Source organism: Bittarella sp. HCP28S3_D9, assembly GCF_052065655.1.
Taxonomy (GTDB): Bacteria; Bacillota; Clostridia; order Oscillospirales; family Ruminococcaceae; genus Bittarella; species Bittarella massiliensis.
The window spans coordinates 169,954-226,661 of record NZ_JBQHTP010000002.1; the positions used below are offsets into that span (position 1 = coordinate 169,954).

Annotated in this window: 49 protein-coding genes and 2 tRNA genes (2 of these 51 only partly in view); 18 read left to right on the forward strand and 33 right to left on the reverse strand. The window is 62.8% G+C overall.

Annotated features, from left to right (window positions below; translation table 11 throughout):
• From ACTNAU_RS02230 to ACTNAU_RS02240, 3 genes are all read right to left on the reverse strand, one after another.
• Positions 1-1,442, reverse strand: partial view of a hypothetical protein gene (locus tag ACTNAU_RS02230; protein WP_441097418.1) — the 5' portion only. The gene continues 1,429 nt to the left of window position 1, outside the view; only the first 1,442 of its 2,871 coding nucleotides appear in the window; its start codon is at positions 1,440-1,442; its stop codon lies off the left edge, out of view.
• The gene (gene rlmB, locus ACTNAU_RS02235) at positions 1,435-2,199 is read right to left on the reverse strand and encodes a 23S rRNA (guanosine(2251)-2'-O)-methyltransferase RlmB (RefSeq protein WP_441097419.1); all 765 of its coding nucleotides are present in this window, start codon (positions 2,197-2,199) and stop codon (positions 1,435-1,437) included. Before rlmB ends, ACTNAU_RS02230 begins: the two co-directional genes overlap by 8 nt.
• 355 nt (positions 2,200-2,554) lie before the next feature.
• Positions 2,555-2,812, reverse strand: a complete 258-nt coding sequence (locus ACTNAU_RS02240) for a hypothetical protein (protein WP_044992675.1) — start codon at positions 2,810-2,812, stop codon at positions 2,555-2,557.
• Positions 2,813-3,420: 608 nt separating this feature from the next.
• On the opposite strand from ACTNAU_RS02240, the gene ACTNAU_RS02245 reads away from it, so the two are divergent.
• A complete protein-coding gene (locus ACTNAU_RS02245) occupies positions 3,421-4,356 on the forward strand; it encodes a DNA-3-methyladenine glycosylase family protein (RefSeq protein ID WP_441097420.1) in 936 nt (311 codons plus the stop codon).
• A 113-nt stretch (positions 4,357-4,469) separates the two neighbouring features.
• Complete coding sequence (gene fba / locus ACTNAU_RS02250; RefSeq protein WP_185916367.1) at positions 4,470-5,405, forward strand: class II fructose-1,6-bisphosphate aldolase; 936 nt, start codon at positions 4,470-4,472, stop codon at positions 5,403-5,405.
• 82 nt (positions 5,406-5,487) lie between these two features.
• On the opposite strand, the gene ACTNAU_RS02255 is transcribed toward fba, so the two are convergent.
• A complete protein-coding gene (locus ACTNAU_RS02255; RefSeq protein WP_441097422.1) occupies positions 5,488-6,552 on the reverse strand; it encodes a nucleoside hydrolase in 1,065 nt (354 codons plus the stop codon).
• 72 nt (positions 6,553-6,624) lie between these two features.
• Between ACTNAU_RS02255 and ACTNAU_RS02260 the strand changes: the two genes are divergently transcribed.
• On the forward strand, positions 6,625-7,245 hold the full coding sequence (locus ACTNAU_RS02260) for a Crp/Fnr family transcriptional regulator (RefSeq protein ID WP_441097423.1): 621 nt from the start codon (positions 6,625-6,627) through the stop codon (positions 7,243-7,245).
• Between the two features lie 228 nt (positions 7,246-7,473).
• Here the strand turns inward: ACTNAU_RS02260 and ACTNAU_RS02265 are convergent, their stop codons facing one another.
• The 3 genes from ACTNAU_RS02265 to gltX form a co-directional block, all read right to left on the reverse strand.
• Positions 7,474-9,825 (reverse strand): SpoIIE family protein phosphatase, encoded by a 2,352-nt coding sequence (locus ACTNAU_RS02265; RefSeq protein ID WP_441097424.1) that lies wholly within the window; start codon positions 9,823-9,825, stop codon positions 7,474-7,476.
• Between the two features lie 355 nt (positions 9,826-10,180).
• Positions 10,181-10,759 carry a cyclase family protein gene (locus tag ACTNAU_RS02270; RefSeq protein WP_441097425.1) on the reverse strand — a complete coding sequence of 193 codons (579 nt, stop codon included), beginning with the start codon at positions 10,757-10,759 and terminating at the stop codon, positions 10,181-10,183.
• A 113-nt stretch (positions 10,760-10,872) separates the two neighbouring features.
• Positions 10,873-12,327: a glutamate--tRNA ligase gene (gltX, locus tag ACTNAU_RS02275; protein WP_441097426.1), complete on the reverse strand. Its 1,455-nt coding sequence runs from the start codon at positions 12,325-12,327 to the stop codon at positions 10,873-10,875.
• Positions 12,328-12,730: 403 nt separating this feature from the next.
• Here gltX and ACTNAU_RS02280 point away from each other — a divergent pair, with 403 nt between their 5' ends.
• The 3 genes from ACTNAU_RS02280 (at position 12,731) to ACTNAU_RS02290 (ending at position 15,427) form a co-directional block, all read left to right on the forward strand.
• The gene (locus tag ACTNAU_RS02280; protein WP_441097427.1) at positions 12,731-13,921 is read left to right on the forward strand and encodes a PLP-dependent aminotransferase family protein; all 1,191 of its coding nucleotides are present in this window, start codon (positions 12,731-12,733) and stop codon (positions 13,919-13,921) included.
• A 31-nt stretch (positions 13,922-13,952) separates the two neighbouring features.
• Positions 13,953-14,963 carry a tryptophan--tRNA ligase gene (trpS, locus tag ACTNAU_RS02285; RefSeq protein WP_441097428.1) on the forward strand — a complete coding sequence of 337 codons (1,011 nt, stop codon included), beginning with the start codon at positions 13,953-13,955 and terminating at the stop codon, positions 14,961-14,963.
• 206 nt (positions 14,964-15,169) lie between these two features.
• Entirely contained in the window at positions 15,170-15,427 is a 258-nt protein-coding gene (locus ACTNAU_RS02290) for a helix-turn-helix domain-containing protein (protein WP_185915675.1), read from the forward strand.
• 133 nt (positions 15,428-15,560) lie between these two features.
• On the opposite strand, the gene ACTNAU_RS02295 is transcribed toward ACTNAU_RS02290, so the two are convergent.
• Both ACTNAU_RS02295 and ACTNAU_RS02300 read right to left on the reverse strand, forming a co-directional pair.
• The gene (locus ACTNAU_RS02295) at positions 15,561-16,082 is read right to left on the reverse strand and encodes a spore maturation protein (protein ID WP_185915674.1); all 522 of its coding nucleotides are present in this window, start codon (positions 16,080-16,082) and stop codon (positions 15,561-15,563) included.
• Entirely contained in the window at positions 16,079-16,708 is a 630-nt protein-coding gene (locus ACTNAU_RS02300) for a nucleoside recognition domain-containing protein (RefSeq protein WP_216400912.1), read from the reverse strand. Before ACTNAU_RS02300 ends, ACTNAU_RS02295 begins: the two co-directional genes overlap by 4 nt.
• A 170-nt stretch (positions 16,709-16,878) precedes the next feature.
• On the opposite strand from ACTNAU_RS02300, the gene ACTNAU_RS02305 reads away from it, so the two are divergent.
• Positions 16,879-17,118 (forward strand): AbrB/MazE/SpoVT family DNA-binding domain-containing protein, encoded by a 240-nt coding sequence (locus ACTNAU_RS02305; RefSeq protein ID WP_021660535.1) that lies wholly within the window; start codon positions 16,879-16,881, stop codon positions 17,116-17,118.
• Between the two features lie 223 nt (positions 17,119-17,341).
• On the opposite strand, the gene ACTNAU_RS02310 is transcribed toward ACTNAU_RS02305, so the two are convergent.
• The 3 genes from ACTNAU_RS02310 to ACTNAU_RS02320 are packed head-to-tail and all read right to left on the reverse strand — an operon-like array spanning position 17,342 to position 19,478.
• Positions 17,342-18,202 carry a DUF975 family protein gene (locus tag ACTNAU_RS02310; protein WP_185915673.1) on the reverse strand — a complete coding sequence of 287 codons (861 nt, stop codon included), beginning with the start codon at positions 18,200-18,202 and terminating at the stop codon, positions 17,342-17,344.
• 29 nt (positions 18,203-18,231) lie between these two features.
• A complete protein-coding gene (locus tag ACTNAU_RS02315; RefSeq protein ID WP_256135166.1) occupies positions 18,232-18,774 on the reverse strand; it encodes a cob(I)yrinic acid a,c-diamide adenosyltransferase in 543 nt (180 codons plus the stop codon).
• A 53-nt stretch (positions 18,775-18,827) separates the two neighbouring features.
• A complete protein-coding gene (locus ACTNAU_RS02320; protein ID WP_185915671.1) occupies positions 18,828-19,478 on the reverse strand; it encodes a histidine phosphatase family protein in 651 nt (216 codons plus the stop codon).
• 166 nt (positions 19,479-19,644) lie between these two features.
• On the opposite strand from ACTNAU_RS02320, the gene ACTNAU_RS02325 reads away from it, so the two are divergent.
• Both ACTNAU_RS02325 and ACTNAU_RS02330 read left to right on the forward strand, forming a co-directional pair.
• On the forward strand, positions 19,645-20,322 hold the full coding sequence (locus ACTNAU_RS02325) for a helix-turn-helix domain-containing protein (RefSeq protein ID WP_353653892.1): 678 nt from the start codon (positions 19,645-19,647) through the stop codon (positions 20,320-20,322).
• 245 nt (positions 20,323-20,567) lie between these two features.
• Positions 20,568-21,914: an APC family permease gene (locus tag ACTNAU_RS02330; protein WP_441097429.1), complete on the forward strand. Its 1,347-nt coding sequence runs from the start codon at positions 20,568-20,570 to the stop codon at positions 21,912-21,914.
• 447 nt (positions 21,915-22,361) lie between these two features.
• Here ACTNAU_RS02330 and gap read toward each other — a convergent pair whose 3' ends face one another.
• A complete protein-coding gene (gene gap, locus ACTNAU_RS02335; protein ID WP_021660543.1) occupies positions 22,362-23,378 on the reverse strand; it encodes a type I glyceraldehyde-3-phosphate dehydrogenase in 1,017 nt (338 codons plus the stop codon).
• A 255-nt stretch (positions 23,379-23,633) separates the two neighbouring features.
• On the opposite strand from gap, the gene ACTNAU_RS02340 reads away from it, so the two are divergent.
• Positions 23,634-24,791, forward strand: a complete 1,158-nt coding sequence (locus ACTNAU_RS02340) for a sensor histidine kinase (protein ID WP_441097430.1) — start codon at positions 23,634-23,636, stop codon at positions 24,789-24,791.
• Positions 24,792-24,921: 130 nt separating this feature from the next.
• On the opposite strand, the gene ACTNAU_RS02345 is transcribed toward ACTNAU_RS02340, so the two are convergent.
• Complete coding sequence (locus ACTNAU_RS02345; protein ID WP_441097431.1) at positions 24,922-26,046, reverse strand: hypothetical protein; 1,125 nt, start codon at positions 26,044-26,046, stop codon at positions 24,922-24,924.
• Between the two features lie 11 nt (positions 26,047-26,057).
• Entirely contained in the window at positions 26,058-27,422 is a 1,365-nt protein-coding gene (locus ACTNAU_RS02350; protein WP_185915667.1) for a citrate synthase, read from the reverse strand.
• A 257-nt stretch (positions 27,423-27,679) separates the two neighbouring features.
• On the opposite strand from ACTNAU_RS02350, the gene spoIID reads away from it, so the two are divergent.
• The 4 genes from spoIID to ACTNAU_RS02370 all read left to right on the forward strand — a co-directional run bounded on the left by spoIID (position 27,680) and on the right by ACTNAU_RS02370 (position 34,788).
• A complete protein-coding gene (gene spoIID, locus ACTNAU_RS02355; RefSeq protein WP_185915666.1) occupies positions 27,680-28,708 on the forward strand; it encodes a stage II sporulation protein D in 1,029 nt (342 codons plus the stop codon).
• 241 nt (positions 28,709-28,949) lie between these two features.
• On the forward strand, positions 28,950-29,309 hold the full coding sequence (locus tag ACTNAU_RS02360; RefSeq protein ID WP_216400886.1) for an ArsR/SmtB family transcription factor: 360 nt from the start codon (positions 28,950-28,952) through the stop codon (positions 29,307-29,309).
• 32 nt (positions 29,310-29,341) lie between these two features.
• Positions 29,342-32,035 carry a heavy metal translocating P-type ATPase gene (locus ACTNAU_RS02365; protein ID WP_441097432.1) on the forward strand — a complete coding sequence of 898 codons (2,694 nt, stop codon included), beginning with the start codon at positions 29,342-29,344 and terminating at the stop codon, positions 32,033-32,035.
• A gap of 1,286 nt (positions 32,036-33,321) precedes the next feature.
• The gene (locus ACTNAU_RS02370; RefSeq protein ID WP_216400884.1) at positions 33,322-34,788 is read left to right on the forward strand and encodes an amidohydrolase; all 1,467 of its coding nucleotides are present in this window, start codon (positions 33,322-33,324) and stop codon (positions 34,786-34,788) included.
• Positions 34,789-34,950: 162 nt separating this feature from the next.
• Here ACTNAU_RS02370 and ACTNAU_RS02375 read toward each other — a convergent pair whose 3' ends face one another.
• On the reverse strand, positions 34,951-35,922 hold the full coding sequence (locus ACTNAU_RS02375) for a GNAT family N-acetyltransferase (protein WP_256135173.1): 972 nt from the start codon (positions 35,920-35,922) through the stop codon (positions 34,951-34,953).
• A gap of 251 nt (positions 35,923-36,173) precedes the next feature.
• Here ACTNAU_RS02375 and ACTNAU_RS02380 point away from each other — a divergent pair, with 251 nt between their 5' ends.
• From ACTNAU_RS02380 to ACTNAU_RS02390, 3 genes are all read left to right on the forward strand, one after another.
• Positions 36,174-37,472, forward strand: a complete 1,299-nt coding sequence (locus tag ACTNAU_RS02380) for an alkaline phosphatase family protein (RefSeq protein WP_441097433.1) — start codon at positions 36,174-36,176, stop codon at positions 37,470-37,472.
• A 151-nt stretch (positions 37,473-37,623) separates the two neighbouring features.
• Positions 37,624-37,710 (forward strand) — tRNA-Ser (locus ACTNAU_RS02385).
• 38 nt (positions 37,711-37,748) lie between these two features.
• Positions 37,749-37,839: transfer RNA gene (locus ACTNAU_RS02390), tRNA-Ser, on the forward strand.
• 132 nt (positions 37,840-37,971) lie between these two features.
• On the opposite strand, the gene ACTNAU_RS02395 is transcribed toward ACTNAU_RS02390, so the two are convergent.
• The 11 genes from ACTNAU_RS02395 to ACTNAU_RS02445 form a co-directional block, all read right to left on the reverse strand.
• Positions 37,972-38,301 carry a hypothetical protein gene (locus ACTNAU_RS02395; protein ID WP_185915660.1) on the reverse strand — a complete coding sequence of 110 codons (330 nt, stop codon included), beginning with the start codon at positions 38,299-38,301 and terminating at the stop codon, positions 37,972-37,974.
• An 11-nt stretch (positions 38,302-38,312) separates the two neighbouring features.
• Complete coding sequence (locus tag ACTNAU_RS02400) at positions 38,313-41,375, reverse strand: DUF859 family phage minor structural protein (protein WP_441097434.1); 3,063 nt, start codon at positions 41,373-41,375, stop codon at positions 38,313-38,315.
• A 48-nt stretch (positions 41,376-41,423) separates the two neighbouring features.
• Complete coding sequence (locus ACTNAU_RS02405; RefSeq protein WP_441097435.1) at positions 41,424-43,370, reverse strand: phage tail spike protein; 1,947 nt, start codon at positions 43,368-43,370, stop codon at positions 41,424-41,426.
• A 79-nt stretch (positions 43,371-43,449) separates the two neighbouring features.
• On the reverse strand, positions 43,450-44,160 hold the full coding sequence (locus ACTNAU_RS02410) for a hypothetical protein (protein WP_441097436.1): 711 nt from the start codon (positions 44,158-44,160) through the stop codon (positions 43,450-43,452).
• A gap of 200 nt (positions 44,161-44,360) precedes the next feature.
• A complete protein-coding gene (locus ACTNAU_RS02415) occupies positions 44,361-44,966 on the reverse strand; it encodes a hypothetical protein (RefSeq protein ID WP_441097437.1) in 606 nt (201 codons plus the stop codon).
• Positions 44,967-45,153: 187 nt separating this feature from the next.
• Entirely contained in the window at positions 45,154-46,032 is an 879-nt protein-coding gene (locus tag ACTNAU_RS02420; protein ID WP_441097438.1) for a hypothetical protein, read from the reverse strand.
• Between the two features lie 63 nt (positions 46,033-46,095).
• Positions 46,096-48,072, reverse strand: coding sequence for a hypothetical protein (locus ACTNAU_RS02425; protein ID WP_441097439.1), 1,977 nt, complete (start codon positions 48,070-48,072; stop codon positions 46,096-46,098).
• Between the two features lie 150 nt (positions 48,073-48,222).
• Positions 48,223-48,666 (reverse strand): hypothetical protein, encoded by a 444-nt coding sequence (locus tag ACTNAU_RS02430; RefSeq protein WP_441097440.1) that lies wholly within the window; start codon positions 48,664-48,666, stop codon positions 48,223-48,225.
• A gap of 11 nt (positions 48,667-48,677) precedes the next feature.
• Positions 48,678-49,271, reverse strand: a complete 594-nt coding sequence (locus ACTNAU_RS02435) for a hypothetical protein (RefSeq protein ID WP_185915652.1) — start codon at positions 49,269-49,271, stop codon at positions 48,678-48,680.
• 170 nt (positions 49,272-49,441) lie between these two features.
• The gene (locus ACTNAU_RS02440) at positions 49,442-49,879 is read right to left on the reverse strand and encodes a sigma factor-like helix-turn-helix DNA-binding protein (protein ID WP_441097441.1); all 438 of its coding nucleotides are present in this window, start codon (positions 49,877-49,879) and stop codon (positions 49,442-49,444) included.
• A gap of 11 nt (positions 49,880-49,890) precedes the next feature.
• On the reverse strand, positions 49,891-50,082 hold the full coding sequence (locus ACTNAU_RS02445; protein WP_059003539.1) for a hypothetical protein: 192 nt from the start codon (positions 50,080-50,082) through the stop codon (positions 49,891-49,893).
• 503 nt (positions 50,083-50,585) lie between these two features.
• On the opposite strand from ACTNAU_RS02445, the gene ACTNAU_RS02450 reads away from it, so the two are divergent.
• The gene (locus tag ACTNAU_RS02450) at positions 50,586-50,972 is read left to right on the forward strand and encodes a desulfoferrodoxin family protein (protein ID WP_185915650.1); all 387 of its coding nucleotides are present in this window, start codon (positions 50,586-50,588) and stop codon (positions 50,970-50,972) included.
• Positions 50,973-51,027: 55 nt separating this feature from the next.
• Here the strand turns inward: ACTNAU_RS02450 and ACTNAU_RS02455 are convergent, their stop codons facing one another.
• The 6 genes from ACTNAU_RS02455 to ACTNAU_RS02480 all read right to left on the reverse strand — a co-directional run.
• Entirely contained in the window at positions 51,028-51,960 is a 933-nt protein-coding gene (locus tag ACTNAU_RS02455; protein WP_441097442.1) for an exonuclease domain-containing protein, read from the reverse strand.
• 13 nt (positions 51,961-51,973) lie between these two features.
• Positions 51,974-52,411, reverse strand: a complete 438-nt coding sequence (locus ACTNAU_RS02460) for a hypothetical protein (RefSeq protein ID WP_441097443.1) — start codon at positions 52,409-52,411, stop codon at positions 51,974-51,976.
• Between the two features lie 150 nt (positions 52,412-52,561).
• Positions 52,562-54,511, reverse strand: coding sequence for a carbohydrate-binding domain-containing protein (locus ACTNAU_RS02465; RefSeq protein WP_441097444.1), 1,950 nt, complete (start codon positions 54,509-54,511; stop codon positions 52,562-52,564).
• Positions 54,512-54,528: 17 nt separating this feature from the next.
• Positions 54,529-55,221, reverse strand: a complete 693-nt coding sequence (locus ACTNAU_RS02470) for a DUF4956 domain-containing protein (RefSeq protein ID WP_441097445.1) — start codon at positions 55,219-55,221, stop codon at positions 54,529-54,531.
• Positions 55,214-55,963, reverse strand: coding sequence for a polyphosphate polymerase domain-containing protein (locus ACTNAU_RS02475; RefSeq protein ID WP_441097446.1), 750 nt, complete (start codon positions 55,961-55,963; stop codon positions 55,214-55,216). Before ACTNAU_RS02475 ends, ACTNAU_RS02470 begins: the two co-directional genes overlap by 8 nt.
• Before the next feature lie 203 nt (positions 55,964-56,166).
• Positions 56,167-56,708 carry the 3' end of a sensor histidine kinase gene (locus ACTNAU_RS02480; protein ID WP_441097447.1) on the reverse strand. It continues 733 nt past the right edge of the window, so the window shows 542 of its 1,275 coding nt (coding positions 734-1,275); its start codon lies beyond the right edge, outside the window; the stop codon is at positions 56,167-56,169.

Sequence of the window (56,708 nt, forward strand, 5' to 3'; positions counted from 1 at the left end):
ACCAGGGAGTCATTGTCCCCCTTGAGGGTAAAGGTGTAGAGAAAGCCGTTGACCACGGTGGAGGTGCAGCAGAACACCCCCGCCAACAGCAGCAGCAAGTTGAGTCCCAGGTAGAGGTAGGGCCCCTCCCCGGGGGAGAGGAAGGCGGGCACCGGCAGCCCAAAGACCGGCACCAGGTTGTGGTAGCACAGCAGCAGGAAGAGGGCGAAGGTGATGCCCATGCGCATCTTCAGCTTCCCCTTGAGGGAGATCAGCTTCTCCAGGGCGGTGTGCTCGTCCTTGTCGGTGAGGAAGTCCTCCTCGTCCTCGGCCTGGGTGTAGGCCGACTCCTCCTCCCCGGTAAAGGCCTCGGCGTCGCCGATGGCCCCGTGCTCGATGGTGAACTGGGACACCTTGGGCGCCCGCGCCCGGCGCAGCAGCTCCCGGGTGTCCAGGCTCTCGGCCTCGGCCACCGCCTGGCGCATCTCCCGGTCCATCCGCTCGCTGATGTCAAAGGTGCCGGAGGGGGCCTCCGCCGCCAGTTCCCGGGCGCGCTTCTCGCTGCGCTCGACAAAGATCTCCTCCTGGCCGGAGACGTTCAGCGGCACCGGCTCGCGGATGGCGCGAAAGACGTCGGTCTCGCTGGCCGGGCGGCGCTCCGGCCGTTCGGGCGCAGGGGCCGCCTTTTCTCTCTCTTCTCCCTCTCCTTCGCCCTCCGCCGGAGTGGGGGCAGCCGGGACAGGAGTCGATTTTTCCTCGCCTTCGGCAGGGGCGATCGGCCCCGCCTGGGGGGTGGGGGCAGCCTCTCCCCCCGCGGGCGCGGGGGTGGGAACCGGCTCCCGCGGCGGCTCCTCTTCATTCGCCGGGGCGGAGGGAGCGGCCGGTTCGGGCGGCGCCGGGGGGGCGGTCTCCTCCCGGGCGGCGCGGCCCCAGGAAAACCGCTTCTTCTTGGGGCGGCGCTCCCGCTCCAGGGGCAGGCCCTCGATCTCGGGGACGATGGACTCGGGGGTCTCCTCCCCGCTGAAAAAGCTGGCCACCTTTTTGATGCGCTGGGCCTCGTCCACCGCGCTCTCCCGGTGGGGCAGGGCGGAGAAGGGGTGGATCTCCCGGTGGGCCACCGTCTCCCCCTCGGGGACGGCGGCGCTCTCCCCGCCCGGGGTGGGGGCCTGCTCTTCCGGCAGGGGGGCCGGCTTCCGCGGGGCGGCGGTCTCCCGCTCCGTCTCGGTGGAGGCGTGGCGGCTCTCCCACGCGGCCTGCAGGGGGTCGGGGGCAGCGCTCCGCTCGGCCTGCACCTCTTTGACCAGCTCGGCGGCCGAGGGGCGCTTCTCCCCGCCCGGGCGGGGCAGCGTGGGCGCAGGGGTGGAGGATGAGGCCTCCGGCTCCCGCTTGGCCCGCACCTGTTTGAGGATCTCGTCCACCAGGGCGTTTTTGGTCAGCGTGTCGTACTTGCGGTTTTTATCCACGTTCCTTCCCCCTTCCCCTCTCGGCGGCCAGCCGCTGGTTTGCCACCTCGTACAGGACGATCCCCGCAGCCACCGAGGCGTTGAGGGAGGTGATCTTCCCCCGCAGGGGGAGGCTGACGGTGACGTCGCACCGCTCCTTCACCAGTTTGGAGACCCCCTCGCCCTCGCTGCCGACCACCACGCCGACCCCGCCGGCAAAATCGGTGTCCCGGCAGTTCTGGCCGTCCATGTCGGCGCAGTAGAGCCAGAGCCCGGCTTTTTTGAGGCTCTCAATGGCCTGCACCAGGTTCCCCACCCGGCAGATGGCCAGGTGTTCGCAGGCCCCGGCCGAGGTCTTGTAGACCGCCGCCGACAGGGGGGCGCTGCGCCGCTTGGGGAGGATGACCCCGTGGGCGCCGGCGCACTCGGCGGTGCGGATGATGGCCCCCAGGTTGTGGGGGTCTAAAATCCCGTCGCAGAGCACCACAAAGGGGGCCTCTCCCCGTGACTGGGCGATCTCCAAGATTTCCTCGATGGAGCGGTAGGCGATGGGCGCGACCGTGGCCGCCACCCCCTGGTGGGGCACCTCCCCCGCCATCTCGTCGAGCTTCTCCCTCTCCACCTCTTTGAAGGGGACCCCCTTCTCCTTGCAGGCGGCCAGGATCTTGGCCACCCCCTTAGGGCGGGCCCCCCGCTGCAGGTAGACACAGTCCACCCCCCGGCTGCCGCAGAGCGCCTCGTACACGGCGTTGCGCCCGGCTACCAATTCATCGTACATCGCTCATTCTCCCGCTTCTCTATCCCTCGCGGCCCGGCGTTGGCCGGGACCGCGGTCTCTCTGTTTGGCGTTCGGCGTTCCGGCCCTGTTGCCGCCGGCTCACTATCTGTACCAGTATAGCACAGAGGGCCGCCCCCTTTCAATTTTTTGCGGCCTTTTTCGCCCCTGTGCGACAAAAAAGAGGGGCTTGCGCCCCTCCCGTCCCGGGTCCGCCGCGCCCGGCCGATCGGCGGCTCCCCCCGCCGCGGGCCCGCCCTGCCAAAAGGGGGCGCTTTCGGCGGGATGGCGGGGCGGCGCCGCGCCCTTTGGGAGACAAAAAAGGGGAGGGCGTCCCTTCACCCTCCCGCCGCTTCGGTCAGTGGATCAGCCAATAGCAGGCCCCTGCCCCGGCCAAAAAGGCCCCCAGGTAGCGCAGGCCGACAAGCAGCCAATCCCGCCAGAGCGCCGTCCGCCGGTAACTCACCAGGCCGGAGAGGGCACCCGTGGCCCGCTGCCGCAGCTGAGCGGCGCCCAGGCCGTCCGCCTCTCCCCTCACAATGACGATGGCCCGCTCAAAACAGTCCTCTTTTTGGCCGACGATCTCCACCACCCGCTTGCTCACACCGCGCACCACCCGGCATCTCTCCCTTCTGCCCATTTCTCACCTTTAGGTTTGCCAAATCGGCGGGGGATTTATGCACCCCTCGGGAATTATACCGGTGGTATTTGCTGAAGGTTTCCATAATTTCAGTGGAAAACCCTGTGGAAAGTGTGGAATCTCTCTGTGGAAAACAGGTTGAAACGGTGGAATACCGGGATTTGCAACCTCCTGCACCCCGGTGGAATGTGAATATTATGTAAACTTCGCGGCAATTTCAATGCCTGCATCGCCCCAAAATGCAAGGGGGAAAGACCCCGTTTTTTCGCTGTTTTTCGGGGTGGTTCTCGGCTGGCATTTCGTGCAATTTGTCTAAACCCCACCAATTCACTCGGATTTTCTTCTCTCCGGCGGTGGGATTTTCCGTTTTCCAACACCCCTTTTTCTGGTATAGTGGGGACAGCGCCGGGCGCCTGCCGGCCTTTTTCCCCCGCCCGGGCCGCCCCGCAGAGGGCCGCCCGGGGGCGGTGGAAAGCCCTTTTTCGCCCCCCCTGCAAACGGCGAAAAAAGGGGGAAATCAGCCCCTGCAAGCCCCCGGCCTTCACCCTTCATTTTCCGCTTTTTAGAAAAGAGGTGCCTTTTGTATGTCCACCGAATTGCTCCTCCCCTCGCCCGCTGGGCTCACCGCCCGCAGGCAGGGGGATCGCCTCCTCCTCACCGGGGAGGGTGGAGAACCGCCCTTCTCCCTGGAGGGCACCCTGCAGTGCGGCCAGTGCTTTGGCTGGTGGCAGGACGGAGAGGGCTGGTGGCAGGGGGTGGTGGGGAACACCTTCTGCCGCGCCAGAGAGGAGGGGGACGCCGTCGTCTTCACCGGACTGCGCCCCGGGGAAGAGGGGGCGATCCTCTCCTACTTCGACTGGGAGCGGGACTACCGGGCGGCCAGAGAGCTGCTCTGCCGCAACCCGGTGCTGCGCCGGGCGGTGGCCTTTGCCCCGGGCATCCGCCTGCTGCGGCAGGATCCGTGGGAGGCCCTCTGCTCTTTCATCCTCTCCCAGAACAACAACATCCCCCGCATTCAAAAAATCGTCCGCGCCCTCACCGCCCTGCTGGGGCAGCCCCTGACCCACCCCGACGCGCCGAGGACCGTGCTCCACACCTTCCCCACCGCCGAGCGGCTGGCCCGCTGCACCTTAGAGGAGCTGGCCCCTATCCGCGCGGGCTTTCGGGCCAAGTACATTTTGGACGCGGCCCGGCAGGTGGCCACAGGCCGGCTCGATTTGGACGCGGTGGCCGCCCTGCCCCTGGAGGAGGCCCGGGCCGCCCTCTGCCAAATCAGGGGGGTGGGGCCCAAGGTGGCCGACTGCGCCCTCCTCTACGGGCTGGGGCGGTGGGAGGTGGTGCCCATGGACGTCTGGATGAAGCGGGCCATGGCCCAACTCTTTCCCAAAGGCTTTCCCCGCTACCTGCGGGGATACGAGGGGCTGGCCCAGCAGTTTCTCTTTCACTACTGCCGGCTCTGCCCCGGGGCGCTGAAAAGCCGGGCCGCCGGGAGGGCGGCGGGGGAAACGGCCCCTGTTTAAAAAAAGACAAATGCGCCCAGACACCTTTCCAAACGGCCCCGGGTCTGCTATACTAGGGGCTAGGAGGCCGGCGTGTGAGACCGGCCGACAAAAGAATAGGAGCGTGAATTTCTATGCCACTGGTAAATACCCGTGAGATGTTCAAAAAGGCATACGAGGGCGGCTACGCCATCGGCGCCTTCAACGTCAACAACATGGAGATCGTGCAGGGCATCACCGAGGCCTGCAAAGAGCTGCAGGCCCCCGTCATCCTGCAGGTGTCCGCCGGCGCCCGCAAGTACGCCAACCACACCTACCTGACCAAGCTGGTCGAGGCGGCGGTCGAGGAGACCGGCGTCCCCATCGCCCTGCACCTGGACCACGGCAACTCCTTTGAGCTGTGCAAGAGCTGCATCGACGGCGGCTTCACCTCGGTCATGTTCGACGGCTCCCACCTCCCCTACGAGGAGAACGTGGCCATCGCCAAGCAGGTGGCCGACTACGCCCACCAGTTCGACGTGACCGTCGAGGCCGAGCTGGGCCAGCTGGCCGGCATCGAGGACGACGTGAAGGTCGACGCCGACAAGGCCTCCTTCACCGACCCCGCCCAGGTGCAGGACTTTGTCACCCGCACCGGGGTCGACTCCCTGGCCATCGCCATCGGCACCAGCCACGGCGCCTACAAGTTCAAACCCGGCCAGAAGCCCCAGCTGCGCTTTGACATCCTCGAAGAGGTGTCCCAGCGGCTGCCCGGCTTCCCCATCGTCCTGCACGGCGCCTCCTCCGTGGTGCCCGAGTTCGTCGAGATGATCAACCAGTACGGCGGCGCCATGCCCGACGCCATCGGCATCCCCGAGGAGATGCTGCTGCAGGCCTCCAAGATGGCCGTCTGCAAGATCAACGTCGACTCCGACCTGCGCCTGGCCATGACCGCCGCGGTCCGCAAGTACCTGTGGGAGAACCCCTCTCACTTCGACCCCCGGCAGTACCTGGCCCCCGCCCGCGACGCCATCCGCGAGATGGTCAAGCACAAGATCAACAACGTCTTGGGCTGCGCCGGCAAGGCCTAACCACCGCTCCTATCCACCCGGAAGGCGACGTTTTCCGCCCCGGGGTACAAAGAGGCACCGGCCGCCTGGACCGGTGCCTCTTTTATTCCCTTCCCCCTGCGGCAACTGCAGAGAGAGCCAGCCTCTGACGAGGTCGGCTCTCTCTGACGGAAAATGGGAAAGGCTTGTAGGCGGCCCCGTCACAGGGCGACCCGATCGAGAAGATACTGGTGGAAGCCCGCCACGTCAAGGCCGGTGACCACCAGGGTGTTCTCCGGCGCGGGCTCGTCCCCAAATGCGGGGGAATAGAGGTTGCCGGGCTTGCAGAAGACGGTGGCCCCCGGGTGAACTCCCCCTGGGTCTCCACCCGGGTGTGGGCAGGGAAGCTCTCCCGGATCAGCTCCGGCCGGGCCAGGACCGCCAGGGCCGCTGGGTCGGGCAGCCCCAGGGAGGGGACACCCCCCTGCGCCCGGGCCAGTTCTATCAGGGTGCGGTTGCAGTCGACGCAGAACTGGCCGATCTCGCCGGTCCCCCGCATCCGCTCCATGGCGGCGTCATCCAGCTCGGCCGCGCCGCCGCAGGCCTCCAGGGTCACCAGGGTGATGGGCACCCCGAAGGAGAAGACGATCTGCGCCGCCTCCGGGTCCACCATGATGTTGAACTCGGCACAGACGGTGTGGGGGTTGTGGTAGGGGTGCGCCCCGCCCATGATGGTGATGTGCCGCAGCTTTCTCATGGCCTCCGGGTGCTTGCGGATGGCCAGGGCCACGTTGGTCAGGGGCCCCAGGGTCAGAAGTTCCACCTCTCCGTCCCCCTCGCCGGCATAGCGGGCGAGAGCGTCGGCCCCGTGGCCGGGGGTCGGGGCCAGGGTGGGCTCTCCCAGGGTCCCCAGGTCCCCCATCCCGTCGGCCCCGTGGATCTGGTCGGCCGTCTCCAGCTCGCAGAGGAGGGGGCCGGCGGCCCCCACGTAGACCGGCGGCCGATAGGTGCCCGCCCGCTCCACCGAGAGGAGGGCGTTTTTGACCGCCAGGGGCAGCTCCACATTCCCCGCCACGGCGGTGACGGCCAGCACCTGCAGGGTGGGGTCCCGCAGGGCCGCCACCAGGGCAACCGCGTCGTCGGACGCGGTGTCGGTGTCGATGATGATCTTTTTGCGCGCTGTCTGCATGTGCGATCTCTCCTCTCTCGATTGACAAATGGATGCCGCCCCCCTATCATAAAAGAAAAAGGGGGTGGGCCTGTGGACAACATCTTGGAATACCTGGTGCAGCGGGGCCTGCTGGGGCACTTTGCCCCCTTTGCCTGCAAGAATGGGGAGGCCATTTTGCTGCAGGGGGAGGTGCCCGAGTGGGCCTGCCTTCTCACCGAGGGGGAGGCAGTGGTCCGCACCCTGGACCCCGACGGCTTCTCCGCCATCCTCTACCGCTACCGGCCGGGGGAGATTTTCGGCGACCTGGAGATCGTCTGCCACCAGCGGGTCATCACCACCGTCTTTGCCTCGGGGGATTGCCGGGGCTACCGCATCGGCGGGGAGGAGCTGCTTGCCCTTTTGCAGCGGGATGCGGGGCTCGCCCTGCGCCTCTACGAAAAGACCGCCCGCCAGCAGCTCAACCAGTCGCTGGAGCGCACCGGCGCCAAGGGAAAGACGGTGGTCGTCCGCCTGGCGGCCCTCCTGCTGGCCAGCGCCGACGAAAACGGGGTGGTCACCCTGCCCAAACAGGAGATGGCCGACGCCCTCTTCACCACCCTGCGCAGCGTCCACCGGGCCCTGCAAAAGCTGGAGCAGGCGGGGTTGGTGCAGGCGGACCGCCGGGCGGTGACCCTCCTTGCGCGGGGGGAACTGGCCGCACTTACAGTATAAGAGCCCCCTCCTAAAAAGAAAAAGACCGCCGTCTATTTTTTCGCAAAACAGACGGCGGCTTTTTTGTGCACCTTTGCAGAGGGGCCGGGCGCGCGGCAGCGCTCCCTTCGCCGGCAAGAGGGCGGGAGGGGGCGCTGTCACAAAAAGAGGAGATTATATGCCAAGCCGCTGGACGCCCCTCCCCCGCTGACCGGGCGAAAGAGGGGACGTCCCCAGCAGGGGAAACGCCTATTGGGCCGAGACCCGAAAGCAGATGGCGGTGATGTCGTCGCGCTGGCCGGCGGCGTGCTTGGCCAATTGGCAGATGGCCTGGGCGATCTCTTCGGGCTCTCTGTCCTTTAAAAGGGCCAGCTGCTGGGCGATGAGGGCCTCGTCCTCCCCCACTGCGCCGTCGCTGACCATCAGCACCAGGTCGCCGGCCTTGAGGCGGGCGGCGCTCTTGTCCAGCGCCACGCTCTGGAGGATGCCGATGGGCAGGGAGGGCTTGCCCAGCCGGGCGGCCCGGCCGCCCCGCAGCAGGTAGGTGCAGGGGCTGCCCCCCTTGACAAAGAGGGCCTCGCCGGTGAAGCAGTCAAAGCGCATCAGGTCGATGGTGGAGACCGCCTCGTCCCCGGTCTTGACCGCCAGGGCGCTGTTGATGAGCTCCACCGAGCCGTCGATGTCAAAGCCCGAGCGCAGCACAGTGGAGACCACCGAGCAGGTCATGGTGGAGTCGATGGCGGCGAAGTCGCCGGTGCCCATCCCGTCGGAGAGGACGCAGTAGCAGTAGCCGTCCTCCCCCGAAAAGACGTCGAAGCTGTCGCCGCAGCGGCCGTCCGCCGCCAGCTGGCAGACCCCGTGTTCCAGCACCAGGGGCGGGCGCTCGTTGAGGGTGAGGTAACTGCCGTCCAGGGTCTTTTTGAGCACCCCCTCGTCAAAGTTGCGCTCGCAGTAGTCCGAGAGCTCCTCTGAGATGTAGCGCTGCTGCTTTTCGCTCAGGTCGTTGTCCAGCTTGAGCTCGATTTTGGCCCCCTTCTGGCGGGAGGTGGTGCAGAGGACGTCCTTGGGCGCAAAGCCCAGGTCGGTGAGGAGATTGGCGATCTGGCGGCTGGACTGCATGTCCACGTCGTCCATGCTCTCCACCTGTTCGCCCATCCCCGCCAGCAGTTTGGCGAGGCTGTCCATCTGGCCGATGACCCCGCTCTTGACATAGGACATCTTCCGCCCCACCGCCCGGTTTTGCAGGTAGCGCTCATAGCCCTCCTCCACCGCCTGCAGCAAAGGGGCCAGCTTGACACAGCGCTTGACGAAATAGGGGGGCAGGTCCTCCCCGGAGAGCTGGCCCTGCTGCCCCAGCGCCTCCATCCCCTTGTTGAGACAGTCGCAGGTCTCGGTGTACTGCTGCTCCCAGCAGAAACTGCACAGCCCGCAGTTTTTGCAGACCTTGTCGGCGGCGCAGTGGTAGACCTGGGAGATGTCCTCCCCGCCCAGGGTGTCCAGCCGCTTGTAGAGGGTTTGGATCTTGTGGGAGATGGTGGAGAGGGAGGCGGCGGTGGACTGCAGCTTGTAGCTCACCATCCGCTTGACCCGCTCGCTCTTGACCAGGCTGTCCGCCCCCTCTCCCAGGGGCAGGGCCCCCAGCAGCCTCCCCGGCAGGAGGAGGAAGAGGGCGCAGCCCACGAACCACTCCACCACCAGCCCGCCCGAGAGCTCCTGCGCCGGCAGGAAGGTGGCGACAATGGTGCAGCAGACCCCAAAGGAGAGGGCGCAGAGCACCTTGTTCTGCCGCGCGAAGAGGCCCGCCACCAGCCCGCCCAGGGGGAAGGCCCCCATGAACAGCAGCATCTGCGGCCCCGAGAGGGAGATGGCCAGCGCCATCAGCACCCCCGCCACCGCGCCGGTGGACTCCTTGCCCAGGTAGGCGGCCACCAGGGTGAAGACCACCGCTGCCATCCGCCCCACCGAGAGGCCCAGCACCGCGATCCCGTCGAGGGCCATCAGCCCGCAGGCCAGGCAGATGAAGAGGCTGGCCAGCTGTAAGTTGGAAAAGCCCTTGAGGCTCTTCCCCTGGGAGAAGGCCGCGGCGGTGACGGTGAAGAAGTAGCAGACCCCCATGGTCAGCAGCGCCTCGCTGGCGGACAGGGCCAGCCGGTCGGGCGCCAACCCGACCGCCGAGGCCAGCCCCACCCGGGCGATGAGCACCCCCAGGCCGCAGGCGGTGATCTTGGGCCAGGCCGCCCGCCGGTCCTCCGCCCGGAAGGCCAGGGCCCAGCGCAGCACCACCGTCAGCAGCGCCGCCGCCAGGTAGGTGAGCCCCGTCTCCAGCGGGGTGAGCAGCAGGTAGCCACAGAAGGCGCCGGTGGCGCTCCAGAGCAGATAGTCGCCGGGGACCGCCGCCAGAAAGGCGATGGCCAGGGGGGACATCTCCCCCAGCAGCGAGGCCCCCGCCAGCACAAAGCCCACGGCGAACACCCCCGCCTGCCGCAGCAAAAAGGCGTGGCGGTGGGCCATCTGGGCCAGCCAGCTGCGCTGGCCCTCCCCCTTCTTCCCCGACCTGCCCCGGGCCAGCCGCCCGGCGGCTGTAAACAGCATCCCTCTCATGGCCAATTCCTCCCTGGTTTGCGCATCTTCCCTCCCCCCCGCGCATACACATAGGGGGGAGGGGTGTCGGTCCTCTTTGGTACATTCAGTATAGAGGGCCGGCGGGTGGAAATTCTGTCGCAGCGGGCATGGGGAAAAATAGCCCTTTGCGGCGAGGGAGGCGAAAGAAGGGCCCCTTTTGGGAGAAGGGGGCGCTTTTTTGCGGGAAAGGGCGCAAAAAAGGCGGCCCCCTCCGGGCCGCCTCTCTCTGTTTGATAGGGATCGCCGTTCAACGGGGCCGCCCGGGCAGGTGCCGGGCGCTCGCGGGGAACGCCCCCCGTTCGCCGCACAGAGGAATGGGCGGGGGACCTGTCCCCTACTCCTCCCCCTCGGGCAACTCGGCCACCACCCGACAGGGCAGGCCGCTCATCTGGGCGAAGTTCACCGGGAAGGTGTAGAGGGTGCAGGCCGCCCAGGGCGCGCCCCGCAGCACCCCCTGCAGGTTGCAGAGGTTCTCCACCACGAAGGCCCCCCGGTCGGCGCAGCGCTGGTCGGCGGGGGTGTGTTCCCTGCCCCGGCGGATGCCGGCGCAGTCGATGCCCAGGAGGGAGACCTCCCGCTCCAGCAGGGCGTCGATGAGCCGCTGGGAGAGCTGGGGGTGCCCCTTGAAGTAGGCGGGGGTGGCGTAGCCCTCCCGCTCGAGCCAGCCGGTGGAAAAGAGGACGGCGTTGCCGGGGAGGACCCGCTCCAGGGGCAGGTCCTCCGGCTCAATGTCCCGCCCTGTCACCGCCGACACGTCGAGCACCAGCGCCGGGCGGCGGAGAAACGCCAGGGGGAAGACCTTGTCCATGACGTCAAAGTGGGTGCCCAGGTGGCCGGTGAGGGCCTTTTTTTCATTTCCCTGGGCGTCCTTGGTGCGTTCTGGAGTGACTTTCAGGGTGAGGTCGACAAACATGTTCACTCGCTCCTTTCGCGGCGGGGCCGCACACAGAAAAAGGGGGCCGCAGGGTCCTGCCGACCCCGCGGCCCCCGGCCGGCTCTTCTCTTTTGAAAAGGGATACGCGCCCCTTAGCCCTGCAGCTGGGCGATGCCCTTGCGGATGCGGGCGAGGGACTCCTCCTTGCCCAGGATGACCGCCATCTCCACCCCGCCGCCGGGGGTGAAGGACTTGCCGGTGAGGGCCACCCGCAGCGGCCAGAGGACGGCGCCGTTTTTGACCCCCAACTCGGCGATGAGGGCAAAGAGGGCGTCGTGAACCGGCGCGAGGGTGAAGTCCTCGATCCCCTCCAGCACCGGCAGCACCTTCTGCAGGGCGTCCAGGGAGGTCTCGGCGTTGGTCTTCATCTTCTTGTGGGTGTAGAGGTCGTTGCTGTAAGCGGGCAGGGCGTCGATGAAGTCCAGTTGGGGGGGCACCTCTTCCAGCACCTCGGTGCGGGCGTGCAGCACCTGGGCCAGCAGGTGAAAGTCGATGTCCTCCCGGGCGACGCCCTTTTTCATCCAGGGGAGAACGGTCTCGTAGAAGGTCTCCTCGTCCATCCGCCGCAGGTATTCGGCGTTGATGTAGCGCAGCTTCTGGGGGTCGAAGATGGCGGGGGACTTGGAGATGTCCTCGGGGGAGAACTCCCGCACCAACTCGTCGAGGGTGAAAATCTCCTCCTCGCCCTTGGGGTTCCACCCCAGCAGGGCGATGTAGTTGAGAACCGCGTCCTTCAAATAGCCCTTGGCCACCAGGTCCTCAAAAGAGGCGTCGCCGTTTCGCTTGGAGAGCTTTTCGGTGGCGTTTTTCATCACCGGCGGGCAGTGGATGTAGACCGGGATCTCCCACCCGAAGGCCTGGTAGAGGAGGTTGTACTTGGGGGTGGAGGAGAGGTACTCGTTGCCGCGGATGACGTGGGTGATCCCCATCAGGTGGTCGTCCACCACGTTGGCGAAGTTGTAGGTGGGCATCCCGTCGCGCTTGATGAGCACCTGGTCGTCGAGGGTGCTGTTCTCGACGGTGATGTCGCCGAAGATCTCGTCGTGGAAGGTGGTCGTCCCCTCCAGCGGCATCTTCTGGCGGATGACATAGGGCTCCCCGGCGGCGAGGCGGGCCTCCACCTCCTCCTTGGAGAGGTTCCGGCAGTGGCCGTCGTAGCGGGTGGGCTGACCGGAGGCCTTTTGGATGGTCTTCATCTGCTCCAGCCGGTCCTTGTCGCAGAAGCAGTAGTAGGCGTGGCCCGACTCCACCAGCTGCTTGGCGTAGTCGATGAACATCCCCATCCGCTCGCTCTGCACATAGGGGCCTACCGGGCCGCCGATGTCCGGGCCCTCATCCCACCGCAGGCCGCACTGGCGCAGGGTGTTGTAGATGATGTCCTCGGCCCCCTCGACCTTGCGCTGCTGATCGGTGTCCTCGATGCGCAGGATGAAGGTGCCGCCGTCTTTCTTGGCCACCAGATAGGCGTACAGGGCGGTGCGCAGGTTGCCCACGTGCATGTAGCCGGTGGGGCTGGGCGCAAACCGGGTGCGAACTTTGCCTTCCATTCTCTTTACCACCTTTTCTTCTCTTCAAATCAAAACTGCCCGGCCACCGGGGCGGGCGCTGCTGCGGTATGCAGTCGGCCGGCGCCGCACAAAAAAGGCGGCGGCAGCCACCTGCCCTTATAGTACAGTCTGGGCCGTCATTTGTCAATTTATCGGCTGCCGGCCGGGGGATTTTCGGCGCTTTGCGGGGGCGGGGGGTTTTTCTCCCCCCGCTCTTTGTGGTATAATAGCCGCAACGCGGCTATTGTACCAGCGGCGGCCGGGCAGATGTGCAAACGCCCTCTGCCCCCCGCCCCATGACCCGTATCGCCTCGCGCTGCGCGCCCCTGGCATTTCCAGCCGCACCCATCCCCCGGCCCGCCCCATCGGGGCCCGGCTGGGACCGTGAAAAGGAGGAACCGTCATGTCCTACCCCATCTCGCACAAGATGTCGACCCTCAAGCCCTCGGTGATCCGGGAGATCCTCAAGTACTCGTCCGACCCGAATGTCATCTCCTTCGCCGCCGGCAACCCCGCGTCCGAGACCTTCCCGGTGGAGAAGATCGCCGCCATCACCGCCGACATCCTGCAAAAAGACCCCACCGCCGCCCTGCAGTACTCCCTCAGCGAGGGCTACCCCGCCCTGCGCACCACCTTGGAGCGATGGCTGGCCCAGGACTACGGCATCGACTTTTCCGAGAACACCCTGCTCATCACCTCTGGCGCCCAGCAGGGCATCGACTTAGTGACCAAATGCCTGTGCGACGAGGGGGACACGGTGCTGGTGGAAAAGCCCACCTTCATCGGCGCGCTCAACACCTTCCGCTCCTACGGGGTGCAGTTGGCCCCGGTGGAGCTGGAGGACGACGGCCTCTCGCTGCAGAGCCTGCGATCCGCCTGGGAGGGGGCCCACAACCCCCGCTTCCTCTACATCATCCCCACCTTCCAAAACCCCAGCGGGGTGGTCACCTCGCTGCAAAAGCGCCAGGCCATCCTCGACTTTGCCCATGCCCACGACCTGCTGATTTTGGAGGACAATCCCTACGGCGACCTGCGCATCGACGGGGAGCCGGTGCCCACCATCAAGTCCCTCGACCGGGGGGGCGACCGGGTCATCTACCTGGGCAGCTTCTCCAAGATCTTGGCCCCCGCCCTGCGGGTGGGCTTTGTGGTGGCCCGGAACGAGCTGGCCTCCAAGCTGGCGGTGGCCAAGCAGACCACCGACGTCCACTCCAACTCCCTGGCGCAGATCATCTGCAACGAGTTCCTCACCCGCTGGGACGTAAACGAGCACATCGCCGGGCTGCAGGCCACCTACCGCAAAAAGGCCCAGACCATGTGCGAGGCCATCGACCGCTACCTGGCGGGCAAGGTCACCTACCGCAAGCCCCAGGGCGGCCTGTTTTTGTGGTGCACCCTCCCCGATGAAATCGACATGCTGGATTTCTGCGAGCGGTGCGTCAAGGCCGGGTTGGCCCTGGTGCCGGGCAACGCCTTCTACACTGACGAGAGCCAGCCCTGTCACTCCTTCCGGGTCAACTACTCCACCCCCAGCGACGAGGAGATCGTCAAAGGGGTGCAGATCATGGCGGAAATTGTAAAAACTTTTGCATAAATTACGTTTAGTATAGAAAAGAGGAGCATTTATGGAACAGAACACGACCCCGCGCAAGAAGGTCATCTTCAGCGGCATCCAGCCCACCGGGGTATTCACCCTGGGCAACTATCTGGGGGCGGTGAAGAATTGGGGTCCCATGCAAGACGAGTACGACTGCACCTACTCGGTGGTGGACCTGCACGCCATCACCGTCAAACAGGACCCGGCCAAGCTGCGCCGCCAGACGCTGGACTGCTACGCCCTGCTCATCGCCTGCGGCATCGACCCCCAGAAGAGCCTGCTCTTCATCCAGAGTCACAACCCCGCCCACAGCCAGCTGGCCTGGGTCCTCTCCTGCTTCACCCAGTTCGGCGACCTGGGGCGGATGACCCAGTTCAAGGAGAAGAGCCAGAAGCACCCCGACGACATCAACGCCGGGCTCTTCACCTACCCGGTGCTGATGGCCGCCGACATCCTCGCCTACGGCACCGACCTGGTGCCGGTGGGGCAGGACCAGAAACAGCATCTGGAGCTGGCCCGGGGGATCGCCAACCGCTTCAACGGCCGCTTCGGCGAGACCTTTGTGGTGCCCGAACCCTATATCCCAGAGACGGCGGCCAAGATCACGTCCCTCACCGAGCCGGAGAAGAAGATGAGCAAGTCCGACCCCAACCCCAACGGCTTCATCTCCATCCTCGACGAGCCGGACGTCATCCTCCGCAAATTCAAAAAGGCGGTCACCGACTCCGAGGGGGTTGTCTGCCGCCGGGAGGGGAAGGCCGGCATCAACAACCTGATGTCCATCTACTCCGCCATCACCGGCAAGGACTTCGACGAGATCGAGCGGGAGTTTGCCGGCAGGGGCTACGGCGAGTTCAAGCTGGCGGTGGGCGAGACCGTCAGCGACGAGTTGGCCCCCATCCGCGAGGCCTTCGCCCGGCTGTCAAAGGACAGGGAATACCTGGAAAAATGCTACACCGAGGGCGCGGAAAAGGCCTGCCGCGCCACCGCCAAGATGCTGCGAAAGGTCTACAAAAAAGTGGGCTTCATCGGCCTGTAAAACACCTGTCTACACAACCGTGCATTCCATGCGCCCGAGAGGGCGGGAGAAGCAGTGGCTTCCCCCGCCCTCTCTTTTTTATCCCCTCTTCCCACGGCCGCGCGACCCTGACATTAGGCGAATGTCACCCTCTCTCCCGGGCAAACCTATAATAAAACTGGCTTGAAAAAACGCCTGCGCAAGGCGAGCGAGAAGGTGATACGACCATGTACAAGAACAAAGCTCCCGACGGCCGCAACAACCTTTGCGGCAAGCAAATTGCCCATCTGCGCAAACAGATGCGGCCCCGGGTGTCCCAGCGGCTGTTGGCCGAACGGCTGCAGGTGCTCGGCCTGGATTTGGACAAGAACGCCATCCAGCGAATTGAAAATGGAAGCCGTTTTGTGACCGACGTGGAGTTGGCACAGATCGCCCAACTGCTGCAGGTCTCGATGGAGGAGCTGACAGAGGGGCAGTCCAGTTGAGGGCCTCCTCCACTCACCCGGAAGAGACCCGGCCGGCCAAAAGGCCGCCTCCCCCTAATCCGAAGGGGAAGGCGGCCCAAAAAGGGGCGCAGACGCCGCGCGCGGCGGACCTGCGCCCCTCTTTTTTTGCCCCTCACCCCGCCGCGCCGAAGAAGAGGCGCACCAGCAGGGCGCTACAGACAAAGCCCGCCAGGTCGGCCGAGAGGGCCGAGGGCAGGGTGTGGCGGGTCTTTTTGACGTGGGTCACCCCGTAGTAGACCGCCAGGGTGTAAAAGGTGGTCTCGGTGGAGCCCATGAGCACGCTGGCCACCCGGCCGATGTAGCTGTCCGGCCCGAAGGACTGGAGCACGTCCTGAAAGATGACCATCGCCCCGCTGCCCGAGATGGGGCGCAGGAGGGCCAGGGGGATGATCTCCCGCGGGATCTGCAGCAGCGACGCCACCGGCGCCAGCCCCACCTGCAGGAGGTCCAGCGCCCCGGAGGCCTTGAACATCCCCACGGCGGTCATCAGCCCCACCAGGGAGGGGAGCACCCGCAAAATCACCTTGGCGTTCTCCCCCGCCCCCTCCATAAAGGCGTCAAAGACCGGCACCTTCTGCGAGATGCCGTAGAGGGCAAAAGCGCAGAGGAGCAGGGGCACCACATAGGCGGTCACGGCCGGCTCCCCCCCTTGGCGATCCGGCGGGCGGCCGGCCCGGGCTCGCGGGTGCGGGTGGCGCCCCGCAGGGCGCGGTTGACCAGCAGCCCCGCCGCCAGGGCGAGGACGGAGCAGAGCCAGACACAGGTGATGATCTCCATGGGGTTTTGGCTGCCCGCCTTGAGCCGCAGGGTGGCGGCGGTGGTGGGGATGAGCTGCAGCGAGGCGGTGTTGAGCACCACAAAGGTGATCATGTCGTCGGAGGCGCTCTCCCCGCCGCCGTTCTGCCGGTCCAGCTCCCGCATGGCGGCAAGGCCCAGGGGGGTGGCGGCGTTCCCCAGCCCCAGGAGGTTGGCCATCAGGTTCATGGAGATGGCGGCAAAGGCGGGGGAGTCCCGCCGCACCCCCTTAAAAAGCCTGCCCACCAGGGGGTAAAACCAGCCGGAGATCTTTTCGGTCAGCCCAGACTTCTCAGCGATGTTCATCACCCCGCCCCAGAGACAGAGGGAGCCCAGCAGGGTGATGGACAGCTCCACCGCCTTGAGGCACTCCCCCATGGCGGCGGCCGAGACCCCCTCCATCCGCCCGGTGAGCGCCCCGCAGATCACCGACAGAACGAGCATCCCCACCCATATATACGTCATCACGAAAATCCGCCCCTCTCTCGAGGATAAATATGTCAAGAGTGTAAATTGTATTCCTTTCTCCCATTTATTTACTTGAAAAAATTGACAAATCGACCCCATTTGACTATAATAATCTCAGTTCCCACATTTTTTGCAGTTTTATATCGACAAGAAGGAGAGAAATAGCAATGAAATCTACTGGCATTATTCGTGAGATGGACGAACTCGGCCGCATCGTGATCCCCATTGAGCTGCGCCGCAGCCTGGACATGACCAAGGGGACCAACATTGAAATTTTCGTGGAGGACGACGTCATCAGCCTGCGCAAGGTCAAAGACAGCTGCGTCTTCTGCGGCTCTGACAAGGATCTGGTCAACTACATGGACCGCCTGGTCTGCAGCGACTGCATTGAGAAGCTGAAAAAATAGGCTTCTTCTCCCCACGCTTGCCCTCTATATTTTCATACAAGTTTGCACTTCGCGTTTCCTCACGCGGCAAAAAAGGCGGCGCTTCGGCGCTGCCTTTTTTGCACCCTAAAAACGCCGCTCTCTGCGGCAAGGGCAACCCGATAAAAAGAGAGCCGCACCGGGCCTGGCAGTCCGGTGCGGCTCTCTTCTCTCCCCGCCCTGTCAGAGGGCGGGCGGAGCTGTTTTAAGGGCGGCTGGCCCCCTCTGTCGCCCGCTGCGCCGGGCAGCCGTAAGCGGTGAAGTCCACCTCCCGCAGCCAACAGTGGGCGTAGAGGGCGGTGCTGGTGGAGAGGTGGGGAAAAAAGTAGAGGATGGGGATCACCAGCAGGGAGAGGAGCGCCCAGGGCAGAAAGGACAGATAGAGGAAGAACAGCTCCCCCCGGCGGCTGGCCATCTCCTTCACCGAGATGTGAAAGGCCTTTCGCACCGGGATGTCGGAGCGGGAGATGACGATGTACTTGGCCAGAAAGTACCGGGTCAGAAAGTAGACCAGCAGCGGCACCGTCAAGGCCATCAGCAGCAGGGAGAGGATGATGACCACCGCCCCCAGGGCGGTGAAGAGGGTGCTGTCGGTGGAGATGTAGAAGTAGTACCCGGCCCAGAGCAGCCCCGCCGGGGGGGCCAGCATGCAGACGCTGTAAAAGGCGCTGCGGGCAATCAGGTTGAGGGCATACCAGATGCTCCGCCCCATCCGCCGCAGGCCGCCGAAGTAGTGAAAGACATCCCACACCGGGGCGTCGGGATCCAGGGCCACATTCCAGTACCAGCGGTGCTGCCCCAGATAGAGGGGGGCCAGGACCAGCCCCCGCAGCAGCCAGATGGCGAGGATGACCGAGGCGCTGAGGATCACCACCGGCGCGTCAAAGGGGACCTCCCCCAGGGCAAAGAGGTCGGAGAGGCCCCAGATGTTGAGGGTCTGCACGCAGATGCGCTCCACCAGGGTGAAAAACATCAGCACCGACACCACCATGAAGAGGACGGCCATGGCCTTGCCGATCTGGTGGCGAAGGATCTTTTTCGAGTCCCGCTTGATGCTCTGTCTCAACTCGCTCGCTCCCTCCCTTCCCGCCAGCGTCAAAACTCGATCCCCTTGCGGGCGGGGACGCCCCTCTCGAAGGGGTGCTTGCGGCAGCACATCTCGGTGCAGTAATCGCTCTGTTCTACCAGGGCGGGCGGCGCGTCCCGTCCGGTGAGCACCACCTCGGTCCCCGGGGCCCGGTCCGCGAGGAGGGCGAGCACCTGCCCCTCCTCCACCAGGCCCAGGGAGAGGGCGGCCATGATCTCGTCGCAGACCACCAGCCGGTAGGCCCCGCCGGCGGCGGCAGCGGCGGCCTGGGCGAGCAGCTCCTGCTGCTGGGCCCGGCAGGCCGCCTTCTCCCCCTCGTCCATGGCAAAGTAGAACTTGCCGCTGGTGAGGGGCGAACACACCTGGGCCCCCAGGCGGCGCAGGCTCTCCAGCTCGGCCGAGTCGCCGCCCTTTAAAAATTGGGTGAAGTAGACTCGCTCCCCCGCGCCCAGCGCCCGCACGCACAGCCCCACCGAGGCGGTGGTCTTCCCCTTGCCGTCCCCTGTGTAGATGTGCACCAGGCCCAACTGCTCTCTTCTCTCTTCTGCCATCACGCGACCGCCTTTCTCTCCATGGGGCCACAGGCCCCGCCGAATCTCTCTCTTTACCGCCCGCTGAGGGGGGTCGGCGTCTGCGCTCCGTGGGGCATGATGCCGATGACCTCAAAGGCCTGGGCGGCCTGCCACAGCTGGGGGGTCACCAGCAGGGTGTAGCCGCAGCCGTCGTCGCAGTGCCACTCCAACTGGCGCTTGCGGGGGTAGCCAAAGGCGGCCAGCAGCCCCATGATCACCCCGCCGGGCACCACCACTGCCGCCGACTCCAGGCCGCCCTTCATCATGTCCTCGATGACGGTGCGGATGCCCAGGGTGCAGCGGGCGGCAAACTCCTCGATCTCCTCCCCGTCGGGGATGAAGGCGTCCGGCGACCCGGCAGCAAACTTCTCAAAGTCGGGGTCGCCTTTGAGCTCTTCCAAGGTCTTGCCCTCAAAGCGGCCGAAGTCCAGTTCCCCCAGCTCCTCCATGACCTCCTGCTCGGCCACCCCGGGGTAGAGCAGGTGGGCGGTCTGCCGGCAGCGCAGGTGGGGCGCCACATAGAGCTTGTCCGCCGCCGGGTAGTCGTAATCCCCCTGCAGTCGGCGCAGGCGGGCCACCCCCTCGGGACAGAGGGGCAGGTCGGTGCGCGCCCCCACGTACCGACCGTCCAAATTGCCCTGGGTGAGGCCGTGGCGGATGAGGTGGACCTTGTAAGTTTTCATAAAAACACCATTCCTTATTATTGCAATGCGGAGAAAGAAAAATCCCTCCGCCCAAATCGCTCAAATTTGCCTTTACAAAAGGTTTTGCTTGCTTTATAATTTACACTATGTAAAAATGCGGGGAGTTTTGACGATGAATGCCGATTTTCATAGGATCCTGACTCTTTTGAGGAAGGAGAAGGGGGTCAGCCAAAAGCAGGTGGCTGCCAGCCTGGGGATCTCCCAGGCCCTCCTCTCCCACTACGAAAAGGGCATACGGGAGTGCGGGCTGGAGTTCGTGGTGAAGGTGGCCGATTACTACGGCGTCTCCTGCGACTACCTGCTGGGCCGCTCGCCCGACCGGGCCGGGCTCACCCTCTCGGTGGACGACCTGCCCGACGGGGACGGCGGCCGCCAGAACGCCTTTGCCGGCAGCATCATGCCGGTGCTCAACAAAAAGCTCATCACCAATTCCCTGCACATCGTCTTCGACATGCTCTCCAAGGGGCGCAACGACTCGCTGACGCGGGAGGTGTCGAGCTACCTGATGACCGCCGTCTACAAGTCCTTTCGCAAACTCTGCGGCATCAACCCCAAAAACCAGGACACCATGTTCAGCATCTCCAAGGTGCGGGTGTCCCACCTCTGCCGCAGCGCCATGAGCCAGAACGAGGCCAACATCGACTGCCTGTCGGCTGGGCAGGACCTGGAGGGGCTCACCCCCATCGAAAACCGGGACGCCTTTGCTCTGACCACCCAGTCCATGACCGAGAACTACCCGCTCTACTACTCCTCCCTGCAAAACCTCATCAGCAATGTGGAGGCGGAGCTGGGCAAAAACGGCGGTGGCAGGGGCAAAAAGTAGGCGGCACCCCAGGGTCGGGCCGTCGCCCCTATCCATTAGTATACTACCATTTTTACCCGCAATTGAAAACGCTTTTCAAATTTTTTCTCCCTTTTCCAAGTCGACTGCGGACTGCCCCTTCCGGGCGGCCCGCCTTTTTTCTGCCCGCCGGGCAGCGGCGGGCGGCTAAAGGGCGGAGCAATCGACCATACTCAACACAAAGCCCTCTTTTTGCTGTGCGCAAAAGGGGAAAAGGAGGCAACTGCGTGGAACTCAAACCAAAATACGGCCTGTTCACCGCCTTTACCATGATCGTGGGGATCGTCATCGGCTCGGGGATCTTCTTCAAGGCCGACGACATCCTCACCCTCACCGGGGGCAACATCGCCCTGGGGGCCCTGGCCTTTGCGGTGGCGGCCATCGCCATCGTCTTCGGCGGATTGGCCTTTGCCCAGCTGGCCTCCCTCACCGACTCCCCCGGCGGGCTGGTGGCCTATGCCCAGGAGTTCGGCAGCCGGCGGCTGGCCTGTGCGGCCGGGTGGTTTCAGACCTTTTTCTACTACCCCTCCCTCATCTCGGTGGTCTCCTCGGTGGTGGGGGTCTATCTGGCCCTCCTCTTTGGGCAGGACTGGTCCCTGGGCACACAGGTGCTGGTGGGGGGCGGGTTCCTGCTGCTGTGCTACCTCTACAACACCCTCTCCCCCAAATTCGGAGGCGCCTTTCAGCGCCTCTCCTCGGTGGTCAAGCTGATCCCCCTCCTCCTCTTCGCCGCCGTGGGGATGCTCTTCGGAGACCCCTCCTCCATCGTCCCCCCGCAGACCGGCAGCGCCTTTGCCGCCCTGGGGTGGACGGCGGCCCTGGCCCCCATCGCCTTCTCCTTTGACGGGTGGATCGTGGCCACCTCCATCGCCCACGAGGTGCGCGACGCCAAGCGAAACCTCCGCATCGCCCTCATCGCCGCCCCCCTCTTGGTGTTGGCGATCTACCTGCTCTACTTTGTGGGGGTCTCCTGCTACCTGGGCCCGGAGCGGGTGATGGCCCTGGGGGACGCCCACATCGACGTGATGGCCGGCGATCTGCTGGGGCCCTGGGGGGCCAAGGCGGTGCTGGTCTTTGTCCTCATCTCGGTGATGGGGACGGTCAACGGCCTGGTGATGGGGAGCATCCGCATGCCCCACGCCCTGGCCCTGCGGGGGATGGTGCCCGGCGCCGCCACCCTCGAACGGGTCAACGCCCGGCTGGACATCCCCATCCCCTCGGCCATCCTCTCCTTTGCCGCCTCGGCGCTCTGGCTGGGGCTGCACTACTGGAGCCAGCGCGGCGGCTGGCTGCCCAACGCCGACCTGTCCGAGTGCACGGTGGCCTTTAGCTACCTGTTCTACATGGCGGTCTACTTCCTCCTCATCCGGCTGTTTTTCCGGGGGAAGGCGGGCGGCTGGGTCAGCGGGGTGCTCATCCCCTTGCTGGCCACCCTGGGCGGGCTCTTGATCCTGGCGGGCGGCACCCACAACCCCCTCTTCTGGCCTGCGGCAGCTGTGGTGACCGCCGTCCTGGCTGCCGCCGTCTGGCGGTATGGCGGCCCGGTCTCCCGAGCGGGCGGCATCCGGCCCTAAGCAAATCCTCTGTGGCAATGGCCTTCCCGGCCGCCGCTGGCTGACAGGGCGGGTGTCGGGCCGCAATGGGGGACAGGCCGTCAAAGGGCCCTCCGCTGCCCATGGCGAATTAGGCCGCGGCGCCCGAAGAAAAAGCGCGCTTGATCGCCCAAAAGGGCTGTTCACCGGCCCGGTCTTTGGGGCGGGGGTAGGCGCCGAAGGAGCGCCGGCAAAGCGGACGCCCCCCCAGCGCTCAAAGCGCCCCAAGTTTTGTGCGGGGAAAAGCTCTGCCATCCCACCCGAACAAAACGCTGCAGCGGCGGGAAAAGGCACGGGTCCTCCCTCCCACAAGCGCTGCGGTCAACCGCCGTTTCCTTTGCCCTTTTTCCGCATATTGCCGTTCATTCTTCGAACAATAAAAGGGCCGCTGCCTCTCGGCAGCGGCCCTTTTGAATGCTTGCGGCAAAGTTACTTCGCGTCGACCTCGGCCATGTGGGAGATCAGCTGCAGAACTTTGTTGGAGTAGCCCCACTCGTTGTCGTACCAGGAAACCAGCTTCACGAAGGTGTCGTTGAGCATGATGCCGGCCTTGGCGTCGAAGATGGAGGTTCTGGGATCGCCGTAGAAGTCGGAAGAGACAACGGCGTCCTCGGTGTAGCCCAGCACGCCCTTCAGAGAGGTCTCGGAAGCCTCTTTCATCTTGGCGCAGATGTCCTCGTAGGTGGTGGCTTTGGCCAGTTTGACGGTCAGGTCGACCACGGAGACATCCAGGGTGGGAACGCGCATGGACATACCGGTCAGCTTGCCCTTCAGAGAGGGGATGACCAGAGCGGTGGCCTTGGCGGCGCCGGTGGAAGAGGGGATGATGTTGCCGGCAGCGGCGCGACCGCCTCTCCAATCCTTCTTGGAGGGGCCGTCAACGGTCTTCTGGGTGCCGGTGGTGGAGTGAACGGTGGTCATCAGGCCCTCGACGATGCCGTAGTTGTCGTTGATGACTTTGGCGATGGGAGCCAGGCAGTTGGTGGTGCAGGAAGCGTTGGAGACGACCATCATGTCTTTGGTGTAGGTCTCCAGGTTGACGCCGCACACGAAAGTCGGGGTCTCTTTGTCCTTGGCGGGAGCGGAGATGACGACCTTCTTGGCGCCGGCTTTGATGTGGGCAGAAGCCTTCTCGGTGGTGCAGAAGACGCCGGTGGACTCAACCACGTAGTCGGCGCCGCACTCGCCCCAGGGAATGTTGGCGGGGTCCATCTCAGCGTAGAACTTGATCTCTTTGCCGTTGACGACAATGGCGTCATCGGTGTAGCTGATTTCGCCCTTGTACTGGCCGTGCACGGTGTCGTAGCGCAGCATGTAAGCGCAGTAGTCAGGGGTCATGAAGGGATCGTTGATGCCCACGAACTCGTAGTCGGGGTTGTCCAGACCAGCGCGGAACACCAGTCTGCCGATGCGGCCAAAGCCGTTGATACCGATTTTGATAGCCATTGGAAACAGCCTCCTATATTTTAAGTTGCTTTCATTTTATATCAAAACAGGGGAAACCGCAAGGGTTTGTCACAAAATTAACTGTTCCTTCCCAGTATTTTCACGTTTTCCCCGCCGGGGCGTGCAGGCGTTTGCAAAAAGGGGGCCCTCCGCCCAGCTAAAACCCCAATATTTGGCGAAATGTCTTTACAAACCGATTTCAGTGATAGTATACTGACACTATCCTATTTTGTCGAATTATGGAGAAAATTGTCGATGAATGGTTTGGACCCGATCCCTCACCCTCCCATTGTGGAGATGGTCAAGCGGTGTTTTCGAGATATGCAGGCGCCGGTATCCCTCTGCGACCCCGCGCTTGACACCCTTTGGCAAAACCCATATTTAGAGCGACAGTGCCCCCAGTTTTTCCCGCGCAGCCTGCGGGAGCTCTCGCAGGAGTGCGACTGGCCGCAGGTCGAGGCGCAGCTGCGCCGGGGGCAGGAGGTACTGCTGCAGCTGCCCTCCCTCTTTTCCGGGGAGGGGACCGCCTCGGTGCGGTTGCTGCCCTGTCTGGACGACGGCGCCCTAGAGGCGGTCTTCGCCCTCTTCCCCGCGCCGGCAACCGCCGCCTCCCCCCTGGAACTGGAGGGGGCGCAGCGGGTGGCGGCCGCCTTCTCCCAGTCCTACCGCACCAAGCTGACCGCCATCTTCTCCGCCCTGCCCCCCCTGGCCCGCCGGCTGGAGGAGAGCGGCGACTACGCCGGCCAGCAGCTGGTGGAGCGGGTCAACCAGAGCGCCTACCGCCTGCTGCGCATCAGCCGCAATGTGGAGGAGATCGCCAAATACCAGTCGGGCAACAACCCCTTTTTGCCCCAGCCCCTCGACATGGGCCGGTTTTTGGAAAACCTCTGCGAGGGGGTGCGGCTGGTGATGGGGCGCAGCGGCATCCCCTTCACCAGCCAAATCCAGCTGGATGGGGTGCAGATGCAGGCCGACCAGGGCAAATTGGAGCAGGCCCTGACCAACCTCCTCTCCAACGCCTTCCTCTACACCCGGGACCAAAACGCCGTCCACCTGGACGCGCGCCTGATTGGCGGCGAAGTGGTGATCACCGTGCGGGACCGGGGGCGGGGCATCGAATCGGCCCTGCAGGCCAAGGTGTTTGAACCCTACTTCTCCCACGGGCCGGATGGGGGCTTCCCCTCCACCGGGCTGGGGCTGACCCTCTGCAGGTATGCAGTCGCCCTCCACGGCGGGCGGGTCCTCTTGCAGAGCACCCCTGGCGAGGGGACCACTGTCAAGTGCATCCTCCCCGTGCGGGAGAGCGCCGAGGACCCGGTCCTTCGGAGCGAAAGCCCCTTTGAGCTGCTCCAAAACCGGTATTCGGCCCTTTACGTGGAGTTGGCTGATGTCTGTCAGCTGCCTTACGCGTAGTTTTTTCAAGCCAAGGAAAGCGGCCTTGCGCGTCGGATCGCGCAGGGCCGCTTTCCTCTTTTCATCGGCACACGAAAAGGCCGCCGCCCGCTTTGAGCCGGGCGACGGCCTTTTTTCCTCGATTTGGGCGCTACCGCCCCCGGCGGGGGCCGCCCTCTCTCTTGCTGCGTGGCCGGTACACATAGGCGCCGTCCCCCCTGCCCGCCGCCCTGCGGGGGCCGGACGAGCGCCGGGGGGCACTGGGCGCGGACCGCTCTGCCGGCCGCGGGGCGGGAGGGGTGGCCCTGGCAGAGGGCCCCTCCGGCCGCTCCCCGTCTGCGGCGGGGACAGCCTTCCCCCTCCCCTCCCCAGAGGGGGGTGCAGCCCTCTTCCCCGCCGCGGGGGGGTCTTGCGGCCCCTCTTCCCTGTCGGCGGTGTAGAAGAGCTGCGCCCGGTCCGCCAGGGGGATGCCGGGAGCGGGGGCCAGGTGCTCCCCCGCCCGGCGGGCAGGGTCCAGCTCTCCCGCCAGGTAGAGACAGAGCACCAGCCCGGCCGCGAAGTAGAGTAGGTCAAAGACAAGGCCCAGCAGGTCGCCCAGGGCGAAGGCGGCCCCGCCCCCCAGCGAGAGGACCGCCGGTGGGAAGGTGGCGAGGGCGAAGCAGAACAGGTGCAAAAGCCCCCAAAAGGTCCCCTTGCGCACCCGGTCGCCGCCCCACTGGGCGCCCATGGCCCCGGCGGCGTGGACAAAGAAGAAGCAGGCGGTGCAGCAGGAGAGCAGCTCCAAAACCCCCTGGGAGACCAGGGCCGAGACCGCCCGCCCCGCAATCAGCAGCACCAGGGTGTAGCCGGGGTAGAGGGCGCAGAGCACCGGCAGCCGGCTGGCCGCCCCGGCGAGGTAGCGGCCGCAGCCGAAGAGCCCCACCCCAAAGAGGACGGCAAAGGCGTAGAGGCCCAGCCGGGCCAGAGGGACCCGCCCCCCTAAAAAGAGAGAGACCAGTTGGGCGGCCCCCACCCCGGCGACCAGGATGCCCAGGGCGCAGAGCGCTCCGCCCCAGCCGGGCCGGGCGGAGCCGTCCCGGCGGCCCCGCGGCTCCCCCCTGGCGCAAAAGAGGGCCAGCAGGATGCAGAGCAGCAGCGCCCCGGCAATGGCCCCGTACTGGAGCGGGGACTGGCTGGTAAAGAGCCCCCCCGCCACATACCGGTCCAGCTGGAAAACGCGCAAGGCCGCCGAGGCAGCCGTAAAGACGGCCCAGGCGGCCAGAAAAGCGATCTTCATAAAAACCCCACCTAACGTTGGTTAATGGGGACGTACGACTGTTTTGCCGTCAGGTTCTTGTAGGCCGGGCGGATGATCCGGCCGCCAAACATCAGCTCTTCCATGCGGTGGGCGCACCAACCGGGCATCCGGGCAACGGCAAACAGCGGGGTGAACAGCTCCTCGGGGATGCCGAGGGTGCGGTACACCAGTCCCGAATACAAGTCTACATTGGCGCACAAATTCTTGTCAACACCTTTTTCCTCGGCAAACACCTGGGGGGCCAGCTTCTCCACCATCTGCAGCAGGTGCAGGTCCTCGCCAAAACCCTTTTCCACCGCCAGGTGCTCGGCGTAGCGCTTGAGGATCTGGGCGCGGGGGTCGCTGACGGTGTAGACCGCGTGGCCGATGCCGTAGATCAGCCCCGAGCGGTCCCCCGCCTCCCGCCGCAGCAGGCGGCGCAGGTAGTCCTCGACGTCCTGCTCGCTGGCGGGGTGGGGGATGGCCTCCTTCATCCCCTCCAGCATCTGGGTCACCTTGAGATTGGCGCCGCCGTGGCGGGGGCCCTTGAGGGAGCCCACGGCGCTGGCCAGGGCCGAATAGGTGTCGGTGAGGGAGGAGGAGAGCACCCGGCAGGCAAAGGCCGAGTTGTTGCCGCCGCCGTGCTCGGCGTGGAGGATGAGGCAGAGGTCCAGCAGGTGGGCCTCCTCCTCGGTGAAGCGCTTGTCGGGGCGGACGGTGCGCAGAATGGTCTGGGCGGTGGAGTGCTCCCGCTTGGGCAGGTGGAAGTACATGCTCTTGTGGTCGTAGTTGCGCCGCTTGACCTGGTAGGCGTTGGTGATGATGGTGGGGGTGCCGGCGATGATCTCGATGCACTGGCGCATCACGTTGCCGATGGAGAGGTCCTCCGCCTCGTCGTCATAGCTGTACATGGCCAGGATCGAGCGGGCCAACTTGTTCATCACGTCGGGGGAGGGGGCCTTCATGATCATGTCCTCAGCAAAGCCGGGGGGCAGGGCGCGAAAGTCCGCCAGCACGTCGTTGAAGAAGTCCAGCTGCTGCTGGGTGGGCAGTTTGCCGAAGAGCAGCAGCCAGCTCAACTCCTCAAACCCGTAGCGGCCCGACTCGATGACCCCGGCCACGAATTCGTCCAGGTCGATGCCCCGGTAGAGCAGCTTGCCCGGGGTGGCGGTCTTGACCCCGTCGACCATCTCGTAGCCCACCACGTCGCAAATCAGGGTCAGCCCCGCCAGGACGCCGGTGTTGTCGGCGTTGCGCAGCCCCCGCTTGACCCCCAGCTTCTCGCAGTCCTCCGGGTCGATGAAGTTATATTTCCGAAACTCATCACATAGGATGTTAATGGCCTTTTGCTTGGAACCGGACACGTTGTATCCCACAGGTACCACCCCTTCATCTGGCTAAAACCAGCATGGCCGGTTTTGCGAATTGTTCTTATTGTACTGTTCTGTCTAGGGCTTGTCAACACCGTTTTGCACTTTTCTCTCTTTTGTATTTCATTTTCTTCAGTTCAGTAGAACTCTTTTGGCCTATTTTTAAAAAAATTGAAATATCATTTTTAAAATCCTGCAAAATAAAAAATGTCGATCCCCGTCTGATGCAGGGGAAACGGCACAGCGGAGAAGGATGTGTTCACATGCGTTTGAAAGTGTCGGTGGCGGCGGTCTTTGCCGCGGTGACCTTTGCCTCCCCCCTGGCGGTCTTTCTGGCCGGCACGCCGGAGGGGGGCGGCGGCAGCTCCTCGGCCGGTCCGCAGCCCGGCGGGGCGGAGAGCAGCTCCCCCGCCCCGGATGGCGGCCAGGCCACCATCAAGGTCTACGACAGCGCCCAGGACAAGGTGATGGAGCTGGCCTTTTCCGACTATCTGCGGGGCGCTCTGGCCGCCGAAATGCCCCCCACCTTCGCCCCGGAGGCGCTGAAGGCCCAGGCCACTGCCTGCGCCACCTACGCCCTGCGGCTCAAACAGCAGGCGGCCGAAAGCCCCAACGAGTCCCTCAAGGGGGCCGACATCTCGGTGGACTCCCGCCTCCACCAGGGGTATATCAGCGACGCCGACCTGCAGGCCCGCTGGGGCCAGAATTACGACTACTACCGCTCCCTCATCCAGGAGGCGGTGGACCAGTCGGGCAATCAGATCCTCACCTATGAAGGGGCCCCCATCATCTCGGCCTACCACTCCATCTCCCCCGGCAAGACCGAGGCGGCCGAGGACATCTGGGGCCAGGCCGTCCCCTACCTGGTGAGCGTCGACAGCCCCGGCGACCTGTTGGCCCCCGACTACGAGACCAAGGAGACCTTCACCAAGGACGTGGTCAAGGAAAACCTCTCGCAGAAGTGGTCGGACATCGCCCTGGGCGACGACCCCGCCACCTGGTTTGCCGACCTGGCCACCACCCCCTCGGGCACCGTCAAAACCCTCACAGTCGGCGGCAAGGCGCTCAGCGGCGGGGACATCCGCTCCGCCCTCAACCTGCGGTGCGCGGCCTTCTCCGTCTCCTATAAAGACGGCACCTTCACCTTTGACGTCAAGGGCTACGGCCACGGGGTGGGGATGAGCCAGTATGGCGCCGACTACATGGCCCGGCAGGGCTCCTCCGCCCAGGACATCCTGGCCCACTACTACCCCGGCACCGCACTGGAACCCCTGGCAAACTTCCTCTCCTAAACTGTCTTTATCTCCTGACAGCCCGCCTCTCCCCCGACCGGGGGAGGCGGGCTGTTTTGCCGCCCTTCTCCTCTCTCCGCCCATGGGGGGAGCCGAAGCGTCCGTCAAAAAAATGCAAAAAACACCCCTCCTCCCCCTTGACAAATGAAAGGGAAGGGCATATCCTATGAACAGATGAACAGTTATTCATATGTTCACTTGTTTCACCCATTCACCCACTTTGGCGATAGAGGAGGCCCCCATGAAACCTGACGAGCGCTGCCAGGAGCAGCACAAGCACACCTGTCTCATCCAGAGCGCCCGGGCGCACATCCTGGACGACGACAAGCTCGACCCGCTCTGCGACATCTTCAAGGTCCTCTCCGACCCCACCCGGATGCGGATCATCCTCACCCTGGTGGACAGCGAGATGTGCGTCTGCGACATCGCCGGCGCGGTGGAGTGCAGCCAGTCAAACGTCTCCCACCAGCTGCGGCTGATGCGCCAGAGCGGCATTGTCAAGTTCCGCAAGGACGGCAAGTCGGTCTACTACTCCCTGGACGACGACCACGTCAAGACCATCATCGTCCAGGCGGTCAACCACATCTCCCACATGGGGTAAATCGAATACGCGATGGAGGAGGGAAACTTTTTATGAAACAGCGGGTCTACTTTGAACATCTCAGCTGCTCCCACTGCGCCATGAAAATTGAGGAGAAGCTGGAAAAGAGGAAACTCTTTCCCGAGGTGGCAGTGAGTTTTGCCACCGGCGTCATCCTGGTGGAGAGCGATCACCCGGTCAGCGAAGGGGAGCTGGCCGCCATGCAAAAAATCTGCGACGACATCGAGCCGGGGGTCACCCTCTCCCTGCAAAAGCCGGGGACTGCCCCGACCTCAGGCGCGGTTCCCGACAGCGGGCACAAGCTCAGCCATGGGGAACACGACACCTGCGCTTGCGGGCACAACCACCGCCATGGGGAACACGACGCCTGCGGCTGCGGGCACGAGCCCGGCCACGGGGAGCACGACGCCTGCGACTGCGGGCACGACCATGGCCACGGGGAACACGACGCTTGCGGCTGCGGGCACGACCACAGCCACGGGGAACACGACACCTGCGGCTGCGGGCACGACCACGGCCACGGGGAACACAATGCCTGCGGCTGCGGACATGACCACGGCCACGGCGAAGAGGCCGCCGTCGGGGCCAGCGAGCAGGCCGCCCGCAAACTGGCCGCCCGCCCCGGCACCCAGACCCTCCGCTTCACCGGCCTTAGTTGTTCCCACTGCGCCATGAAGATCGAGGAGCGGCTGGAGAAGTCGGGCCGCTTTGAGGCGGTGTCGGTGAGCTTTGCCACCGGGACCATCCTCATCCGCTCCCCGCGCGCCCTCGATTTCGAGGACCTCACCTTCGTCCAGCAGGTGTGCGACGACATCGAGCCCGGCGTCCAGGTCTCCCTGGCCGAGACAGGCCCCTCCAAAAAGGCTGCCCCCAGTGAGGAGGGGGAGGAGAAACGCCCCCTCTGGCCCCTGCTGCTGGCGGTGGTGCTGGCGGTGGCCGGGATGGTGGGCGAACACCTGGCGACGGCCACCGCCGCCCTCTGGATCGCCGACGGCCTGCTGGTGGCGGCCTGTGCCCTGGCCTGTTACGACGTCTGGTACAAGGGCGTCACCGGCATCTTTAAAAAGAGGGTCGACGAAAACCTGCTGGTGACGGTGGCAGTCATCGCCTCCTTCTTCCTGGGCGAGTTCGGCGAGGCCGCCATGGTGGCCCTCCTCTTTAAAATCAGCCTCTACTTAGAAGACCGAGCCGTGGGCGCCACCCGCAAGAGCCTGAACGCCATCACCAATATCCAGCCCGAAACCGCCGCCGTGGCCGGGCCGGACGGCCAGGTCACCGAGACCCCGGCCGAGCAGGTGCAGGTGGGCGACGAGATCGTCATCCGCCCCTCCGACCGGGTGCCGCTGGACTGCGTCATCCTCTCGGGCAGCACCGCGGTGGACAAATCGGCCATCACCGGCGAAAGCCTGCCCGTCAACGCCGCCGAGGGAGACGCTCTCCCCTCCGGGGCCATCAACCTCTCCGGCCTGGTGCGGGCCAAGGTCACCTCCCCGCTGGAGGAGTCCACCGCCGCCCGCATCATCAAGCTGGTGGAGGAGTCGGCCGCCCAGAAATCGAAATCCCAGAAGTTCATCACCCGCTTTGCCGCCATCTACACCCCGGTCATCCTCCTGTGCGCCCTGCTGGTGGCGATCCTGCCCCCCCTGACTGGGCTGGGCAGCTGGAACCACTGGATCTACACCGCCCTGGTGTTCGTCGTCTCCGCCTGCCCCTGCGCCCTGGTCATCTCCATCCCCCTGGGCTTCTACGCGGGCATCGGCGCCGCCTCCAAGCGGGGGGTGCTCATCAAGGGGGGCAAACACATTGAGAACCTGGCCAAACTCACCGACGCTGTCTTTGACAAGACCGGCACCCTCACCGACGGCAAGCTGCAGGTGACCGAGGTGAAGGCCCTGACCGATTTGGGTGAGGGGGAGGTGCTGGCCTACAGCGCCCTGGCCGAACAGTACTCCAACCACCCCATCTCCCGCTCCATCGTCACCCAGTGCCCCCAGCTCCCCGACGAAAAACTCCTCTCGGTGGAGGAGATCGCCGGCAAAGGGGTGCGCGCCCAGCTGGAGGGCAGAGAGCTGCTCTGCGGCTCGGCCCGGCTGCTGCGGGATGCCGGGGTGGTCGTCCCCGAGGGGATCGAGGCCAATGTCCTGCTGGCCATCGGCGGGCAATGCAAGGGCTATGTGGCCGTGGGCGACCAGGTCCGCCCCGACAGCCGGGAGACCATGTCCCAGCTGAAGACCCTCGGGGTGCGCACCGCCATGCTCACCGGCGACAGCGCCAAGGCGGCCGCCAAGGTGGCCGGCCAGCTGGGGCTGGACGACTACCGGGCCGACCTGCTGCCCCAGGACAAGGTGGACGGCCTCCTCTCCCTCAAGGGGGAGGGAAAGACGGTGGCCTTTGTGGGCGACGGCATCAACGACGCCCCGGTCCTGGCCGCCTCCGACGTGGGGGTCGCCATGGGCTTTGGCACCGACGCGGCCATCGAGGCCGCCGACGTGGTGCTGGTCTCGGGCAAGCCCAGCTCCCTCCCCGGCGCGGTCAAACTCAGCCGCCGGGTGATGAACCTCATCAAGTTCAACATCGCCTTTGCCCTCATCGTCAAGTTCCTGGTCATCGGCCTCTCCCTCTTCGGCCTCTCCACCATCTGGATGGCGGTCTTTGCCGACGTGGGGGTCACCGTCCTCTCGGTCCTCAACGTCACCCGGCTGCTGCTGGGCGGCAAAAAACAGTAACCGCACAGACGGGCGGGGCGAAAAATCGCCCCGTCCATTTTTTGCCGCCTGCGGGGACGTGAGCCGTACTTTGCCTGCAGCGCCACTGCCACGGTCGCCGCATCCCCGGCGGGCGCACGGGTGAAAAGGAGGACCGGTAAAATTGTCGCCTCCCCATCCGCACCGTCCCCCGCACACAAGCGGGGCATCCGCAATCGACCCGATGTCGGCGGCCGACTCGTCGTCCTTCCCGCAGGCGATGGCGGGCTCGGGGAAGGGCATCGGTGCAGGCGAAGCCCGGGGGAAACAAAAAGGGACCGCGGTCGCCGCCGATCAACCCCGCCACACCCCATTTCAACCCGCGCGGATACATCGATTGAAATGCTTTCTTCGCCTCCCAAAACGGCCGCCATCTGGCCGCATCCCATGCAGATGCGCGGATTGAAATGCCCTCTCCAGAATTGGCAAACACCTTCTTCCGAGTGGCACCCCACGCGGGTGTGGAGCGCAACAACACTCTTTTGGGGACGGGCAGCCCCAAGCACACCGTCCCCATACAGATGTAGGGAGCGAAATGGGTACGTCGTCAAGATGTCAAGCCGCTGGATCTATCCCCCCCCACATGGTGCGTGGATTGAAATGACCCGGCGACCAAGGCCTTCACCCCTGACGCGGGTCGCACCCCGCGCGGGTGCGCAGATCGAAATATCGCCGCAGAGAATGGCGCGACCTGTCATGAAACGTCGCCCCCTGCGTGGGGGCGCAGATTGAAAGAATATCTTCTTCGAGTCATTCTCGGCCAACCCCGGCTCCCTGCGCGGGCGTGCGGAATAAAAATTGCCAGAGGGAACGCGGCAAACGGTTTTCACTCGCCCGCACCCCGTGCGAGTGCGTGGGCAGCCATTCGCCCAAGTCACCTCCCGCCGCGCCCTTTGCGGCGAACCAACGGCGCACAGCTGTCCACCCGCACCCTTCCCCTCGACACCTTCCCCCTGCGGGAAGCGCCAATTAAAAAGGGCCGCCTGACAATGCCTTTGCAGGGGACCAGCCCTCTCCCCGCGAAGGGCGCGGGTGGAGGTGAAAGCGCGGCGAAGCTGCCACCTCCCGGTGGTGAAAGCGGTGCAAAAGGGCCTCTCTTTTTTATGGAACACGCCGATTTTTGCCGTCCCTCCCCTCCTTCGCTTCAAAAGTGTCCGCCCCTGTGCTACACTGACAGTAGAGCGGAAAGGAGGCTCGCCCCCTTCCCCCGAAACTGCCGGGCACACCCGCCGGGTGCGCGCTTTTTTAAAAAAGGAGGCAATGAACCCATGGATGCAAAACAGCAAGTGCAGGCCGCCGTCCGCGAGAAGGAGGCCGCCATCTGGGAACTGCAGAAGGCCGTCTGGTCGGCCGCCGAACTGGGATACGAAGAGGTCAAGTCCGCCGCCAGCTTCTGCCAAGCGCTGCGGGAGCAGGGCTTTGAGGTGGAGTCCGGGGTCGCCGGCATCCCCACCGCCTTCATCGGCACCTACGGCAGCGGGAAGCCTGTCATCGGCATTCTGGCCGAGTTCGACGCCCTCTCCCAGCTGGGGCAGGCCGCCGCCAACCCCGTCAAGACCCCGGTGCCCGAGAATGAAAACGGTCACGGCTGCGGCCACAGCGCCCTGGGCGCCGGCGCCTTTGGCGCCGTTCTGGCCGTCAAAGACTACCTGGAGAAGACCGGGAAGAGCGGCACCGTCAAACTCTACGGCTGCCCGGCCGAGGAGACTGGCTACGGCAAGACCTTCATGACCCGCGCCGGCTGCTTTGAGGGGGTCGACGCGGTCCTCACCTGGCACCCCTTTGACAACAACGCCGCCTGGGGGGTCAGCTGCCTGGCCAACATCAACATCGTCTTCAACTTCCACGGCCGCACCGCCCATGCCGCCGCTGCCCCCCACGCGGGGAGAAGCGCTCTGGACAGCTGCGAGATCATGAACGTGGGGGTCAACTACCTGCGCGAGCACGTCATCCCCGAGGCGCGGATGCACTACGCCTATCTGGACGTGGGCGGCACCTCCCCCAACGTGGTGCAGGACCACGCCACCCTCAGCTACTTTATCCGCGCCCCCAAAATCTCTCAGGTACACGAGATTTTGGAGCGGGTGAAGGACATCGCCAAGGGCGCCGCCCTCATCTGCGGCACCACCATGGACTGGTACATCCGCACCGGCGTCAGCGACTACATCCCCAACCCCACCCTCACCGGCATCCTCTACGACGCCCTGGTGGACGTGGGCGCCCCCGACTTTGACGAGGCCGACTTCGCCCTGGCCCGCCAGTTCCGCGACTCCCTGGGCGAGGACCTGCGCCAGGCCAGCGATGCGGCCATCCTCAAATCCCGCGGGGAGGAGCACGGCAAGAAACTGCTGGCCCAGGGACTGGATACCGACATCGCCCCCCTGGTCCTCTCCAAGGTCGCCATGCCCGGCTCCACCGACGTGGGCGACGTGAGCTATGTGGTCCCCACCGCCCAGATGGGCACCGCCGGAATGGCCATCGGCACCCCCGGCCACACCTGGCAGATCACCGGGCAGACCTGCTCCTCCATCGGCAAAAAGGCCCTGCTCAAGGCCAGTGAGGCGCTGGCACTGGCCGCCGCGCGGGTGCTGGATGACCCCTCGGTGCTGGAAAAGGCCAAAGCCGAGCTCAAAGAGGAGACCGGCGGACAGTACGTCTGCCCCATCCCCGCCGAGGTCGAGCCCCCGGTCCCCGACTGGGTCTTTGACGAGGCCAAAAAGGCCGGCTTGCTGTAAACCATCCGCCTACATCAAAAAACAGGGGGCGAAGCGCAGTGCTTCGCCCCCTGTTTTTTGCTTTTCTCCCTGCAAAGGCCGCACGCCATCGGCGTCAACTTCCCCGCTGCCAACGGGAAACCTGAAAAACGGGCAGCAAAATTCCCCTTTTACAGGCGCCTTTCAGACATCGGGCTGCGCCGGTACAGCCCGACGGCACTTGCCGGACAGGTGGCTCACCTCCAGGCAGAAAACCGCCACCGCCTGACAGGCCTTTTCCTCAAAGGCCCAGTCCCTGCGTCCGGTCTGGTGGGCCATCAAGATTTCCAGCCCCTGGCGCTTTTCCTCCCCGTGCAAAAAGCGGACTGCCCCCTCGCCGATCAAGCTCCGGTAGGCCCAACCGTGCTGGCAGGCGGTCTCCCCTGCCGTCAGCTCGCCCCCGTCGTCCACTTCAAAACAGGCGCGGGGGGAGCGGCGCAGCAGGTCCAGCTTGCGCCCCTCTCTCGCCGAGTGGAAGTAGAGCCGCAGCCCGCTCCCATCCCAGCTGTAGCCGTAATTCAGGGGCACCAGGTAGGGGCGGTCGCCGTCGCAGAGGGCCAGCCGGCAGACCTTGCAAAGGCGCAGCAGCTCCTCCTGCTGTGCCCGCTGGTCCATGGCGCGCTCCCCCCTCCGCAGCGGCTGGGGTGGGGGCTCGCGCAGCTCCATCCGCCAGAAGTCCGCCGGGCCGGTGGGGGTGTTCTGGCGGTAGACCTCCACCCCTTCAAAGCCCGCGCGCTCATAACAGCGGATGGCCCGGGCGTTGTCGGCGCGCACCTCCAGCAGCACCGGCCGCCGGGGGAAGCGGGCCGCCGCCCGGCTGCAGACCAGGCGCACCACCTCCTGCCCCAGGCCGCGGCCGCAAAATTGCGGCGCCAGCCCCAGGCCGATGTAGACACCCTCCGGGCGCCCCTTCAGCCGGAAAAAGCCCGCCAACTCCCCCTCTTCTGTCAGCAGGGCCCGCCAGTTCTCCCGCCGGCGCTGGGGGTCCGCCAAGCTCCAGCCACTGGCGCAAATCTCCTCCCAGTCCGGCAGGTTGTACATCTGCCAGGGCGGCGGGTAGACCCAACCGCAGACCTCCCTGGCCCGCTCCTCGCTCAACTCGGCAATGGCAAACACCGCAGCGCCTCCTCCCTTTTTGTACAGTCTACCATCCCCCCACCCGCCCGGCAACCCAATTTTCCCCGTCGTCTTTCACAAGAGAATGGCGATAGAATCAGCAATTTGCCAGTTGCACCGAACCGCCTGCCGGTCTACAATGGAATTGGCCCCGTAAAAGGGGAGTTTTTTGCCCCAGATGTAAAAACGTTTTTATATACTGCTTCGGCAGTGTGCGGGCGCTTGCCCGAAAAAAGGAGGGTGTTTTTTCCGTGCAAAAGAGAAAGCTCTATGTTCTCTCCATCGACGCCATGATCTATGAGGACACCGCGTTCATGGAGACCCTGCCCAACCTGGGCCCCTTTGTCAAACGGGCCTCCCGGGTCAAGCGGGTCAAAACCGTCTACCCGTCGCTGACCTACACCTGTCACGCGTCCATGATCACCGGCTGCTACCCCGACCGGCACGGCATCGTCCACAACGAGCAGTTCACCCCCGGCGACCCGCTGCCCATCTGGTACCACTACCGCACCCCCTACCAGGCGCTGGACACCCTGCCCGAGCTGGCCCACCGCAGCGGCTACAAGGTGGGCAGCGTCTTCTGGCCCACCACCGGCGGTCTGGACATCGACTGGAACGTGGCAGAAATTTGGGACTGGTCCTTCCGGCCTGAGGACATGCGCCGCCAGTTGATGGAGAGCAGCACCCCCGCCTTTATCGAGGAGATCTGGCCCGCCTATGGGCAGATCCTCCAGGGCCTCAGCGACCCCTACTTCGACTGGTTTTGCAACCACGCCCTGGCCTACATGATCAGGGAGAAAAAGCCCGACGTCTTCTTCCAGCACCTGTCGGCCGTCGACCACGCCCGGCACAATCTGGGAGTCTTTGCCGAGGGCCTCAAGCGGGACGCCTGGATCCAGCAGGACAAGGAGTTCGGGATGATCGTCCGCGCCCTGGAGGAGAGCGGCGAGCTGGAAAACACCACCTTCTGCATCACCAGCGACCACGGGCAGACCCCGGTGGACCACCTGGTCTGCCCCAACATCAAGTTGGTGGAGGAGGGGCTCATCCGCCTGAACGAGGACGGCAGCCTAAAGGACTGGGACGTCTTTGTCAACTCCGCCGCCCACTCGGCCCACGTCTATCTAAAAAATCCCGGCGACAGCGACCTGCGCGCCCGGGTGGCCGCCCTATTGCGCCGCTGGCAGGACGAGGGCGAACTGGGCATCGAGACCATCTTCACCAATGAAGAGGTAAAGGCGCACCGCCTCACCGGCGACTTCGCCTTTGTGTTGGAGGGAGCCGACGGTTACGCCTACAGCAACAACCTGACCGGGCCGCTGGTCTTCTCGGCGGACAATTCCGACTACAAATACAGCGTCGCCACCCACGGCCACCTGCCCGAAAAGGGCCCTCAGCCCACCTTTATGCTGGTGGGCCCCGGCGTCAAACCGGGAGTCGAACTGGAGTGCTGCGACATCGTCGACGAAGCCCCCACCCTCGCCGCCCTTCTGGGACTGGAGATGAAGGGGGTCGACGGCAAAGTCCTCCACCAGCTGCTGGCCGACTGATCCCGTCACCTCGCCAAACCACCCTGTTTTCTGCAGGAAGCCCGCCCCTCCCGCAAGCCGGAGGGACGGGCTCTTTTGCGCCCTGAAAAATTGGAAATTCCCGTTGACAGCAGGGGGGCATTATGCTAATATAATGGATGTTACTTGCCATGGAGAGGTGTCCGAGCGGTTTAAGGAGCTGGTCTTGAAAACCAGTGACTCGCAAGAGCCGTGGGTTCGAATCCCACCCTCTCCGCCAGCTCTCAACTTTATTCTATAGATGATTCCTTTGACTTTGGAGAAGTACTCAAGAGGTCGAAGAGGCTCCCCTGCTAAGGGAGTAGGGCGGGAAACCGTCGCGAGGGTTCAAATCCCTCCTTCTCCGCCAAAGCCAGCGGCGCACAATGTGTGCCGCTGGCTTTTTCTCTGGAAAGCATGCCGCTCTTATGATATGAGGGAAATCCATGAACACAAAGAGCCCCCGCCTTAAAAGGCGGGGGCTCTTAAATTTCTATGAATGCTATTTAAATTCTTCTCCCAGATCCCTCTCCAATTGACTAAATGCTCCTAGCTCTTTTTTCTCTTCTACTAAAGCTTCTTCTCCCCAAATACCGGGAATTAGCCAGTCTTGCACAGTTTGCGGATACACTGACAAGCGTTGTCTTCCCTCTGGTGAATTGAGTATCGCCTCATTGTGCGGTTCAGGAATCATGTAAATTTCCCCATCTCCTATATCTACCCTGAGTTGCGCCTGAATTGTACAGGATTTGGGAGACACTTCTAAAAGGCGAAATTCCAATCGATCATCCAACAACTCTATCATTCGTCCAGCAATACATATTTGCTCCATTCTCTTTCCTCCTAAGCTATGCGATAAGTAATACCACCAGTAATGACATCTCCACTGTAAAACACTTCATTTCCCCCTAAAGTCCATGGTCGACCGTCTGCCCATCCCATCAATTTGAGCGTTGACGATCCCGAATAACATCCAACAAATACAGATGTCATCGGTGTACCGGTATTGCCATTGGCGTAGAAAAGCACATTTGAGTAGAAAATTCCGCCTGCCCCAATACTGTTACTGGTATATGGCAATCCGGTGATAGAAATTTCTCCTGCTCCGACTTTGCGGCTTGAAATATGTAGTTCAAATGCCGCGTAGACCATTTTCCCAATTCGAGTATACGATCCTACTTTTGACGATAGGTTAAGTTGCGCACAGTTTGGTGTCCAACTTCCCGTACTATATTCACCCGCCGCAATTTCTGTCAGTGTAGGCCTACTCTTGTCCGTATAGTATTTTGTCCATGAAGACCATGTATTGCTCCAATCATAATAGGATCGGGCATACGAGGTGTCGTTCGAATATACCCAAAAAACCTGTTGTATAATTCCCCCATTATTTATTACAGACATAACAAACGCTGATTTTACTGGCATATTGGTATTGTTGGTAACTGAGGCATTAGATTGACACTGGTACCAACCGGGAGTTTTTATATTATCAAAGTTTGTTCCATTAGAAATATATCTTGGACTTGCAATACTTCCCAATAAGTCAGCTGCTCCGATAGCGGAAGGCGTCGGCTTGCTGGCATCATTATAGACCGTTCTCCACGGATTCCACTTACTCGTCGTCACATCTTTTGTGCGAAATCTCAGAATATGCCCACTCTGGGTATTCGATGCCAATTGTAATGTGGCAGTTCCGTTGAGAGCGCCCGCTGAAATATACGGGCCGTAAAGGCCTGACTCTGAAGTCGAGTAGTTGTATCCATATTCACTGGCGGCATCATCCAGCGTATCACTACTATCTCTCTGGCGACGATACAGCATGGCTTCATTTACACGCACCAATCTCTTATCTGCGGAATATACGTCCCCCTCCACATCCAGCGCCCCGTTCTCCCGGATCTTCCCGATCCCCACACCGCCCTTGTCCATGTGCATGGTGGGGATGCCGCGATCCACCGTCCCGGTCTCTGCCGCAGCATTGAGGGCATCCTCGACCGTCACCTCAACCGAAAAGGACTTCCGAAAGTCAAATCCCTCTGCTCCCATGTCCCCGGGCAGGTACCCCTCATACGACCACTCCCCCTTTTGAAAAGTCAGGGGAATGACGTCGCCCTCGACAAACTCTTCCGCCGAGGTGACCTTGTACCGGTAATGGGCCTTCAGCGCGTTGTCCGCCGCGCCAAAATTCCCCGGCCACCACACCCCTTTGATCGTCAGCTTGGTCTTGTTGTCCACATTGTTGTCCCGGCGCAGCTGCATCTGGGTGACCCGCGGCGGAATGTAGTCGACCAAAGCGGCCAACCGCTCCACCACTGTTTGGTTTCCCCGGCTGTCCACCGCTGCCAGCCGCACACTCCCCGCTTTGGCCCTCTCCATCTGGATGGAAACATTTCCCGAAGCCGCATAGCCCCCTGTGGCTGTGGACCCTCCGCAGTAGAGGATGTACTGCTTGATGCTGGCGCCAGTGGTACTTCTGGCCGCCTGTGCAGCGGGCACGGTAACTTTGAGGGTGCTCTCCCCTGCCACCAGCACCTGGTCGTCCCCGGTGAGGGCCGCTGTCGCAGGGCGTGTGTCGGCAAAAGAAAAGCCAGAAAAAATCGGCGCTGCCGCAGCTGGGTCAACGGTGGCCGTCCCGCCCGCTGTGGCGGTGCCGATGAGTTTGCCGTAGTGGTAGCACCAGACGGTGGCCTGGGCCGCCACCGTGTTGCTGTTGGGGGTGGCCGCATACTCTGCCGCCACCTCTGCCGCTGTGGGCGTCCAGGTATAAGCGGTCGCCACCCCGCCGATTTCCTTGATCATCTGCCCCGCCACATAGAGCCGCAGGGTGTGGCTCACCGCATTCCGGCTGCGGGAGATGGAGGTGGTGTACCCACTGCCGATGGTGTGGTCCGGCTTGCTGGTGATGCTGCTGACCGGCGGCGCCGAAGCGGTCCCCGTCAGCTGGGATGTGCCGATGTTTCGACCACAGTGGTAGGCCGTGCAGACCATTTTGGTGGCCACCGATGTCCCCAGGGCGTAGATTTTGGCAATTTCCGCCTCGGTGAGTGTCAGGGAGTACGATGTCCCCACCCCCGTCGCCGTGCGGATGAGGGTCGACCCGGCGAACAGCTGCAGGGTGTGGCTCACCGAACCGCGCAGGCGGTTGACGGTGTAGGTTCGGCTGTCGCCGACCACAAAGGTCGGCGCCGTCTGCAGGGCGCTGTTTCCCACTTGGTAACAGGTGGCGTTGGTGTGGGCGTCCCCCACCAGAGTGCTCCCCGAATAGGTGTTGCACCAAACTGTGGCGCCGGCCGAGCCTGCCGAGCCCATGGCCGCGTAGATCTTCTTGATATCCGCCTCTGTAAAGCTCCAGGTGTGGCTGGTCCCCACCCCACTGGCTGTCTTGATGGCCACCCCGCCCACATCCAGTTGAATCGAGTGGGTGAAGTTCCCGCTGGCCCGGCTGATGTTCACCGTCACATTGTCCCCAGCCGTAAAATTGGCAAGGGAAACCGAGCTGGCCCGCGGGATGTCGTCCAGGGAGTTGGAGGAGTTGACATTCACCGTCCCAATGTGTCCAACCCCCGAGATCGTCACGTCCACCCCCAGCGAGGCGGTGATATTCAAGTATTTGCTGCCGTCGGCGTTGTGATAGACCCGCTTGCTGGCGCTGGCCAGCTGTTTGGGGGTGTTCCCCGCGCTGACAGAGCCGATGACCGTCGTAAAGTCGATCTGGTCCCCATCAATGGTGATGTTTCCGTACTTTGTGGCGTTGGCGCTGATGGACCACCCGCCAAAACAGGTGATGTACAGCTGCGCCGAAATGTCGCTGTAGTTTCCCGAAACGCTCTGCGAGGCGCTCCAGGACAGGGTGAGCTGATAGTGCCCGCCCCCGAAATTCGTGTACCAGCTTCCGCTGCTCGCCATCCTCTATTTCCTCCTCTTGTCGGTCTGCGCAAAACTCCGCTTCCGCCCTCAGTCGTTGACGATCCAAAATACCCCGCCCTCGACAGGCATCAAACGCAGAGCGCCACTCTGGTTCCCCCGGCGGCGGACGGTCAGCCCGTCTTCTGCCGTCAATTTGGAGATTCGCCCCTCGTCCTTGTTGAAATAGGCCACATCCTCCCCCGTGTCGGTGTTGTGGATCAAAAACTGCCGGTTGTCGATCCTGGCGGAGAAGGGGTCCCCCGCCTGGGCGACCTCCATTCCCCTTTCGCTCACCGACACACTGCCAGCAATCAGTTCATTTTTCGCCTGCTGCCAAGCCGTGCAGACCAGCCCCTCTACCAGGGTGATGTCCGCCACCCAGAGCCGCCCCTCCTCAACCGAAAAGGCGATTTCTCCGCTCTGGTCCTGGGCGACAAAGGCCCCGGTGTGCTCCGTCCACTCCTCTATCTCGCCCGACAGGTCGATGGTCACCCCGCCAAAGGAGGCGCTTGCCCCGGTCGCGATCCCCTTCTCCAACTTGCAGCGAAAATACCAGGCGTACTGTCCCCCCGGCACCAGCTTCACCGTCTGGGCCAATCTCCCGCTGCTGTTTTCAAGGCCCTCCCCCAACAGGAATGCGGCCCCGGCCGAGGTGTTGCGCCGGCAGTCCGCCCCGTCATCGCAACAGACCGTCCCCGCCACCGTCCAATCCTCCAGCCCCAGGCGGGCGCCGGACGCCCGCACCAGATTGTCGCCCCCCGTTCGGCTGACCGACAGGGTGATCTCCTCCACCCGCTGCTCGATCTCCGAGGCGCGCTTCTGCATCTCCTCCCCGGTGACATAGGTCTCGCTGACCTCGGTGCGCAGGACATCCTTTGCCTGGGTCACCTGGCTGGCGATCACCGCGTCGGTCTCCCCCTTGGTGTAGGTCTCTGAAATGCGCGCATAGGTGGCGTCTGCATCCACCACAAATTCATTTAGCCGCCGCTCCCCGCTGGCAAGGCCTCGGTCCAGGGCCCCGATCTTCTCCTTGATCCCGGTCTCTAGGCGGCGGCCCAGCCCCTCCAAGGTGGCGGTGTTTTTCTCCCTGCAGAGGGGGAAGTCCCGGTACTCCACGATCTGGTGGTCAACTCGTCCCCCCTCCTCCCGGTCCAAAAGGGTCACCACCTGGTGCAGGGCAAAGGTCTGGGCGCCGTCGGCGATCTTGCACTCGTAAGAGCGCTGCGGGACCGCCAGGGTCTTGAGCATCTCAATGGCCCTGTCCTTGAGCTCCTGCGGGTCCTCGCAGTCCTTGTCCCGGTAGCAGGCGGAGATGACCTTGCCGCTGTAGCTGTGGTCCTCCACATATTCCAGCCCCTCATTGACCGAGGCGATGTTCAGCACCTGGCCGCTCTCTCTGTCCTCTTTGCCATAGGGGTAGAGCCGGGTGGCAAAGTCCCCCGTCTCCCCACAAAAGCCCACCGACAGCAAATTCAGCTCGTCTGTCAAAAATTCCCCCGAAGGCGCCACCTCCGAGGGTTTGATGACCTGTAGCAGCCGTTTGGGCACGTCCCACCGGTAACAGACCCCGTGCACCTCTCTGGCCTTCTCCAGCACGTCGAAATCGGTCCCCGCCTCCAGCTCAACGACCCGCTTTTCGCTCACCAGTCCCCCGGTCTCCCAGCGCCACTCCGGGGGCAGATGGCGGGCAAACAGGTCGGGCAGGGTCTCCTCGCTCCTGTACGCCCTGTAAAACCGGCTCTTGAGCTCGTCCAGATCCAGCTGACAGAAAAACTCTCCCGTCTCGCCGTGGCTGTCCCTTTCCTTCACTAGGTACCGGTTTGAGTCGTCCGAGATCACCGACTCCTCCCGTATCTTCAAGTAGACCGGGTCGCTCTTGGGCACCTCAAAGGTCAGTTCATCTGCTCCCCCCTGCTTGTAGGTGACACAGTAACTTCCCGGAATGGGTTCGATGGCGGCCACCGGCCGCTTCCCCTCTCCACACAAAAACAGCAATGCTTCCCCTCCTCATCCGCACGGCAGAGGGGACGGCCTCCACCGCCCTCTCTCGACCGCTGTCATTTTTCCCTTTTCTCTACAAATAAGTGGGCCGAAAGGCGATCTCCACCGGCACAGGGGTCGACAGTTCCACCCGGTTTTCCCCCGGCAACGACGCTGGGAAGGCGGTGAGGTCGGTGTCCAAAAACCGATTTTTCCCCTCGCAGGTGATCTCCTTTTTCACCCCGTCAATCACAAACCGCTCGCCGGCCTTCAAATTGCGCAGGGTGATCCCCGCCACCGTCAACTCCGCCAAATCCTCTGTCGGCAAAATGGACACCACACAGCCCGAAGCCACGTTGCCCCCGTTTTCATAGCTGCTGCTGTCGGACAGGTACACCACCTGCTCGGCCCCCCGCAGGGTGCCGGCCAGGGTGATTTCCAGGTAGAAATAGTGCTCGATCCCCGTCTCCTCCCGACTGCAGTCGGTGAGAAACCCGTCAAACGCCATCTCGCTGCTCTCCCGGGCCACCTCGCACCTCCGACAGGCCTTCATCAGGTTTGACATCCGCCGCTCTGCCTCGTCGTCGCTCTCTCCCCCCACCACAAAGCGCAGTTTCATCTGTCGCAGATCACTGTCCGCCCCGTAGTGGATAAAGTCCGCCGACCCGCTTGTCCTCTGGTGCGCCTCGCTGGCCTTTCCCAGCGAGAGGGTGCATTCCGCCAAGTCGGCGCCAAATGTCGCAAATGCATCTTTGCCGTCGATCCTGCAAATTTCCCCCACCCGGCCGCCTGCTGTTTTTTCCATCAATATTCCTCCCTCCCAAAATAAAAGCCGCCATTTGAGAGTTCGCCTTTCAAATGGTGGTACGAAAAAGGGGCGCCCCTTCGGTGCGCTCCCTCAAAATGTATATTTGCCCCAACCGTGTAAATGGCTTTGCCATGAGACAGAGACATTCCCCTGCCATCGCTGAAAACCAGGATTCCAAATTTCTCTGCTACCTACTCCTATTGGTCGATGCCCCTGCCACTAGTTGCTGCATCAGCTATTGAGAAGTCAAAATCAAGTATTCTTTTATTGTTTCCCTTCAGCTTTCCATCAATACTAAAATAAAAATGGAATCCCCCTCGGTCTTCAGAATAACTTCCCCCATCATCTGCGAGAGACTGTATGCTTTGCTCCACCTGTTCCCGGTCCTCTTGGCTCAATTTCAAACAGTTCAAAAAAGCGTGTATGTATGGCATGCCGACCGTTGCAGGCCCATAGAGGTGAAATTTTGTAATGGTTTTGGCATTCTCCCTCTCTCTTACGGTGATGAGCAGTTCATTTTCAAGTCTGAATTGAGTGAAAACCTCCCGGTAGGGATGAGAAATCCCATAGATGTCAATATAGCTGGAGTGCTCCGTTATCGTGGGCGAAGACAGGTCCCCAATTTCTTCCGCATTGCCGGCGAGCTCTTTTACAATGAGTTTGTCGTAAAGTGCAATAAACTCATCTTTTCCCAGACCCAACCCCTCATCGGCCTGTGCTTCCATCAGCTTTGTTCTCCCGCAACCGGTCAAAAGGGTGGCCGCCACCAGCAGCACCAGCGCATTCTTCAAAAACCTTTTCATGCTCCCCCTCCTCTTATGTCATTTTACAATAATTTTCACATCCAATCAAACAGAATTATTGTTTGTGACAACTCTTCTTTGACCTACTGCTCTGAAAGGTGTTTTGCACGCACCTCTCACCTACAAAAAGAGAAGTTCGGCCCCTACAAGCCGAACTTCTCTTTTCATTGCAAACCATCCGAGCACTCTACTCTATTACCTCGATCCGGTCTGCAAAAACTCGCTTTCCATATAGTGCCTTCCCCGTATCCCCATAAACTCGGATCCGCTGTCCCACCTCAAACTCGATGAAGCCGTGGAACCTATACGCGTACTCAATATGGTATTCCTTCCCCGTATCGTCTACAATACCCATATTGGTCAGGGATCCAGTCACCCTTGCTGGCGGTAAATGAATCCAGGAAATCTCTCCTTCTGCTACCACTTTGGTTCCTGCATTCAGTTCTATGTCATACAATTCCGGCGTGATCGGCTCGTACTCCTCCTTGTTTACTTCTGAGAATCCATACCGGCTCGCCTTGTAGATCCACACATGGGACGTGCTGCCATCGGGGCAAATCACCACCCGCATCTCCCCGCACTCCACTATTTTACTGTACTCGTCTTCGCTGTAGCTGTCGATCAGCTCCTTGACCTTCTCCCGCGCTCCCGCTTCGTCTAAGTTCTCGTCCCAAACCAGAAACGTCGCTGTCAAGAGGTCTCGCAGGCCACTCGCTTGTTTCCGGGGGTCAAAATACAGGTCGTACTCCCCTGTGTAGTTCTTCTTCGTGTCTACATCGGGATAGACACTGGCGATGTTTTTAACTCCGTCCGGTGTTCTTACCTCAAAAACTTCTGTTCCCAAGTCAGAATCATAGTATACACCGCGCTCTATATTGTACGCCAGCTCATACGTCTCTGCCTTTTCCCCGTACTCCTCCCATAGCCCCTCTACAAAGTTCTTCGCCTCTTCCGGTTGTGACTGTGGATCCTTTTCCACATCGAGTTCATCCTCATAGGGAATACATCCTATCAATCCCACTAAGCAGCAGCACAAAACCAGCAGAAAGCACAGTCCCCTCTTCATTGATCTACCCTCCTTCGCAGATTTCTTATTTTCAGTATACTCTGCTTTGGAAGGTTTTGTCAATTAACTCAAGTTTCGAGCCAATACCCGTGAAATCGTTGGTGCAATTGACCGTCCTACTCGTTCCCCGTCCAACTCCACCATATTGGTCGTTTCAATCATCGCATCCACAGTAGACCGTACTTGAATTGGGCTCTCTCGCAATGCTCTGGCCAGTTTTTCCGCCAGTTCATCACTGTTTTGACCCGCTAGCTGCACCGTCTCCTCAAAAACTCCATTCACCTGTTGAACGATATCCTGCCCCGGCAAATCTGGCAAGGTCAATCGCGCATTCTGGAGGCCTTTTTCCAGCCGCCCTATTACTCCCTTGGCAATGTCGTCGCTCTGCTGGTAGAGGCCCTTTTCTTCGTCTTCCATCCCCAACAGCCCACCCTCCATCACAAAGCGGAATATCTTGCGGGTCTCTCTGGAGGGAGAATGCTCGTCAAAAGCCTTGCGTAACCGACTGAGGATTCCTTTGCCAATGTTGATTGCCTTGCTAAAAAGGCTTGGTTCTGACTTTTCCATCTCCTCCACCATCGGTTTCATTGCTTTTTCCATAGCTTCTCTCGTCTCTTTGGGCATCGAATCATAGCTAGAGACAATGGCTTCTGCCGTCTTCTGCGCGTTTTCGTCGAGCTTTCCACCATACATCTCACTATTGGCCGCCATCCCCATAAAAACACCCAGTTGCTCAACTTCGTTTTGGGACATGTCCTTTGTCAGGCTTTTCCAAATGCTGCTCATTCGATTCTGGTGTTCTGAAGTCTCTCTCCCAATGGCCAAGTTTTTTTCCTCTTCGCTTGTCCATTGCTGCTCATTAAGCGCTTCAATTGTTTCTGTGTATCGCTTGTTCTCATCTTCCATGGATTGATGATTCGCCCCCACCTGCTTAGTAAAAATATCCTGCAGACCTGCTTGCTCTGCATACCCGCTGGCAAAGGCCGCCGTCACTTCTCCTACCTCAGCGTTGGCTGCTTCAATAGATTTCTTTTTTTTGTCCATAAGCGCAGTGTACTCTTCAGCGTATTTGGTATTTTCCATTGTGGCTTCTTCGCCATACCTCTGGTTGAGAAGTACCAGCTCCTGAGTAGTCTGTTCTTCTATAAGTGCTTTTTGCTTGTCTGCCTGTTCCTGGGCGGTGGCGATCCACTGCTCCGCATTGACCTGATATTCCTCAAGGGACATGTCGTGGGTTTCCGCCATCATTACAGCCTGCTGTGCAATTGCCTCGCTCTTCATCTGTTCAGCTGCGACCTGCTGACTGTTGAGCTCTTCTAGCTTGGCAAAATACTCATCAAGGTTATTGGACTGTTCTGTAGTATACTCTCCATTTGCCGCCATGGCCTCTTGAATCAAGTCTCGAATATTTGCCTGAACCTCTTGAATGTCCTGTACGATCTCTGTCTGTTTTTCAGCAGAAACAAACAAGCTGTCGTCAAAACTAGTCAAGTAACCCTGTGCCGTTTGGACTCCTTCTTGAAATCCGTTGAATCCACTGGCAATCAATTCCCCGGTTTTTGCCCGCGCCTCCTCAATATTTTTTACGTAAGCACCTATTCCCGCGCCTAAAAGGCCAATAGCCGTCGTAGCCAAGGCAGACGGAGAGACCATCTCCAAAAGTGTCTGTCCCAATCCCAAACCCTTTTCGCCAGCGTTGAATAAAGACTCACCTGCGTTAGCCGCAGCCTCGCCTACGTTGCCAGCCGCATTTGCAAATCCCCGAGTCCCTTCAGTGGCGTTTAGAAAACCCTCTAACATTTGCTGAATGCTCTCTACCGCTGTTTCATTTTTTATTTTTAGATGATCCAGAGCATTCTCTACTAGAGAAATAGGCGCTGCCAAAAGGCCATAGCTCTGAGCTGCCTCACTTAGAGGGCCACTCAAAACGCCCAACTCGCTTCCCATGTTTGAAGTACTCGTTGCCAGCCGCTCCATCTCATCTCGAACACGACGGATCTGATACTCCAAATTTTCTAGCTCCTTGAGCTCTTCACTCATCTATTCACCCCCAATCTCTGATAAAATTGTGAAAATCCCACTGCCTGTTCGCGGTATCGGGGTGCCTCCCCGCTCTTTTCCATAAGCGCAATATACGCGCAGGCTTCATCAAAACAGTAGGCAGTGTATTCGTCAGCGAGTCCCAAAATCTCACTTGGCCGCTTTTGGTACAGCTCTGCCATTCGGATCACCGGATTTGCCCCCCTGCCCTGTACGAAAGTTGGCAAGGGCATTGACCCCCGTTTGCATAAAGCCGTAAATACTGTATAGTTGCAGGTCTGTCAAACTCAGGCCGGCGGCCTTGATCTCTTCAAAGGTGGGAGCGACCAGACATGCCTTTGCCACCTGCATCAGCACCTCTGCCGTCTGCCGAAACTGCTCGCCGTCGTATCCCAGGGATTGGCTTACCCCGTCCTGAAATAGTTTGGCCGCTGAACCAAGCAGTGGGTTGGGGATTTCTCCTTCCACAATCAACTCGACAAGGGAAGGCCTGCGCAGTCGAACGATAAACGGCTGCTCAGGGGTAAAGCCGGGCAGTTCCACCTCGCTGCCGTCGGCGTATTTGCGCAGCTCTTCAATGGTTGTAACAGCCATCCTTCTCTCTCCTATTTACCGGGGGCCGGAGTGACGGCGTCGACATCGGGCAGCTCGTCCACGTAGGAGAGCTCATACGGCGCCTCGCCCTTGCCGGGGGCCGAGTTGATGACATACTCGTGCAGGCGGAAAACCCCATCCTCCGAGTTGATGCCGACGGGCTGGCCGGTGCAGCCGGGGTAACGGACCTTCTCGTACTTGATCACATTGCCGCCCTGGTCGATCTGCGAGGAGTATGCCTCCAGCACGAACTTTTTGGGCTTGTAGGCCTCTCCCACAACAGGGGGGGTGTAACCGGTGATCTCCCCCGCCTCGTTGCGGGTGAGGGTGCCGCCCTGCATCACTTCGATAAACTCCAAAATGGTCATATTGTCGGTCAGGGTGAGGGTGTGGCCAGTAATGGTTTTCACCTCGGGCTTTTGCGCTTTGAGCACACCCTTGATGATCAGCTTCACCGCCTCGGTCACCTCGACCAGCGGTTCCACCCCCAACTTGGTATTGGAGGTGACGGCCAAACCCTTCTCCTCGCCCTCAGGGGTCACGACGATCATACAGCAATCGATCATCGCCATCTCGGTTCCTCTTTTGATTTCAGATACTGCCATTGTTGCATTCTCCTTTTCATTTCAATAAAATTTGTTTCTTATAGACAACATCAAATGTTGCCTGCCCTCCTGAAAAAAAGAAGCGGAGGGTCCGTCTTCTTTTCTCCAATATCATCTTAGCACACGGCGGAGGGACAAAAAAGGACATCCTCCCTCAAGGGCGCTGCCCTTCACCCCGCTTTGACAAACTGACCTCTCCCCGCCAACTCTTTTACCGCCAAATTGTGCAGGCGGGCGGCGTGGCGCAGGCTGTACCCCAGCGCGTCGCCGGTCTCCTCCCAATTCTTTCCCGCCAGGTATCGCATCTGCAAAACCGCCCGCTGCTCCCCGCTGTCCACCGCCGCAATGGCCCTATCCACCGCTTCCTTGGTCCCCCGCAGTCGCTCGACCTGCTCCAGAAGGGCCTCTTCCAACTCTACGATCCGCTCAACGGTCTCTTCGAGACGGTTTTTCCGGCTCCCCTGTACCCGCTCACCGCCAATTGCACCCGTGGTCTTGACCGCCAGGCACCGGCACCTGGCCAGCTCTTCCGCGCGCACCTCTATCTCCCGCTCGCACTCCAGATACTGGCGCAAAAACGCCTTGACCCGCTCTTCCTCTGTCGCCATCTCCACACCTTCTATCTCTTGTACCGGCGCCGGATCATCTCCGTGCGCTCCATCTCCGTCTGCCGGACATCCCTCTCCCGCTCCTGGGCCCTCCTTCGCTCCTGCAACAGTTCCTCCCCGTGCTGCCGCATCAACTGAAACGCCAGGCAGTGCTCCCGGTCACAGGGTCTCTCCTCCTTGCAGTTGTAACAGGGGTAAATCATTTTCTCTCCTCCTTTGCCGATCCAACCGGTATTTTTCTCTGTCGCTGTAAGGGCGCGTCACTCCGCAGCCCCGCCGACGCGATAGATTTCTCCAACCTCTCCGTGCGATCCACTCTGGCCTTCCCTCTCTTTTAACTCTAAAAAGAAACAATTTAAGCGATATTTATATCGTTTTCGCTACTCTGTAGCCAGCATTGACCCTCTCGCCAGTTTCGTCTCTGCCCGGCATCGGCTGTATCTCTATGATAGTACAAGAACATTTGTTTTTCAATGTACAATAGACAAGAATCTTGCACTATCTTTTAAAACGGTTTTTGGCTATTTCGTTGCGAATCAAAAACGGCGCATCTCTTTCTGTGCTCGCTCCGCGATCCCCTTTCCCCTTTTCCCCTCTCTTGGCGAATGTTCCCCGAACCGGCCGCACATAATTGCCATAGACCCACCAATAAGAGAAGACGGGAGGGGCCTATGCCCCTCCCCCTCTCCGCGAAAGGAGTTCACTGATGAAATTCTACAAGTGCGAAATCTGCGGAAAGATCGTCGAGATGATAGAGGAGGCCCCCGTCCCCACCGTCTGCTGTGGCCAGCCCATGGGGGAACTGCACCCCGGCACCACCGACGGCGCGGTCGAAAAGCACCTCCCCGTCGTCCAGATCGACGGCAATGCCGTTCATGTCTGCGTCGGCTCTGCCGAGCACCCCATGACCCCTGAACACTCCATCCGCTGGATTGCGCTGGAGACGAAAAATGGCGTCCGCCAGTGCAAGTCTCTCTCCCCTGACCAGCGGCCGGTGGCCACCTTTTGGCTGGACCCCGACGACCGGGCCGAAGCGGTGTACGAGTACTGCAACCTCCACGGCCTCTGGAAAGAGGAGTACCCCTTCCAATAAAAGGCAAAAAAGCGAGAAGCTGCCTCCCCCCACGGAGAAACGGCTTCTCGCCTTTTTAGTTCTCGCCTGCCTGTTCACCCGCGGCCCCATCCGCACGCCGCTTTTCCGCCCGCTGCCGGGCGCGTGACGCTTTTTCCCGGTAAAAGGCGTCGATCTGTTCGTCCGGCCGGCAGAGCGTCCGCCGGGCGGAGAAGGTCTTGCCGGTGCGCCACAGCTTGAGCCGCACGAAAAACCGCCCGTGCTTGGGGCAGGCAGCCACGGCAATGCGCTTCTCGCCGTTTTGCTCTACCCACTCGCCCCTCTCCAGCGGACGCCCACACACAGGGCAGGGGATTTCCCCCACCGCCCCTTCCAGAGCGGCCGCCGGGTCCGCCAGCCCCCGAAACCCGGCGCTGGCCAGCACATCGGCACAGAGGAGGGCGGAGGTGGCGTCCCGGTACCCGGCGATCCCCTTGTCCAAGTCCAGCCGGGCGGCGATCTGGGCGGTGCTGCGGGCATCGTGTAGGGCGTCGTGGGCCGCGTCGTCTGGGGCCAACCCCAGCTTTTCCAGTCCCGAGGCCAGAGACCACTGCCGGTTCTCCCCCGTCACCTGCTCGTTGAAGAGCACCTGCAGGTTATAGGGGGCGGCGATCCAGTCGGTGGGCAGGCCGTGCAGCCGGGCGTTCTCCTTGAGCAGCGGGCCGTCGTCGTGCCCCCAGGTCAACAGGGCAAAATCCTCCCCGCACCAGCGGTGAAAGGCGTCCAGCGCTTGGGGGAAGGTCATCCCCCCCGCCAACATCTTCTCGTCGATGCCGGTGAGTTTTTTGACGTACCGGTTCATCTTGGTGTAGCGGCAGGGGCGGACCACCGCCTCAAAGCTGTCCGCCACCCGCTTTTCCCCGTCCAATTTCACCGCGCCAAACTGAATGATCTCCCCGGCCAACCCCTCGATAGCCCGGTCCTGCGAGACCGGCTGGTTCCACTCCAAATCCAAAATCACATAGTTCATCCGTCTTATCCCCTCACGGTTCCCGGTCGCTGTTTTCCGCCATCAGCCGCGCAATGTCGTCCTCCCGGTAGCCCAACAATCGACCAAAATCCACCGCCAGCCGTTCCCTCGCCGCCCCCCGGTAGGCCCCGTCGGCCAGCAGTCGCGCCTTCTCCTCGCCAATGGCCCGGTAGGCCGCAATGTCCTCCTCCCGGCGGTAAAACACCAGGTTGTAGCTGCCCTCGTTGAGGGAGCGGGGAAACAGGTCGGTCACCAGCCCCCCGTTCTCCAAAAAACAGTGCACACCGTATTTCCGGCAGAGCTCTTCCGCCACCGGCAGGTAGCTGTCCCGCTCCTCCCGGGTGGGGCAGGGATGGCTCAGGGCGATCCTCTTGACCCGGGCGTGGACCATCTCGCAAAAGGCGTCCATCACCCCGCACTGGTAGGAATAGACATCGATTTCCCGCTCCATCTGCATCCCCTTCTCCCCCGTCCCAAGCCGGGCGATCTGCTCCCCCTACCATACCATTTCCCAGCGGCCCCGGTCAATGCCCGCCCGCCAAAAAAAGAGCCCGGTCAGGCCGTCGCCTCCCGGGCTCTTCTCCTGTACTGGCGCCGTCCCCTAGTGCATCCTTCCGCCCTGTTGGCCGGGCGCACCGCCCATCTGGCCGCCGCCCATTCCCCCCTGGCCATAGGTGGTGGCCAGCTCGGACAGGGTCACCTCCGCCGTCTGGCTGCCGGCGCACAGGGTGTAGCTCTCCCCCTGCTTCATTGCAGGGCAGCTGACCGCCACCGACTGGTAGGCCTTCTGGGGGCTGTAGCTCACCAGGGTATTGCCCGCGCTGTCCTTGAGGGCAAACGTAGTCCCCGCCGCCACCGGCGAGGGGAAATTGCAGAGGATGGAGCCCTGGGTGGAACCGCCGGTAAAGCCCATCGCCATCCCCACACTGCCGACCGCCACCACGGTGCCGCCGCTGACTTCGCCGCTGCCGTCGTAGTCGAGGGCCCCGTTGCCCCCGTCGGTGGGCCCGTCTACATAGACGGTGCCGCCGCTGATCTGCAAGCTGCCGTTGGAGTCGATGCCGTCCCCGGCCGCGTCTATCCTGAGCACCCCGCCTGAAATGGAGATGGTGGCCGCGTCCCCGTCGCCGGCAAAGCTGTTCTGTCCCGGCCTGCCGCCCAGGGAGGAACCGTCGTTCCCCCCCGCTGCGTTGAGGCCGTCGTCGCTGGCCACCAGGCCGATCTCACCGCCGGAGATGTCGATGTGCAGCCCCTCGATCCCCTCGTAGCACTTGGCGATCTCGATGGTGCCGCCGCCGATCTGCAAACTGCCGTCGGCGTGGATGCCGTCGTCCCCCGAGGAGAGGCGGAGGGTCCCGTCCGTGACCGTCAAATCGCCGTTGCAGTGGAGGGAGTCGTCCGACGAGTCGATGTCAAAGGTGCCGCCGTTGACGATCAGCTCGCTCCCCGCCTTCAGCCCCTTGGCGCTGTCCCCGCTCTGGGCGCCGGCGGTGTCGGTCTGCTGGGCCGCGGTCTGCGCCGTCTGGGCGCCGGCGGGGGCCGCATCAGGCGCGCCGCCCATCCCCCCGGGCATCCCTTTACCCGGCCTCTCTCCGCCGGGCATGTCGCCGCCCCACTGGCCCCAGCCGGGCTGAGCCTCGCCGGCGGCGTCGGTGCTGGCGTTGGCGCTGCCCCCGCCGCTCACCACTTCAAAGGTCCCCCCGTCGATCCAGAGGACCGTCTCCGCCTGCACGCCGTCGTTGCCCGCGTTCAGGGTGAAAGTTCCCCCGGCAATGTAGACAAAGCCCCGCCCGGCGTCCTCGGCGTTGCTCGACTGAATGGCGTCGGTCCCGCTGGTGAGAACAAAGGTCCCGCCCCCGATCTTGACGCAGTCCTTCCCCGACAGGGCCTGCCCCGCCGCGGTCACCGTCAGCGCCCCGCCGGTGATTACCAGGTCGTCCTTCGAGACGATGCCGTGTTTGTAGTTGCCGTTCACTGTCAGCGCGCCGGAGCCGTTGACGGTCAGGTCCGCCCGGCTGAAGACAGCGCCGTCAAGGTTGCCGTCGGCCTCGTCCAGGGAGTAGCTCCCCCCGTCGCTCAGGGCGTTTTCGCTCCCCTCCGCCAGGGTTACAAAGACCTTGTCCCCCTGGGCGATGTAGAGGGCCGGGCCGGTGCTGCAGTGCACCGTCACCCCCTGCAGCACCAGCTGCACCTTCTCCTCTTTCCCCACCGAGACGCGGATCTGCCCCTCGTCCCACTGTCCGGAAAGGAGGTAGGTCCCCTCGGCGGAGATGGTCAGCACCCCGGCGTCCAGGGCCGCACCGCTGCCAGTGACGGTCGCGCCGGAGCCGTCAAACGCCACCTTGGTGGCGGTCCCCTCGTCGTATCCCACGTCCAGGTCCCGGGCGGTAAAGGTGATGTCGATGTCGGCGGCGGAGACGGCGGGCGCGCCGCTCTCCTCCTCTCCGGTCTCTTCGGCGGTCTTCTTCCCGCACCCCGCCAGACTCCAAAGGGCCAAGGTCGCCGCCAACAGCAGCGCCAGCTTCTGTCTTTTTCTCCCTGTCAAATCCATACGCCTTCTTTCTCCACTCACAGCTCCTCGGTGAGGAGGGGGAGGCGGCCGCAGACAATTTCTAGATTGCCGTTCCGGCAGCGCAGTTCGTCCAAAAACACTTTTTCCTGGGCCGGGTCCCGCAGCGCGATGCGGTAGTCCAGCCGGTAGAGGCTGCCCATGTTGGTGGTCTTGACCTGCTCCAGCTTCCAGTGGGCGGTATAGCGGGCAAACAGGTCGTCAAAGAGGTCGGTGTAGTCCAGCGTCTCGGGGATGGTGATCTTCAGCTCCTTTTCCAGCTGTTTTTGCTCCCCGAATCGCAAGCAGGTGTAGAGGATGCTCGCCCCGCCGATGACCAGCACGAAGAGGGCGGCCGCCGCCAGGTAGCCCATGCCGGTGGCCAATCCCACCGCCATGGCCAAAAAGATGCTGCAGATCTCCCGGGCGCTGCCGGGGGCCGAGCGAAAGCGCACCAGGCTGAAGGCCCCCGCCACCGCCACCCCGGTGCCCAGGTTGCCGTTGACCATCAAAATCACCATCTGCACCACCGCCGGCAGCAGGGCCAGGGTCATGACAAACCCCTTGGTGTAGCGGTTGCGGAAGGTGTGGATGGCGGCGATCGCCGCCCCCAGCGCCAGCGAGGTGGCGGTGCAGAGGAGCAGCTTCCCCAAGGAGAGGGTCGCCGCGGCGGACGAAGTCGTCAAAATACTGGCAAAAAGCGAATCAAGCACAGATGGATGCCCCTTTCTCTTTCAGGTCTCGGTCGTCTGCGGGGGCGCTGCCCCCCACCTTCTGGCAGTAGGCGCTGCCGTATTTGGAAAAGGAGATGGGGAAGACCCCCTGCCCGCCAAGGGCGTCTGCCAGCCAGAGGGGCAGCGCCCCCGGCGCCTTGATCTCCATCAGCCGCTCTCCCGGCCGCGGCAGCGGGTCGCCCCAGACCCCCTCCCGCAGGGAGAGGGCCTCCTCCCGCCAGCGGATGTCCCGGTCAAAGGTCACCCGCAGCCCCTCGTCCCGCACCCCGCAGAGGGCGACCCGCTCGCAGGTGATGAGCATCCGCGGGGCGACTTCGCCGTAAAAGCGGCAAAACCAGTCGATCTCCCGGGTGATCTGGCTGGGATTTCCCGCCGGTTGGCCGCGGTAGAGGTAGGCCTCCGCCTCATCCAAGGTCATCTGCACCCGCCGCTTGTAGACGATGCCCCCGCATTTTTTCTTCAGCTCCGCAAAGACCGGGTCGCCGCCGCTTACCTCGCCGTAGCTGCGCAGCCGCAGTTTTTCCTTGTAGCCGGGCTTCTCCAGCGAGCGGCGGATCAGCCGGTAGCTGGGGGTGTCGAAATAGACGCTGCACACCGTGCTGCGGCCGTACTGGTCGGGTTCGGTGCGCCCCTCCATCTCTCGACGAAGGGCCCGGTACTGCCCGGGGGTGAGGAGATACTTTTTTTCATAGCGCTCAAAGACGCCCTGGTAATCCCCCATTTCGCTGCCTCCTTTTTGCATTCGGCAGGGGTCTCCCCCCGCCTTTTCTCAAAGTGTACAGGGCCAACCTAAAAACAACTTAAGGCCCTCGACCCCTTCGGCCAAAAAGGGCGCATGTTCCCCCAAGCCCTCCCCGAAAAGGGAAGGGGGAACAAAAAAACAGCTCCCAGCAGACGGCCGTCCGCTGAGAACTGTTTTTTTGCTTATTTCCGCCCCTCCGGGCCCTCTATCCCCGCCGCCCGCAGGACTGCCAGAAAGCAAATCTCCCCCTCGCTCCGGCGGGCGGTGATCCTGCCGCCGTGGGCCTCGGCGATGGCGCGGGCGATCGAGAGGCCGATGCCGTACCCGCCGGTGGCGCGGGCGCGGGAGGAGTCGGCCCGGTAAAAGCGGTCGAAGAGCCTGTCCAAATCGCCCTCGGGCAGGCTGTCGGCGGTATTGGCCACCTCCAAAAAAGCGCCCCGCCCCCGGCGGCCGGCCCGCAGCTGGATGCGCCCCCCCTCACCGGTGTATTTGACGGCGTTGTCCAGCAGGATGGACACCAGCTGCCGCACCCCGCCCTTGTCCCCGCAGAGGGAGACCCCTGGCTCGATTGCCAGCTCGAGGGTCTGCCCCCTCTGCCGGGCGGGGGCGAGAAAGGGCTCGGCCGCCTTCTCCACCACGTCGGAGAAGGAGAAATCGCTCAGGGAGAGGGCGACCCTCCCCTCCTCCATGCGGGACAGGGCCAGCAGATCCCTGACCAGCCGCT

Bases quoted from the DNA above. Each gene is read 5' to 3' on its own strand.
- rlmB (WP_441097419.1), bottom strand. From the start codon at position 2,199: ATGTACGATGAATTGGTAGCCGGGCGCAACGCCGTGTACGAGGCGCTC.
- ACTNAU_RS02245 (WP_441097420.1), top strand. From the start codon at position 3,421: ATGTCCACCGAATTGCTCCTCCCCTCGCCCGCTGGGCTCACCGCCCGC.
- fba (WP_185916367.1), top strand. From the start codon at position 4,470: ATGCCACTGGTAAATACCCGTGAGATGTTCAAAAAGGCATACGAGGGC.
- ACTNAU_RS02255 (WP_441097422.1), bottom strand. From the start codon at position 6,552: ATGCAGACAGCGCGCAAAAAGATCATCATCGACACCGACACCGCGTCC.
- ACTNAU_RS02265 (WP_441097424.1), bottom strand. From the start codon at position 9,825: ATGAGAGGGATGCTGTTTACAGCCGCCGGGCGGCTGGCCCGGGGCAGG.
- ACTNAU_RS02270 (WP_441097425.1), bottom strand. From the start codon at position 10,759: ATGTTTGTCGACCTCACCCTGAAAGTCACTCCAGAACGCACCAAGGAC.
- gltX (WP_441097426.1), bottom strand. From the start codon at position 12,327: ATGGAAGGCAAAGTTCGCACCCGGTTTGCGCCCAGCCCCACCGGCTAC.
- ACTNAU_RS02280 (WP_441097427.1), top strand. From the start codon at position 12,731: ATGTCCTACCCCATCTCGCACAAGATGTCGACCCTCAAGCCCTCGGTG.
- trpS (WP_441097428.1), top strand. From the start codon at position 13,953: ATGGAACAGAACACGACCCCGCGCAAGAAGGTCATCTTCAGCGGCATC.
- ACTNAU_RS02290 (WP_185915675.1), top strand. From the start codon at position 15,170: ATGTACAAGAACAAAGCTCCCGACGGCCGCAACAACCTTTGCGGCAAG.
- ACTNAU_RS02300 (WP_216400912.1), bottom strand. From the start codon at position 16,708: ATGACGTATATATGGGTGGGGATGCTCGTTCTGTCGGTGATCTGCGGG.
- ACTNAU_RS02305 (WP_021660535.1), top strand. From the start codon at position 16,879: ATGAAATCTACTGGCATTATTCGTGAGATGGACGAACTCGGCCGCATC.
- ACTNAU_RS02315 (WP_256135166.1), bottom strand. From the start codon at position 18,774: ATGGCAGAAGAGAGAAGAGAGCAGTTGGGCCTGGTGCACATCTACACA.
- ACTNAU_RS02320 (WP_185915671.1), bottom strand. From the start codon at position 19,478: ATGAAAACTTACAAGGTCCACCTCATCCGCCACGGCCTCACCCAGGGC.
- gap (WP_021660543.1), bottom strand. From the start codon at position 23,378: ATGGCTATCAAAATCGGTATCAACGGCTTTGGCCGCATCGGCAGACTG.
- ACTNAU_RS02340 (WP_441097430.1), top strand. From the start codon at position 23,634: ATGAATGGTTTGGACCCGATCCCTCACCCTCCCATTGTGGAGATGGTC.
- ACTNAU_RS02345 (WP_441097431.1), bottom strand. From the start codon at position 26,046: ATGAAGATCGCTTTTCTGGCCGCCTGGGCCGTCTTTACGGCTGCCTCG.
- spoIID (WP_185915666.1), top strand. From the start codon at position 27,680: ATGCGTTTGAAAGTGTCGGTGGCGGCGGTCTTTGCCGCGGTGACCTTT.
- ACTNAU_RS02360 (WP_216400886.1), top strand. From the start codon at position 28,950: ATGAAACCTGACGAGCGCTGCCAGGAGCAGCACAAGCACACCTGTCTC.
- ACTNAU_RS02365 (WP_441097432.1), top strand. From the start codon at position 29,342: ATGAAACAGCGGGTCTACTTTGAACATCTCAGCTGCTCCCACTGCGCC.
- ACTNAU_RS02370 (WP_216400884.1), top strand. From the start codon at position 33,322: ATGGATGCAAAACAGCAAGTGCAGGCCGCCGTCCGCGAGAAGGAGGCC.
- ACTNAU_RS02395 (WP_185915660.1), bottom strand. From the start codon at position 38,301: ATGGAGCAAATATGTATTGCTGGACGAATGATAGAGTTGTTGGATGAT.
- ACTNAU_RS02400 (WP_441097434.1), bottom strand. From the start codon at position 41,375: ATGGCGAGCAGCGGAAGCTGGTACACGAATTTCGGGGGCGGGCACTAT.
- ACTNAU_RS02410 (WP_441097436.1), bottom strand. From the start codon at position 44,160: ATGGAAAAAACAGCAGGCGGCCGGGTGGGGGAAATTTGCAGGATCGAC.
- ACTNAU_RS02415 (WP_441097437.1), bottom strand. From the start codon at position 44,966: ATGAAAAGGTTTTTGAAGAATGCGCTGGTGCTGCTGGTGGCGGCCACC.
- ACTNAU_RS02420 (WP_441097438.1), bottom strand. From the start codon at position 46,032: ATGAAGAGGGGACTGTGCTTTCTGCTGGTTTTGTGCTGCTGCTTAGTG.
- ACTNAU_RS02425 (WP_441097439.1), bottom strand. From the start codon at position 48,072: ATGAGTGAAGAGCTCAAGGAGCTAGAAAATTTGGAGTATCAGATCCGT.
- ACTNAU_RS02430 (WP_441097440.1), bottom strand. From the start codon at position 48,666: ATGGCTGTTACAACCATTGAAGAGCTGCGCAAATACGCCGACGGCAGC.
- ACTNAU_RS02435 (WP_185915652.1), bottom strand. From the start codon at position 49,271: ATGGCAGTATCTGAAATCAAAAGAGGAACCGAGATGGCGATGATCGAT.
- ACTNAU_RS02440 (WP_441097441.1), bottom strand. From the start codon at position 49,879: ATGGCGACAGAGGAAGAGCGGGTCAAGGCGTTTTTGCGCCAGTATCTG.
- ACTNAU_RS02445 (WP_059003539.1), bottom strand. From the start codon at position 50,082: ATGATTTACCCCTGTTACAACTGCAAGGAGGAGAGACCCTGTGACCGG.
- ACTNAU_RS02450 (WP_185915650.1), top strand. From the start codon at position 50,586: ATGAAATTCTACAAGTGCGAAATCTGCGGAAAGATCGTCGAGATGATA.
- ACTNAU_RS02455 (WP_441097442.1), bottom strand. From the start codon at position 51,960: ATGAACTATGTGATTTTGGATTTGGAGTGGAACCAGCCGGTCTCGCAG.
- ACTNAU_RS02460 (WP_441097443.1), bottom strand. From the start codon at position 52,411: ATGGAGCGGGAAATCGATGTCTATTCCTACCAGTGCGGGGTGATGGAC.
- ACTNAU_RS02465 (WP_441097444.1), bottom strand. From the start codon at position 54,511: ATGGATTTGACAGGGAGAAAAAGACAGAAGCTGGCGCTGCTGTTGGCG.
- ACTNAU_RS02475 (WP_441097446.1), bottom strand. From the start codon at position 55,963: ATGGGGGATTACCAGGGCGTCTTTGAGCGCTATGAAAAAAAGTATCTC.